This window comes from Pontibacter actiniarum, from assembly GCF_003585765.1.
Lineage (GTDB): Bacteria > Bacteroidota > Bacteroidia > Cytophagales > Hymenobacteraceae > Pontibacter > Pontibacter actiniarum.
In genome coordinates this window covers 1,839,088-1,896,156 of record NZ_CP021235.1, presented here as the reverse complement: position 1 = coordinate 1,896,156, position 57,069 = coordinate 1,839,088, and the positions used below count along the sequence as shown (strand labels likewise).

The window sequence follows — 57,069 nt, the reverse complement described above, 5'->3', positions numbered from 1 at the left end:
GCTCCAGCAGCTTCTTAAACTGGTAAGCATAGTTGTTTTCGGGCTTATCGAGTGGCAGGTGGTTGTGCTGCGCGTAATCTCTGTTGAATTTCAGCAACTGGTAATAGAGTAGGGAGCGGATGAGGTGCTCGCTGTCCGGGTTTGCCTCTTTCAGTTCAATGTGTATTTCGGTCAGGGTGCTGCAGGCTTTCTGGATGTATTCGGCCGACACATTCATACTTAGCGGGTAGTCCAGCTGGTAAAAGTATAACAGCCGGTACGTGAACAGCCTATCAGCAAAAAAGTCGTTGAGAAAGTCTTCCTGGAAGATAAGAAAAGTAAAATCCAGGTGGCCCGGGTCCAGCTGACATTGCCGCTTCTGGAACGGAGAAAAAAAACAATGCTGTTATCGCTCAGGCTAACCTTTTGCTGGTTCAACACAACGTGCCCTTTCGCTTTTCTGAAAATCAGAACTTCGAAGTAGTCGGTGTTGTAAGCTTCTGTTTCGGTATAGGCATACTTTATTTCCTCTCCAGAACCTACCCGAAGCAAGACCTCTACACCGCACCTGGTTTTATCGAATTTTATAGTTCTCAAAGGGTATGGTTGCTATGCTATTTCTCTATGATATGTTTGCGTTTCTCGCCAGATAAGTTGCCACAGAAGCCTGTTGAACCTCCGGGCGGTTATATGCCTGCCGTTTTAACGTAGTAATTCAGCACATCATCACGCCAGCCGCCCTGCCCTTTGCCGATATGGCTAAAGTCCTCCACCAGTTCTACACCACAGACATACTTTGCCATTTTATAGCCCAGCTGGCTCTCCAGGCGCAGCCGCAAAGGAGCTCCGTGGGCAATAGGTAAAGGCGCACCGTTCATTTCATAGGCCAGGATAGTTTGCGGCTTCCGTGCCAGCTCCATGTCAATCACTTCGTAGTAGTACCCATCGACCTCCGGCTTTTCCCATTTCTCGTCCAGAGTATGAAAAACAAGGTACTTTGCGTCTGGCAAAGGCTTGCAAAGCGCCAGCAGGTTTTCTATACGCACGCCTCCCCAAGTGGCATAATAAGACCAGCCCTGTACACATACATGCAGCGTAGACTGCTCCTGCTTTGGCAGGGCCTTTAGCTGATCCAGCCTCAGGTCCAGCGGCTTTTCCACTAAGCCTCTCACCTCAAAGGTAAAATTTTTAAACTCCTCTGCAAGGTGCCGGGTGTAGGCGGTGTTTCTGGGCGGCTGGCCATTGGCTCTGGGGGTGGGGGATATTTTCTGGTGATCCTGAACAGAATGCTGGTGATGGAAGAAGAACCTGCGTAACGAGTCTATCCCGACCTCCAGCGCCTTCTTTGTTTGGAAGGGGTGCTTTAGTGAGACTTTGGTGGCGAAGATGTTCAGGCCAATGACCAGGGCGATGGCAGCGAAACCTATGGCAAGGGCTAAATGGTTGGTATCATACTCGTTGTTCAGAACCATGTTCGCCAGTTTGTGCTCCAGGCCATGCGCCACTACCATAAAAAGGTGAATCAGGAAAAAGAAGACGTAAGCTACTAACCCTAGCAAGTGGATACTTCTGGCCACCTGCCTGCCTCCCAGAAACGCTGTGAGTTTAGGGTAGCGGGCACTGATGGCAGGGGCCATCAGGATACCAGTCAGGATCACCAGCGGAGTAAGGGCAAAAACGAGCAGGAAATAGGTAAGCTGTTGCAGGGGATTGTAAGGGTTGCCTGCTGCCGGTAGTTCCAGCGACAGGTAGGTCTTAAATGCCTGCCAGGCCTCCGGGAATATGCTCCAGGAGGTGGGCACCAGGCGCTGCCAGTGCGGAGTCAGAAAGAGTAACGTCATGTACAGTATGCCTGACAGAAGCCAGCCAACCACGGACCAGAGGTGCCAGTGTCGCCCCAGCCCCAGGTTGTTTCTGCCCGGCAAAGCCAGCCACGGGCTGAGCGGCCGAATCTCATCTTCAGCTGTCCACAGCGTGTTTCTCTCGACTTTCTTGTTCAGGAAATTAAGCCATTCGCTTCCGGGCTCGCAGTCGTTGTTCCAGTAAAACATCGGGTGGGCACCAATTATCTCTATTCCACTGCGAACCAGCAGGGTCATAAAAAGAAAGTTAAAGAAATGGGTAACCCGAAGCCAAAGAGGAAAATCAAGCGCCTGTGTTTCCATAGAATGTAAAAGTTTAAGAAGCTGCCATAGCGTTCCTCCAGCTTTGCGGGGGATATAAAACTACAAAGCCGGGTTCAAAACAAGGTTCCTGCAGCACCCTTAGAAGCTACGGAAGAAAAGGGCAGGGCGTTATTCGTTTAAAAACCTCAGAAGTTTTAGCTGTTTTGCAGTCTGCTCAATTGGGTCCTGAAGCTCTGTTCAAGGTTAAAAAACGCTGACAGTAGATTGGCCGGGGCTGCACTCCTGGATACAGAACATCCTATATGTAATCTGAAGGACGAGGTAACGGTGGTGTTGCAAACTCACCCAACCTCGGGCTACATAAGCTCACTGTTGCCTTATCCGCAGCAGTGCATATAGGGAGAGGGCTCTTTCGTAAACTTCATTCTTTGTCATCGTATGAGGAGGAACAGCAAGTATGACAAAAGTAAGCCTATGCTAAAAGAGAAGAGCCAGAAAAAGCGCAAACACTTCCGGTTGCTCTACAAACTGGAGGCAGGACTGGAAGCACCCATGTTCCTTCTCTCCATACTGTGGCTTATCTTTTTTATCCTGGAACTCACACAAGGACTTACACCAACACAAGAGCGCCTGGTAATTGCTATCTGGGTGATGTTCATCGTGGAGTTCTTGCTGAAGTTCTTTCTGGCTCCCCGCAAGGGGCAGTATATCAAACAAAACTGGCTCACGCTGCTAGCACTCATCATCCCGGCCTTTAGGGCATTCCGCCTGCTGCGGGCAATTCGGGTGCTGCAGGTAAGCAGAGTGGCCTCCACTACCCGGTTTGTCAGGGCGCTTACCTCCACAAACCGCTTTGTTAAGGAGGTGAAGGAGGCACAGGGGCCAAAGCCAACTGCGGAAATGAATGTCGGTGTGATGCTGGCCGCCAGCCCGTCTGCTGACAGGGAGGCGCTAGTGGCCTTTACAGCACACCTTATTGACGATGCCAAAGAAGAGATGGCGGCCGCCACCGGGCAGGAGTGGTTCTTTCACCTGGCCGAGCCGGAAGGCCTTGCCTCTGATGAACCCAGGCAGCCTGCTGATTTTCTGGATTACGCTAGTCTGCGCATGGCGGAGGGACCCTATGACATGGTTGTCGTGGTTACTGATGTTGCTTTGATGTCACGCAAGAAGAGGGCGGAAGCCGGTCTTGCTTCCACAGTGTGCAGGGTTCTGGTGATCTCCACCCGCAGGCTTACCTCCACACGCAGGGGCAGCCCTGCCCGAAGCCTCACCTCGGAGGCTGTACGTTGGAATGGCGTAACGCTTCTCCTTCATCTGCTTGGCCATGTCATCGGGTTGTCACACAGAAATGTGAGAGAAAGTAAGCTAATGGCTCCCTTTGAGTTTCGGGAGGAGAGGGGGCGAGCGCAGCACTTTGGTAAGAAGGAAAGAAAGGTGTTGCAGGAGCGGACAGAGCACCTGCCGGAGCGGGAGTTGCGCGGCGGCACGATGCTGGAAGCGCTTATCTTTCATGTACTGATGGCGCTGCGGCATCCGAAGGATGTGCTGAAACCACTGCTGCGGAACTGGGCTTTTTTGCTTCCCCTTTCCTTACCAGGCTTGGCCACAGCAGCGGTAGCTCCTTCTTTCCTGCTGGTCTTTACGGCAGAGATTTGGGACGTAGGCCTAAACATGCAGAACCAGACAGTGATAATTTATGCCCTTGTCAGCATACTGGCGGCGAGCTTTTACCTGGTGCGGGTGCAGTCGCTTTTCCTCCCGCGCAAAGAGAAGCGGGTGCTGACGGAGCATTTGGCAGTTGCCAACGTGGTGATCTTCCTGAGCGTGCTGCTGGCCTGTATCGGGTTGTTCTTTCTGGTGGGAGCGCTGATGTTTCTCATTGAAGTCTATATTTTCCCCGAAGGGCTGATGAAAACCTGGCCGACGCTGCTGGACCAGCCGGTAATAGACTGGACAATCAAGTTGCGCTTGGCTGCTTTCATCAGCACCGTCGGCGTTACAACCGGTGCCCTGGCGGGAGGTATGGAAAGCAAAACCGTTATCCAGCACCTGGCGCTTTTTGAGGATGAGCCTTAGAAAGGGGAAGTGATTCGTGAAGAATCTATTCTCCCGCATGAACACTTTTCTGCCTTTTTGGGGTATGGCAGAATGTGGGGCTGTCAGAAGGGCTGAATTCCAACCTTGTTTGAGTACTGTGGCAGCGTTACTGAGATTTTAGAAGTGCTGCTAAAACTGTAAGGTTTCAAAAAAGTTAAGGCTGCCACCTGCTGATGAATTGTTTGTATATTGAGCTACAGGCGCAAGCACAATGCCTCGGTCAAAGGCATCGTGCTGGTTCCGCGAAAGAAACAGACTATATCAAGCATGGATAACCCTTTGCTAATCGGAGTAACCTGCGGCGGCGCTTTCCTGCTTGCCTTCCTGCTATTCAACCACCCAAGCAGGAGCAACACCGCTGCCAACAGATGGCTCGGCTTTTTCGTGGCGACCTTTGCCTGCGCCATGCTTGAGGTGTTCCTGCACAACCTGAGTCTTCATGTCCTGTACCCAGCGGCTTTTGCTTTCATAGAAGCTGTCCGGTTCCTGTCCGCCCCCACGCTTTACCTAAGCATCCTCGTCTTTACCACGCCTACTAAAAAGTTTAGGGCAAGGGAGCTTTGGCACTTTGCCCCTTTTGCTTTATGGCTGTTGTTTCAGTTGGCCAATGTTTGGAGAGGGGAGAACCTGCGGTTTGAAAGTGAGTTATTACAAAATGCTTTTCTGAGTGTTGTTAGGCTCAGTGTTCCATTTCAGACGGTGGCTTACCTGGTCCTCTGCTTTAGAAGGCTGCGGCAGCACCGGCTTAACATCGAGAAGGTGGCCTCCGCCACCGAGGCCGTTGACCTTTCCTGGCTCAGGCACTTTCTGCTTGCCCTGGTTGTCGTGGTGCTGGTGTGGTTCAACCTGGCCTTCTTCAACTTTAAGCAGCTGTTCAGCCTTACGCCCTTCTTGTACTTAACAGGGCTTTACTCCCTGGCCTTTTTCTCGCTGCGTCAAAAGGAGATATTCGCCTTTGCCCCGGCACAGCTTGCAGAACTTAAACCGGTGATTGAGCCCGTTAGTGAAAGGGACGAGAAGCAGAAAAGGCTCTCCGAAAGCATGATGCAGTCGCTGCAGTTAAGGCTGGAGCAGGAGATGCAGTATGAGAAGGCGTTTCTGGAGAACGAGCTTAGTTTACCCGTACTCGCGCAGAAGGTCGGTGTGTCGGCACATGAACTCTCTTACCTAATCAACCAGGTGTACGGTGAGAATTTCTACGCCTTCGTGAACAGGCATCGGGTGGAGGAGGCCAAGCGCCTGCTGTCTTCCCCTGAAGCCGACAAGCTTAACATGCTCGGAATTGCTTATCAGGCGGGCTTCAACTCAAAAACTACTTTCAACACGGCATTCAAAAAGCATACGGGTCTATCCCCGACGGAGTATGGGAAACAGGCGCGGCCACGGCAGCAGGCGAAAAATGCCTAAAATCTGTTCGCTTGGATGCACCCGAACGCATACGTAGCAGCAACTCGCCATCTTTAGGTCAAAATATTCAAAGCAAATGCGAAATATGACGACCTGCAGAAAAAACCTGTTTCTACTACTTTACCTAATCAGCTGTCTCTCTAGCTCCAACGCCTTTAGCCAGGAGGCACCAACGCCCCAAGACTTGAACGAGCTGAAGTTCCTGCTGGAAAACGAGATGGAAAGGCAGCACGTGGCGGGCATGATGCTAACCCTTGTTACCCGTGATTCTGTGCTTTATGCAGGGGGGCTGGGTTACGCCGATGTGGAACAGAAAGTGCCTGTGACTGACCGGCACCTCTTCCGGCAGGCATCCATTGCCAAGCTGTTTACCGCTCTTGGCATTCTCAGCTTGGTGGATGAAGGCAAGCTAACCGTTTACACCAAGCTTAAGGATGTGGCCCCCGAAGTCCCCATCCACAATGAATGGGAGGATACGGATCCCATCACCATGGCGCATCTCATGGAGCACAGCACGGGGTTTTATGATAAGTCACCGCTGGAAGAATTCAACTTCGAACGAGAGAAGCTAGGTGGTTTAGAGACTCTAAAGGTGTTTCAGGATCAGATGGAGTCGAGGTGGAGGCCGGGGGAGCGGTTTTCCTACTCGGCCGTCAACTACGCCATACTCGCCTATGTGATCGAGAAAGTGTCGGGCATGCCTTTCGAGGAATACATGCGGGAGAAAGTCTTTTCACGTCTGGGTATGCCCTATGCGAACGTGAGCCTGGCAGGTGATGCGCCGGGAACTTACAGCAGTGGCTATGTCTGGAGAGATGGCCGGTTTCAGCTCGTGCCGCACAGGCCGCAGTACAATCCCGGCTACGGCTCCCTCAACGCCAGCGCTGTGGACATGGCGCATGCTCTCCAGGCTTACCTGCATGACTGGCAAACGCCTAAGGGACAGTTCCTGACTACGGAGATGCTGCATGATTCTGAAGCGCCGCGCACCTACCTGTCTGCCCAGGCAGGGCTTCACAGCACCTACGCCTTTGGGAATGAGAGCAGGGAGGTGAATGGGAGGGTCTTCAGGGGCCATTCAGGTTCGGTTGCGGGCTACCTGTCGAATTTCCTGTACAACCGGGAGCTGGGCCTCGGTTTTGCCTTCAGCATTAACACCTTCAACCCTGGGTTCCACCGCTACGCAACAGACCTGATCGGACGGTTCCTGACCCGGCACCTGGACGAGCCAAAGGCACCGTCTGCCTACCCACTGCAGGCGGCTGCCGTTGACCCATTTCTGGGGTATTATCATCTCAGCAGCAGCTCTGATCTTTACACTGGCTACTTTCAGGGCCTGCTAACGACCTTTAAGCTGGAGCAGCAGCAGGACGGGTTGCTGGCCAACTATATACTCGGTGGCTCGATGAACTGGAAAGCTGCTGGCAGCAGCAGCCTGCTGTTCACAAATGAGTGGGCGAAGGACCCCAGGATTATGCTCCTTCGGGACAGGGAGAACCGGCCGGTGATAGTGGAGGACACCATGTACTATGAGAAGGTTAGCGCCTTCGAGGCTTGGGCACCGGTTGTTTTACTGCTCCTTTGCCTGCTTATCATGGTAAGCTCTGTTATGATCGGAGCTATCTCAGTCGTGCTCCTGCTGCTAAAGCGGAAAATAGTACTAAACGTGTTCCTTCTGCGGCTCTCACCGGTTTTGGTTACACTTGGCCTGCTGTTGAGCATTTGGACTATTCCCCAATTCACAGACCGTGTCACGGCAGGAGTGCCTATCGAGGGGCTTACATACTTGTGGACGATTGGGAGATGCCTCTTCGCTTTCTTTACCTTGGCCACCGTAGTTTTACTGGTGTTGCGCTGGAGGTCCTTGCGGAGCGGGTGGCTGAGGGGGTATATGGCTGCGGTGACTTTCTGTGGATGCTACTTTTTCGCTGTATTGGTAGAAAGCAACTGGTACTAATGCTGCTGCAAAGCGTGGATATGTAGCCTATGTTTGGAGTGTTCTAACCATATGCGTTAGAAATTGCAGTTAGGGAGGCAGTAAAACAAAAGGGGAAATCTTGGTTTTATCGAACCAAAAAAGCCGCTCCAGTTTTACCTGAAGCGGCTTTAGTAGCCCGTAGGGGAATCGAACCCCTGTTACCAGAATGAAAATCTGGCGTCCTAACCCCTAGACGAACGGGCCAATTTGGTGATGGTTTGTCGCTCATTTCCCTGATTGACGATGCAAATATAGCGGGTGATTTTGGTTTCGCAATACCCTGCGTAATAAAAAATGATGCATGCTGTGAAAATAGCTGATTTACAATATAATAATTTTTACTTCTCGAACGAAATAACGCTGTAGAGCTCTGGCTCCAGAAACGGGCCGCCCGGGTGAGGGGCCGTATAGTCAAAGTTTATCCAAAGGTCGTCGCCGGTTTCGTGGAAGTGAATCTTGTCCCCGGCCACTTCATCCGGGAAGAGGGTGCGCACGGCATAGCTGATTTTATCCAGGTCATCCACATGCCCAATTTTTACTTCGGTGTACATGTGGGTCGGTGAGATCACAACACGTGCCTCGCCTCCTATAGCCATAACGGAGGAGGCCATCAGGATTGCATAGTCGTCGCAGTCGCCGGCCAGTAGCTGCATACTTTCAATTGGCGGAGAGTAGTAGTCCATGCCCAGTGGGTCGTTCACGTACTTCCAGTTAAGGCGGATATGCTTAAAAAGTGAAAAGTAGCGGGTGAGCTTGCCGAACTTGCGGTAGTACTCATCGTGAAAGTAGCGGGTAGAGTTCTCTACCGCGAAAGCGCGTACTTTGGGATGTGTGGCCTGCATGGCGCTTTTTACGCGCTGGTTCTGGAAATATGTGCCACGCACCGGCTTAAAGTAAGAAACCTTATGCGGGTTGCTGGTTACATTTACCAGCATGGCGTTGTAGTCATCGTAAATGCCGTCGAAGGTCTGGTTCTTAAACGTACTGTTAAAAGCCATCATACCCAGTATGCCTATGAACATAAGTACAATGAGTTTGCGGCTGTACTTGGTTACTAATACGGAGACGGCAGCAGCCAATAGGAGACACAGGAGAAAGTGCCACTCATAGTTCATAGAGTTGTACGGGGGCAGGTAAAAACTGAGCAGCACAGCCATGGGGAACACAATGATGATCTGTATGAACCGCACTGCGAAGTTTAGGATGTTGTGATGTATAAGCTGGGTCATAGGTTTGCCTTTAGGAGGTTTGGCGCTTCGGAACTTCATAGCTATACAGCTACAAAGCCCTCTTTATACTTAACGCAAACTCTGGGCCTTTTTGCTCCTGAAAACAAAGGTTTTTTTGAATATTTTTAGCAGAAATAAATTGGCGGTTTGCCGATAAATTTATAAGTTAAAAGGGAAGGCTGCGTTTGCCCATTACCATTCTCCACATCTTGCAGGAAGCCTCACAAAAGCCAGAGCTTAGCCCTATTTGCCAAGGGTGGTCGTAGAGCAAAGGGCGGTACCTGTTCCTCTGGATTCCCGGCATATCTAACATTTAACCATGTGTCGAACCTGCCAGAGTTCTACTACTTGCGCCAGCTGTGCGCTGCCTCCTTCCATGCCCTTGCCGCCTGTAATTGTGCCTTGCTGCTGCCTTCCCACACACTGAGGCCAGAGAGGAGGGAAGCCAGTGGGGTAAGTCAAGTGCAGCTACTATCTAAGGCTTTCTGAAAAGCAGTGGGCAAAGCGTCTCCTTTCATGCTGCAAAATGCTTTTTCCACTCGAGTAGCCATGGCACAGTAAGCCTATACAAAAAAGCCCGCTGCTTTATCGGCAGCGGGCTTTTTTGTATAGGCTTACGTGTTTTACTGATATTGAATGTACAGCGGTGTTGGCTGCAGGGCCAGTATTTCCTCCGGCTCCATCAGGCGTGGGCTCTTGCGGAGGTCGTTTTTGTAAAAGAGCTTGAACCCGGTAAACTGCACCGGCTCTTTCTGTATGTAGCGACGGTAAGTGTCCTTCTTCAGGGCAGGATGTCCCCAGCCGTCCATGTGCATCACCACCTGTACCTCAGGGCGCAGCTCAATCTGGTCATAGTTCGTGATCATCCGCTGGGTGAAGCGGTGCACGATGAGCAGCTTGGGCGGCAGCTGGTGCTCTTTGGCCATGTCAGCTAAAAACTGTGTCGCATAGTTAATGTCGGCAGCATCAAAGGTGCCGATGCTGCGGCCCGGTATGCCGCCGTCCTTCATCGAGAACTCGGCGTCAATGCCCAGGTGTACATTCGGCAGCTTCAGGTAGTCAGCCAGCTGCGGTAACTCTTCCTGCAGGGTGCTTTGTCCCACCTGCACGTCCAGGAACACGATGGCATCGCGCTGCTTGGCCATCGCCAGCACATCGTCGATCATCTTGTTTGTCATCCGGAGCCTGTATTTGCCCGCACGCCCCGGCTGCCCCTGGGCCGTTACCACAATAACATGCAGGGCAGGTTGCACCGGCGTCAGGGAGTCGGCGGCGGTCCAGTTGGCTACTTCTTCGTCCAGCTTGGCCAGCATTTCCTCTGGTGGCAGTTCGCCAAGTATGCCCATGCGGCGGGAGAGGGGGTTGCCGTAAAATGCCACGATGCGCTTTTGCGGCAGTATGGCACCAGGCAATGGCTCTGGCCCCGGGTACGTCCAGGCGGCCGTTTTCTCGGCTTTGCTGCTTGCCAGCACGACTTCTGCCTGTGGGGCAGCGGCAGAGTCAGCAGCAACTGCGGCTGGTTCTGCGGTAAAAGCCGTATCGGCAGGGGCTGGCGGGGGCGTGGCCACAGTGGCGCTGTTGGCTTCCTGCTCTTGCTGGCAGGCCGTGTTCAGCAGCAGCGCACAGAAGAAGGCGGCGCCGTACGTGTAAGAGGTAAAAGGGTGGAAGGCCTTGGGGCCGTTTTCATTTTGTGTTTTTTGCTTCCGCGATGGGATGGCATCACGTAGCAGTCGGCGCAGATTCATCAACTCGTATTTTAATTCATTAGAGTTGCTGAAGTTAGGCAAATTTTCCGGAGCGCGCCTGCCCGTGCAGTCAAAATTTAGTGAAAAAATCAGGTATGGGTGTAGTGCCGCTTCAGCCACTCGCTCAGGCCCTGTAGCCCCGGAAACAGGACGCGCTCTGTAATGTTTGCCTGGTCCAGCTTGTCGCGCACCTCCCATTTCATTTCTTTCGGGATGATCACCCGGAAGTATAGATCCGGATGCTGGTCCAGCCATTTACTCAGCTCCGCCTTCACGTCAGACATCATGGAGAAGAGGGCATACTGGTGTACGATCCGTGCATCCAGCGAGGGCGGCTCCAGAAACACGACATAGTCCTCTTCCTGAAAACTCTTGAGCGCCTTAAAGGACGGGGCTACCGGGCCAAGCATTTCTGGGGTAAACACGTTGGAGCCCTCCTCTTGCAGGGTGTTCTTTAGCGGGGCCGGCAGGTAGCTTCTTGATTTAACATAATTAACGCACCACACACAGCCGTCCTTGTCGTACTGGTCCAGGTCGGCGGTGGCAAAGTGTAGCGCTACATAGGGCGAGTAGGTCCAGTCGAGCAGGCGGGTGGGCAGGCCATGGTGTTGCGCCACAGCCAGCCAGTTCCAAATGGAGTCGCCGGGGGCCGAGTTGCTGTGGGCGTACTTCCGGAAGTTGCGCAGGAGGTGCGGCTCCAACTCGCTGTACTTGCTGCCAATGCGCATGATGCTGGTGCTCAGGTCAAAGGATTTGCTCCAGGTGCCCCGGTACACATACGACGACCTGAAGCGCTCTATCTTCTCATCCCAGCTGTGGTCGAAGAGGGCGCTCTGGAGCTCCGCCCAACTGTTCACTACAATGTCTTTTCCGGGTTCCATAGGCAAGGGTGTGTCTCTAGCTGCATATCGTATTCGGCAGCGGTAGGTTTCAGCAGGGGCTAAGTTAGGCATTCGGCAGGTAAAATGGCTGTTATTTTATTGTGATATTCAATAATATTTATAAATAGTTATAGACTATACCTATGAAATGATAGGTAAATATGATGCGCCTGTTGTACAACAGCGTAAGGGGCAGGGCGTAAACGAAAGCATGTTTTACATTAATCCATAACACTATGTTTTATCATGATAACAAACTTCAGTACACGGTAAAGGTGGACAAACCAAACCCCGCTTTTGCTAAAATGTTACAGCAGGCAATTGGCGGTATAGAAGGGGAGATACGGGTATGCCTGCAGTACCTGTTCCAGGCGTGGGGCTCCAGAGGCCCGCAGAAGTACCGCGACATGCTGATGGAAACGGGAACGGAAGAAATTGCCCATATTGAAATGCTTGCCACGGCAGTTGCCCTTAACCTGGAGGGGGCTCCGATGTCGCTGAAAGATGAGATGGCCCAGGATAAGGTGATAGGCGCTGTGATGGGAGGCATGAACCCGCGGCACGTGCTTTCGTCAGGGTTAGCGGCCATGGCCGTAGACAGTAACGGTGTGCCGTTTAACGGCTCCTGGGTCGTGGGTAGCGGTAACCTGGCGGCTGATATGTACGCCAATGTGATGGCGGAGTCTACGGGGCGCCTGCTGGCAACGCGCCTTTGGGAGGCTACCGATGACCCGGGCATGAAAGACATGCTGGCTTTCCTGATTGCCCGCGACACAATGCACCAGAACCAGTGGCTGGCGGTGCTGGAGGAGCTGGGTGGCCTGAACGGGGTGCATCCAATCCCGAACTCTTTCCCGCAGGCGGAGGAGAACCAGGAGTTTAATTACGCGTTCGTCTCTACCAAAGTGAACGACATGGACGGTGCAGCGGAAGAAATGAAGAACGCACGCTGGGGAAGTGGCAAATCAATGGATGGAAAAGGCGAGTTTAAGGTCGTTACTGCCACGCCGCATGGTCAGGAGCCTAAACTCTCCCCGCCAGACCCGCGCGGCCACGCTCAGAAAGAGCAGATGATGGGCGGTGCCGGAGGCATGGTAGACAAAGTGAAAAACAAACTGAGCTAACAGTATAAATTGATAAAGGCCGACTTTAGAAGTCGGCCTTTATTATTTCGCTTGCTCCGGTTTATAGATTGGCTTGAGCAGGTTGCCAATCTGTGCGTAGGGGAGCGTCACTTCCGTCATGCCCATGGAATAGGGGCCGATCTCATAGCTGTTGTAAAGCAACAAGAGTCCTTTATCTGTAAGGCCTGCCTCTTGCGGCAGGGGCAGTTTTTCATCCTCTACAAACAGTCCCGCCTCAGTAAGCGACTGGCCCTCCGGGAAATCATACTTGCGCCGCACCTCCCGCTCGGCCAACTGCAGGAGCTGTGTCGTATCCGTCACCATTTCGGTTAGATGAACCCTGTTGCCCTGCCTGTCAAACGTTTGCAGCGAAAAGTAGCTGTTGCCGTGCGCGCCGCCGGTGTAGCTACTGTACTCCTGGCGAAGCGTTACAAACCTATCAGACTGATAGATGGGATTTACGGCTACGTTCAACGTCCAGGCGGCCGTGGCGGGCACCTCGCCCTCCAGGTCGGCCAGGTACTCCTCCTGGTCCCGGATAAAGGTTTCGGCCAGCGTAACGGCCGGGTTGCCCGACTGCTGTACCTCCTGGTCCGGGTCCTGGCCCATTTGCATCTGGAGCAGCTGTTGTGCCATAAAGGTGTTCAGGCTGTCGCGGAGGGACTGTGCGCCGCCTTCTGCTGTTATCGCCTTGACCTCCGCCGTAGCGCAGCCGTCCGCATTCTGGCCGCAAAGGCCGGATTGCCGGGTAACGGTTTCAGAACGGAAGGTGAGGGGCTGTTGCTCCTGAACAGGGGCTTCTGCCTCTTGCTTTTCGGTATTGCTTTGGCAGGAAGAAAAAATTAAGGAGCAGAGCGCAAGGGTGCGCAGCAGTTTTGAGGGCATAGCGTATTTGTTTGAGTGTTGCCGGCAAGTTAGCCAATTACCCCAACTTCATGGGTAAAGGTGGGGCTAAAATAAGCCCAGCTGTTTTCCTTTTCGCTGGCAAAAGTGGCTGTAATTGTAAGGCTTCATGCTGCGGTCAGCCATGTATTTCTGCCTGCTCACCCGGAACAGTTTCGAGATAAGCTCGGCAAATTTCCCCTCGCCCCCCATGCGCACGCCAAAACGGCTGTCGTTGAGGCTGCCCCCGTGGCAGTCGGCAATCTGGCTTAGCACCTTTTCTGCTTTTTCGGGGAAGGCCTGCCTGATCCAGTCCTCAAAGATAGGTCCGATGCTGCCGTTCAGCCTTACGATGGTATAGGCTGCGTTGGAGGCGCCTGCATCTGCGGCTGCCTTGATAAGGGCGGGAATTTCGGAATCGTTCAGGCCCGGTATAATGGGCGCCGTCATCACATTTACCGGAATACCGGCTTCGCTCAGCTGGCGTACCACTTGCAGGCGTTTAGCGGCGGAGGCAGTGCGGGGCTCCAGCTTTTGCCTGAGTCCTTCGTTCAGCGTAGTGATGCTTATGTTGGTATGCACCAGATCATACTTGTTTAGCTCCTGCAGCAGGTCCAGGTCACGCAGGATAAGGCTGTTTTTGGTGATGATGCTAACCGGGTGGCGGTACTGCAGCAGCACCTCCAGTACCTGCCGCGTCAGCTTCTTTTTAGACTCAATAGGCTGGTAGCAGTCGGTGTTGCCGGCCAGCATGATCGGCATCACCTGCCAGCTGGGGCTTTCCAGTTGCCTGGCCAGGGCTTCGGCCGCATTCTCTTTCACGATGATCTTGCGCTCAAAGTCCAGGCCGGCTCCGTAGCCCCAGTACTGGTGCGTGTTGCGGGCGTAGCAGTAAACGCAGCCGTGCTCACAGCCCTGGTAAGGGTTTAGCGAATAGCCCAGTCCCACATCGGGGCTATCCACCTTATTGACAACCTTCTTCGGGTGCTCCTGCAGAAATTCAGTTTTCGAGTTGCTGCGCATTGGCTCGTCCAGCCCCTCCACATGCGCTGTAACATACTCCTGCTTCAGGTAAGGGTTCTGCGGGTTGTACTGGGCTCCCCGGCCTTTCAAATAATCTTCTGCCTTGCTCATACTAGCTATACTTTGTGCTAATATAATTGGTTTTGCTAAGTTATTTAGTTTCTATGTATAGCTGGGGCGAAATAAAAAGAGGTTTGTCAGGAGTAAACAGCAGGCCGTGGCAAGGCAGCCGTTTTGATGTGGTCGGAGCAGTACCTAAAGCTGTATCTACAAAAACAATGGCGTTGCCTGTGCGCTATGCTTCCGTGAGAGCGATAGCTTTTTTGTAGGCGGCCACAGCCCTGTCGCGCGCCATGCTGTGATCTACCATGGGCTGAGGATAGGCAGCAGTTCCGAATTCAGGAACCCACCGTTTGATATAGGCTTGTTCGGGGTCAAACTTTGCGGCCTGGCTCGTCGGGTTAAAGATGCGGAAGTATGGCTGGGCATCGGCTCCGGTGCCGGCGGCCCACTGCCAATTGCCTACGTTGCTCGCCATGTCGTAGTCCAGCAGCTTTTCGGCAAAAAAGGCTTCGCCCCACCGCCAGTCAATAAGCAGGTCTTTTACCAGGAAGCTGGCGACCACCATCCGCACGCGGTTGTGCATAAAACCAGTCGCGTTCAGCTCCCGCATGCCGGCATCTACCAGAGGGAAGCCTGTTTTGCCCTCGCACCATTTTTCAAACTCCTCTTCGTTGTTGCGCCATACGATGTGCCGGAACTTAGGGGCAAAGCTCACTGCCGCCGATTCGGGAAAATGAAAAAGCAGTTGCAGAAAGAACTCCCGCCAGATCAGTTCCTGGAGCCACACATCGCTGTGCTCCAGGGCCGCCCGCACCGCCTCCCGTACACTGACGGTGCCAAAGCGCAGGTGCGGGCCCAGGTGGGATGTGGCGTTTTTGGCAGGCAGGTTTCTGGTTTGCTCATACGCTTGCAAGGTGTTGGCAGAGAAGTCTGCCCTGGGCACCAGTAGGTCAGAAAGTGCAAAGCCCACATCCTGCAGTGCGGGTATGGGAGTTTTAGGATGCTGATAAAAGTGGCCGAAATGCGTGTGGGTCGGGTAGGAGGCTGCCAAGGTGGGCGTAAAAGCTTTTTTCCAGGCATTTTTGAACGGCGTGTATACTTTATAAGGTGTACCGCCCAGCGTCATGATCTCCCCCGGCTCCATTATCACCTGGTCTTTAAACGATTGGAAGGCTACCCCCTGCTGTTGCGCCAGCCTGGCGATTTCCTGGTCCCGGTGGCGGGCGTAGGGCTCATAGTCGCGGTTGGTATAGATGGCCTCCACGTTATACTTCTGCATTAGCTCTTTAAACACTTCCAGCGGCTTTCCATGCCGCACGAGTAGCGTGCTCCCCTGTGCCTCCAGTTTGCGGTGTAGCTCCAGAAGGGTGTTGTATATAAAAGTAACCCGGGCGTCTTTCCCATTCTCCAGCTTGTCCAGGATGGCGCTGTCTAATATGAAGAGAGGCAACACGAGTTTGCCCGACGTGAGGGCATGGAAGAGGCCGGCGTTGTCGTGCAGACGCAGATCGCGCCGGAACCAGAAAAGGAGCATCTGTTTAGGGTAGAGGTTAGGGATAGTTTATACTTGTTGAGCCTTTAAAGCAGCTTGACTGTGCTCATGCCGCCGTCCACGTGCAGGACCTGGCCCGTCATCCAGCCGGAGTCATCGCTGAGCAGGAAGAGTGCGGCAGCGGCCATGTCCTGTGGCTGCCCCACACGGCCCAGCGGGTGCCGCCGGGCTGCGGCGGCGGCTTTTTCCGGCGTGCTGAGCAGGGGCTGGGCAAGCGCCGTGTCTGTGAGCGACGGGGCGATGGCGTTAAAGCGGACCGAGGCCGCGGCGTATTCGGCGGCCAGGGAAACGGTAAGCCCCTGCACCGCTGCTTTGGCGGTGGCCACGGAAGTATGGTAGGGCATGCCCAGCTGCGCTGCTACCGTACTGAACAGCACAACGCTGGCGCCCCCGGCCTTTTTTAGCAGCGGCAGCACCGCCTGCAGCACCTGCACTGCCCCCAGCACGTTCAGCTCCAGGTCGTGGCGGAAGTCCTCCACTTGCAGGCGCTCAAAGGGCTTTAGCTTAATGCTGCCGGGGCAGTACACCAGGCCGTGCAGCACGTCAGGCATCTCCTCCATAAACGCAGCATCAACCTGCAGCGCATCCAGTGGCAGGTGCTGCAGGTTAAGCGCTTCCGCTTCCGCCGACTGCTTCCGGGAGGCGGTCAGCACGTTGGCTCCTTTCTCCTGAAGCTGCCTGGCGGTTTGCAGCCCGATGCCGGAAGTGCCGCCTACGATAAGTATGTTCTTGTCTTTGAATGGCATGTGATGGGAGAGGTTTGTTCCAGTTGCCTCGCCTAACCTTAACCTGCAGGCCTTTCTTTTGTTTCCGGTGCTTGGCGCGGGTAGTAACGGAACCCGGGGAGCCTTAAAATCAGCCCTTGCGTGCAGCAGGTGCGGTATATAACCTTCTGGTGAAAAAACATGTATTATCAGCAGCCGAGGCTCAATATTTAATCTTGCTAATATTAGTTTGTGCCACAGGAATTAAGTATATTAGGATTTATTGTCTGCATGCATACCTTTTTAGGCCTGCAGCCCACATGCATAAATGAATAACCTTTTACAACATCTCACCTTCTATGAAAATCAAAAAAGTACTTGTCGCCAACCGTGGCGAGATTGCGATTCGGGTCTTACGCGCCTGTACCGAACTCAACATCGAAACGGTAGCCATTTATACTTACGAGGACCGGTATTCGCTGCACCGCTACAAGGCGGATGAGGCCTACCAGATCGGAAAGGACAACCAGCCGCTTCAGCCCTACCTGGATATCGAGGGTATCATTAAAATAGCGAAAGAGAACGGTGTCGACGCTATCCACCCGGGCTACGGCTTCCTGTCGGAGAACCAGCACTTCTCGCAGAGGTGTGCCGATAACGGCATCATCTTCATAGGCCCTAGGCCGGAGGTGATGGCTTCGCTGGGAGACAAGATAGCGGCCAAGAAAGTAGCGATCAGTTGCGAGGTGCCAATCATCCAAAGCAACAACAAGGATCTCGATAGCTTTGAGACAGCGCTGGAAGAGGCGCACCGCATCGGGTACCCGCTTATGCTAAAGGCTGCCGCCGGCGGTGGCGGTAGGGGGATGCGCGTTATCCGCGACGATGACCAGCTGGAGAAAGGCTTTTTTGAGGCAAAGAACGAGGCCCTGAAGGCCTTTGGAGACGACACGCTGTTCCTGGAGAAGTACGTCGAGAACCCAAAGCATATCGAGGTGCAGATCGTGGCCGATACCTATGGCAACATCACACACCTGTTTGAGCGCGACTGTTCGGTGCAGCGCCGTTTCCAGAAGGTGGTGGAGGTGGCCCCGGCCATCAGCCTGGAGGAGGAAACGCGCCACAAGCTCTACGACTACGCGGTAAGCATCTGTAAGGCTGTGAACTACAACAACGTGGGCACGGTCGAGTTTCTGGTGGAGCCGCATTCCAACAATATCTACTTTATCGAGGTGAACCCGCGCATCCAGGTAGAGCACACGGTAACGGAAATGATCACCGGCATTGACCTGATCAAGACCCAGATTTACGTGGCTGCCGGTTACCGGCTGGATGATGAAGAGGTGCTGCTGGGGCCGCAGCACGTTGTGCGGGCAAACGGCGTGGCGATCCAGTGCCGTATCACGACCGAGGATCCGGAGAATGACTTTAAGCCGGACTACGGCACCGTGATCGCGTATCGCAGCGCCGGAGGCTTCGGCATTCGCGTAGACCAGGGCAGTGTGTATACCGGTGCCAAGATAAGCCCGTTCTTCGATTCGCTGCTGGTGAAGGTCTCCACGCATGCGCCAACCCTGGCGCTGGCCGCCACCAAAATGGCGCGCACGCTCGATGAGTTCCGTATCCGGGGCGTAAAGCAGAACATTCAGTTCCTGCAGAACATCATCAACCATCCGAAGTTTATTTCAGGCGATGCCACGGTGGACTTTGTGAAAAGTCACTCGGAGCTCTTTGTGTTTAAGCAGCGGAAGGACCGTGCCACCAAACTGCTCACCTTTTTGGCGGATGTGATTGTGAACGGCAACCCGGATGTGAAAAAGGTGGAGCAAGACAGGGTGCTGCGAAAACCTGACTTCCATAGTTTTAACCTGTCGAAGCCGTACGAAAAAGGCACTAAAGATTTGCTGACAGAGCTGGGGCCGGAGGAGTTCTCCAAGTGGCTGCGCAACGACCCGCAGATCCACTACACCGACACCACCTTCCGGGATGCGCACCAGTCGCTGCTGGCCACGCGCATGCGCTCTTTTGATATGCTCAAGATTGCCGAGGCCTATGCCAAAGACCATCCGCAGACCTTTAGTATGGAGGTATGGGGCGGGGCTACCTTTGATGTGTGCCTGCGCTTCCTGCACGAAGACCCGTGGGATAGGCTAGCCGAGATACGCAAATCAGTGCCTAACATACTGCTGCAAATGCTGCTCCGTGGCTCCAACGGCGTTGGCTACAAAGCTTACCCGGACAACCTGATCGAGGCTTTCGTGGAGAAGGCCTGGGAGACGGGCGTGGACATTTTCCGCATCTTCGACTCGCTGAACTGGATGAAGAGCATGGAGCCGTGCATCAACTTCGTGCGCAAGCGTACCAAAGGCCTGGCCGAGGGAACCATCTGCTACACCGGCGACATCCTCAACCCGAAAAAAACAAAGTATAACCTGGCGTACTACCTGCAGCTGGCAAAGCAACTGGAGGACGCGGGTGCGCATATACTGGCCGTGAAAGACATGGCCGGCCTGTTGAAGCCTTATGCGGCAACCGAGCTGATTACCGCTCTGCGCGATACGGTTAAAATTCCAATCCACCTCCACACCCACGACACGTCGTCGGTGCAGTCTGCCACTTACCTGAAGGCTATAGAGGCAGGTGTTGACGTGGTGGACGTGGCGCTGGGGTCGCTCTCGGGCCTTACCTCGCAGCCAAACTTTAACTCTGTTGTGGAGATGATGCGCTTCCAGGAGCGGCACCGGGAGTTTGACCAGGCCAGCCTGAACAACCACTCTGCTTACTGGGAGACGGTACGGGAGTACTACTACCCGTTTGAGTCTGGTCTGAAGGCGGGCACGGCCGGGGTGTACCAGCATGAGATTCCGGGAGGGCAGTACTCCAACCTGCGCCCGCAGGCCAATGCCCTGGGGCTAGGTGCCAAATGGGAGCAGATTAAGGCGACGTATGCCGAGGTGAACCAGCTGTTCGGGGATGTGGTGAAGGTAACGCCAAGCTCCAAAGTGGTGGGGGATATGGCGCTGTACCTGGTGTCTAACGACCTTACGACGGTGGACGTGCTGGAGCGGGGCAACCAGATTTCCTTCCCGGAATCGGTGCAGTCGTTCTTCCGCGGGGAGCTGGGGCAGCCGGAGGGCGGCTTCCCGAAAAAGCTGCAGGACATCATCCTGAAAGAGGACAAGCCCTTTACTGACCGGCCGAACGAACACCTGGCGCCTGTGGACTTCGATAAGGAGTTCGAAGCGTTCCAGCAGAAGTATGGCAAAGACAAAAAGTTTACCGACTTCCTCTCTTATGAGCTCTACCCGAAGGTATACGACGATTACAACAAGCACCTGGAGCTGTACGGCGATGTCTCTAAAATTCCGACGCGCCTCTTCTTCTACGGGCTGCAGCCGGGCGAGGAGGCCATCATCGACATTGCGCGCGGTAAGTCTATTGTGGTCAAGTACCAGTCGGTGGGGCACGTGAACGAGGACGGTATGCGCACCGTGTTCTTTAAGCTGAATGGGCAAAGCCGCAACATCGATGTGCGCGACCGCTCAGTGAAGGTGGAGCGGGTAGAGCATCAGAAAGTCGATAAAACCAACCCGAAGCAGATCGGGGCGCCCCTGCAGGGCATGCTCTCCAAGGTGCTGGTAGAGAAGGAGCAGAAGGTGAAGAAGAACACCCCGCTCTTCGTGATCGAAGCCATGAAAATGGAAACCACCATCACGGCCTCCGAAGACGCCGAGGTGGTAAGCATACACCTGCCCGAAGGGGAGTTGGTAAATACCGATGACCTGGTGCTGGTGCTAAGCTAAAACAGGCGACACTGTTTGCCGAGGCCACCGCTTGTAGAGGCGGTGGCCTCTTTTTTTGAGCCGGACGAGCAATTGTTTTGGCCTGGGGCTATGGTTTTTTAAAATTAAACTTTAGACTTGTTGTTTCGTTTTAAGATGGTTTTATCTGAACAGGATGGGGGAGGGCTTGCCCTGTGCGCCATGCTGGTTACAACAATTCGATAGTTTCATGTTTATAGCTTTAAGTACATTTGAGATTGCCAACGACATGGCGGCAGAGGTGAAGGAGGCGTTTGTAAACCGCCCACAATTGGTAAATGACGCGCCCGGGTTTGTGCGGCTGGATGTGCTGAGCCCTAAAGACAATGCGAATGAAATTTGGATGATGACCTTTTGGACGGACGAGGAAAGCTACAATACCTGGTACAAAAACCACATGCGCGAGTCGCACCAGGGGGTGCCGAAAGGGGTGAAGCTTGTGCCGCACAGCGCCAAGGTCCGCCTCTTCGACCATATAACGGACTAAGCAAGTATAAGACCTTAAAAGCCAAAGCGCGCAGCATTATAATGCTGCGCGCTTTGGCTTTTAACGCTACCAGAAAAACTACGCGGCCCTGCTGAAGGCGCTGGCAGGCAGAAGCGGGTTTGTGCCCTTAGGCGCAGCCCCGCTTTATTTTGTACTTATCTGCCATGCGCCGCACCGCTTTCCGCCGCACGGTACTTGCCCATCCAAAATAATAACAACTTTTTTAGCTGACATCAGTTTTAAATATAGATTTGCAAATATGCTGCATGCATACTATTTTTGATGAAAGCAGTTCGGGATGGACTGGCAGCCGGTTAGTCATCCTCGTAGTCGAGGCCCATCATTTTGTTGTATGCCTGCTGTAGCTCCGAGAAAGCGTGCATGTTGCCTTCCTGGCGGCTAACCTGCATTCCTTTCTTGTAGGTGCGCTCTGCCACATCGCTTTGGCCAAGCTCCTCGTATAGTTTGGCAGCGTGGTAGTACGTGCCTACATAACTCTCGTGCTCGGCCAACAGTCTTTCGTAAAACTCCAGCGCTTTTTGCGGGTTTTCTTTACGGTATTCCGTGGCAATGGCGTATAGTGTAAAAGAATCGTTCGGGTCTTCTTCCAGGAACTTAAAGAGCTGTTCTAATCTGCTTTGGTTCATTTCGAATTGGCTATATTTTAATTAACTTCGCAACAAATCTAAATTTAAAAAGCTAACATTTCTAACCATGAAAATATTAGTTTGCATCAGTAACGTACCGGATACCACTTCCAAGATCAACTTTACGGCTGACAGCAAGGCGTTTGACAAGAACGGCGTGCAGTTTGTAATTAACCCTTGGGATGAGTATGCGCTGACAAGAGCCATTGAGCTGAAAGAGGCAAAAGGTGGCACCGTAACCGTATTAAACGTAGGGGAGGCCGACGCAGAGCCGAACATCCGCAAGGCACTGGCTATTGGTGCAGACGATGCCATCCGCGTAAACGCCAACCCGACTGACGCGTTCTTCGTGGCGCAGCAGATTACTGCCGTGGCAAAAGAGAACAACTATGATATGATCCTGATGGGCAAAGAGTCTATTGACTACAACGGCTCGCAGGTGCATAGCATGGTGGGCGAAATGCTGGGCATCCCATCTGTTGTTCCTGCCTTTAAGCTGGACATGGTGGACGATAGCACGGCCCGCCTGGAGCGCGAGATCGAAGGTGGCAAAGAAGTGGTGGAGGTGAAGCTGCCGTTTGTGGCAAGCGCACAGCAGCCAATGTCGGAGCCACGCATCCCGAACATGCGTGGTATCATGACGGCCCGTACCAAGCCTTTGGCCGTAAGAGAGCCGGTTAGCGCCGAAGCCAAGGCGGAGTACGTAAACTACAGCAAGCCGGAGAAAAAAGGCGGGGTGAAGATGATCGACCCTGAGAACGCCGGCGAATTGATTACATTATTGAGAAACGAAGCTAAAGTACTATAAGATATGTCTGTATTAGTATTTGTAGAAGGTCTTAACGGAGAGATCAAAAAGTCCTCGCTAGAGGCGGCAACTTACGGAAGCCAGGTCGCACAGCAGCTCGGTACAACAACCACGGCTGTAGCCATCGGCGATGTGCAGGAGTCTGCACTGGCCGGTTTGGGTGCGCAGGGCGTTAGCAAGGTGCTGTACGATTCTGACAGCCGCCTGAACCAGTTCGTGGCCGACGCTTATGTGAAAGTGATTGCCAAGGCCGTAGAGCAGGAGAACGCGACAGTGTTGGTGTTCTCTAACTCAAACATCGGTGCTGCCGTGGGCGCTAAGCTTGCCGTGCGCCTGAACGGTTCCCTGGCAACTAACGTTACCTCGCTGCCTAAAACAGATGGCGGCTCATTTACGGTAACCCGCGGCGTGTTCTCAGGAAAGGCATTTGCCGATGTGGCGCTTACCTCTGACCTGAAAATTGTAGCCATCAAGAAAAACTCTATCGATATCACCTCTGGTGAAGGCACTGCCACGGTAGAGAGCATTTCTGCCGACCTGACGGACGCAGACTTTGCCGCTACACCGAAAGAGACAGTGATGCAGGATACCAACGGCGGCGTACTGCTGCCGGAGGCGGAGATCGTTGTGTCAGGCGGCCGTGGCTTGAAAGGCCCGGAAAACTGGCACCTGATCGAGGATCTTGCAAAAGAATTAGGCGCAGCCACTGCCTGCTCCAAGCCCGTGTCTGACATGGACTGGAGACCTCACCATGAGCACGTTGGCCAGACCGGTATTACCGTGAGCCCTAACCTTTACATCGCCGTAGGTATCTCAGGGGCTATTCAGCACCTGGCTGGGGTTAACTCTTCTAAAGTGATTGTCGTTATTAATAAGGATCCTGAAGCGCCGTTCTTCAAAGCCGCTGATTACGGTATTGTGGGCGATGCGTTTGAGGTTGTTCCTAAATTAATCGAAGCTGCCAAGGCTTTAGACAAATAGACTTTAGAAGAAGATACTGTGAAGAAAATTCAGTTAGAGATACTCGGGCTCTCCTCCAGCCAATCGCAAACGGGCTCGTTTGCACTGGTGCTGGGAGAGAGAGAAGGAAACAGGCGGCTGCCCATCATTATCGGTATGTTTGAGGCGCAGTCCATCGCTATCCAGATTGAAAAGATAAACCCTAACCGCCCGCTCACGCACGACTTGTTTAAGTCGTTTGCCGAGGAGATGGACGTACGCGTGACAGAGATACTGATCTCTGACCTGAAAGAGGGGGTGTTCTACTCCAAGATTGTTTGCACCAACGGCAACAAAGAGTTTGAGCTAGACGCACGCCCCTCCGACGCCATTGCTATCGGGCTGCGCTTCGGAGTGCCTATCTATACCGTAGAGAGCGTGCTGTCGGAGGCTGGGATTATACTTAGCGACCTGGAAGAAGAGGAGGAGGAAAACGAAGACATGGCTATAAAAAGCAGCTCTTCCGCTACTAGCTCCGGGGCCAAGAGTGAGCCCCTGCATCAGACTTCGGTGGATGAGCTCAACAAAATGCTGAACGAAGCTCTTGAGAAAGAGGACTATGAGAAGGCCGCCAAAATACGCGACGAGTTGAACAAGCGCAACTGATTTAACATCAAGTATAGAATCTGAAAAGGTTCGGCACCAAGTGGTGCCGAACCTTTTTGTTTTATAAGATTTTCCGCTTAATTTTGACGGATTTAGTCTTTCAACCAACCTATAATGTACGATATCCTCAGAGGGCTCGGTGGCCTGATTGTGCTCATTGGCATCGCCATCTTGTTCTCAAGAAACAGAAAAGCCATCGACTGGAAACTGGTCGGCTTTGGTATTTTCCTCCAGATTCTTTTTGGTGTTCTGGTCACGCAGGTGCCCTTCGTGACAGATGCTTTTGCCTTTGTCAGTAAACTGTTCGTAAAGCTGCTGAGCTTTTCGCAGGCAGGGGCAGAGTTCCTCTTCGGGAGCCTGGCCAACCCGGCCAATAACGGCGGGCTTGGGTTTATCTTCGCCTTCTCGGTGTTGCCCACTATCATTTTCTTTTCCACTGTTTCGGCGGGTTTATACTACCTGGGTGTGCTGCAGAAGATCGTGTTCGGTATCGCCTGGGTTATGTCTAAGGGGATGAGGTTATCCGGGGCGGAAAGCTTGTCGGCGGCCGGCAACATCTTTCTGGGGCAAACGGAGGCGCCTTTGCTCGTGCGTCCGTTTATTTCGCGCATGACCAAGTCTGAGCTGATGTGCCTGATGACGGGTGGTATGGCGACACTGGCAGGTGGCGTGCTGGCAGCGTATGTGGCCTTTCTGGGCGGTAGCGATATAAACCAGCAGGCGGTATTTGCCGCGCACCTGCTGACAGCCTCTATCATGAACGCGCCGGCTGGTATTGTGTTGGCTAAAATCCTGGTGCCGGAAACGGAGCCCGAGAAAATCCACACAGAGCTGGAGGTAAACGAGGAGCAGCTGGGGGTGAACCTGATTGATGCCCTGAGCCGCGGTGCCGCAGACGGCCTGAAGCTTGCTGCCAACGTAGGCGGTATGCTGCTTGCCTTTATTGCTGTTATTGCACTGCTAAACTACATCCTGATTAAAATCGGCGGCCTTACAGGTATGAACGAGTTTGTGGTTGCCAGCACGAATGGCCAGTTCGACGGTTTCTCGTTCCAGTACATCCTGGGGCAGATCTTCCGGATTTTCGCATTTATTATGGGGGTGCCGTGGCAGGATACCCTACAGGTAGGTAGCTTGTTGGGCCAGAAAACGGCTGTAAACGAGTTTGTGGCTTACCTGGACCTGGCCAACATGAAGGCAGCCGGTACGCTGGGCGATAAAGCCCTGATCATGGCTACGTATGCACTCTGCGGCTTCTCCAACTTCAGCTCCATTGCGATTCAGGTGGGCGGTATTGGCAGCATGGCCCCCAACCAGCAGGGTACCTTGTCCAAACTTGGCTTCCTGGCGCTGCTTGGCGCTTCGCTGGCGTGTATGATGACGGCTACGGTAGCCGGCATGCTCTACGCTCTCTAAAGCTCCTCGTTTAGCTATAAACGCAAAAGGCCTCCCGCTACTGAAAGCGGGAGGCCTTTTGCGTTATGGGGCTTACAGGGAGAGCTATTCTTTGTTCTGGCTGTTTTGCTCCGCCTCCTCTTCCTCCTCTTCAATCTTCTTGGCGTCGCGCATCAGGCGGTTGGCAAAGATGAAGTCGTTCAGCTCCCGTACGTCGGTGTCCAGAATGTCATCGCGGGTGCCTTCCCATATTTTTTTGCCCTCGTAGAGGAACATGATCTTTTCCCCGATTTCGATCACGGAGTTCATGTCGTGCGTTACCACAATGGTAGTGATGCCGTATTCCGCTGTGATCTCGGCAATGAGCTCGTCAATTTTAATGGCCGTGAGCGGGTCCAGCCCTGAGTTCGGCTCATCGCAGAAGAGGTAGGTACAGTTCGGGGCGATGGCACGCGCAATACCAACCCGCTTTTTCATACCGCCACTCAGCTCCGAGGGCATCTTTTTGTTTGAGTTCTCCAGCCCCACGCGCTGCAGGCAAAAGTTAACGCGGTCCATACGCTCATCTTTGGGCATATCGGAGAGCATTTTGAGCGGGAACTCCACATTCTGCTCCACCGACATGGAGTCGAACAAAGCAGAGCTCTGGAAGAGCATGCCTATCTTCCGGCGAATCTCCTGCCGGATGTCCAGCTTGTTGTTGGTGAAGTACGTGCCATCGAAGGTTACGCTGCCGATGTCCGGCTTTATCAGGCCTACAATGCACTTCAGCAGTACGCTCTTGCCCGTGCCGCTGGCCCCGAGCAGTAAGTTGGTCTTGCCGGTTTCAAACACGCCGCTAATGCCGTCTAGTACTTTCTTGTCGCCAAAGCTCTTGTGTATGTTGTGTATTTCAATCATGTGGTTCTGTTCGGTAATGAGGTGGAGGAGTTCGTGCCGCTGAGGGCAGACTTGTGGCAGGCGCCGCTACAGCAACAGCTGCGCACAAATAAAGTCCGCGATAAGCACAGCTATGACACTGTTGGTTACGGCCGTGGTGCTTGCGGCACCTACCTCCAGGGCTCCTCCTGAGGTAAAATAGCCTCTGAAGGATGATATTGAAGCAATGAGAAAGGCGAATACCTCAGCCTTGATCAGCGCAAAAACAATGTTGTAGGGTATAAAGTCGCCCCGAATACCCGTGATGTACTCCTGTGCCGTTACCTCGCCGGTTAGAATGCCTGCGAAATATCCCCCTGCTATACTTAGGAACATGGAGATGATCACCAGCATCGGGAACACAAGAAGGGCGGCCAGCACTTTTGGCAGCACCAGGTAAGAGGCGGAGTTAATGCCCATTACCTCCAGGGCGTCCACCTGCTCGGTTATCTGCATCGTTCCCAGGCCGCCGGCTATACTGGAGCCGACCTTGCCTGCCAGTACGATGGAGGTGATGGTGGGCGCCAGTTCGAGTATGGTCATCTCACGCACCATAAAACCGATGGTGGAGCGTGGAATAAGGGCGTTTACCAGGTTGTAGGACGTCTGTACAGAGGTAACTGCGCCTATAAAGGTAGATACTATGGAAACAATAAAGATGGAGTTAATGCCGATCAGGACTGCCTCGTCGATGGTGCGGTTAAAGATTATTTTCGAAGACTCAGTCCGGGTGAAAAGACTCTTCATGAAAATCAGGTACTTTCCGAAATGTTGCAACATATTGCGGTGCTCAGGTATTTAAAACAAGCGAATAAACGCGTTTCTAAACAAAAATACTCTTAAATACCTATATTACGTCTAAAATTGTAAAACATATAAAACTGCACTTACTATGCAACGATATATTTTGGTGACAGGCGGTACAAAGGGAATTGGCCGGGCCGTTATAGAACAGTTCGCCAAAGAAGGCTTCCATATTATCACCTGTTCCCGAAACGAAAAAGATCTGCAAAAGTTAAAGCTCGACATTGAGCAGCAGTATACCTTCTCAAAGGTTTTTTACCAGGAGGCCGACCTCAGCGACCGCGGCTCGCTGCAGCGCTTCAGTAAGTATGTGCAGGACCTGGGCGTGCAGGTAGACGTGCTGGTGAACAACAGCGGGTTGTTTATTCCGGGCAAAATAACGGAGGAGGATGACGAGGCGCTGCCTTTCATGATCAACACCAACCTCTACAGCGCCTACTATATGACCAAGGCCTTTGTGCACGGCATGATCGCCCGCCGCTCCGGCCATATCTTTAACATGTGCTCTACGGCAAGTATAACGCCATATATTAACGGCGGGTCTTACTGCATCTCCAAATACGCGATGCTGGGGATGACGAAGGTGCTGCGCGAGGAGCTGAAGGAGCATAACGTGCGCGTGACAGCCATACTTCCGGGGGCAACCCTTACAGCCAGCTGGGAGGGCGTGGACTTGCCTCCGGAGCGCTTTGTAAAAGCCGAGGATGTAGCCATGGCCGTGTGGAACGCCTACGCTTTATCAGAGAACAGCGTGGTGGAGGAACTGCTGATCCGGCCGCAGCTGGGTGACCTGTAAGACCTAAGAATACGGGGTGAAAGGATGCTGCCTGTGTAACTGCGTGAAGTTGTTCGATGCCACGCGATGTGTAGCGAGCGCAACCGTAGCTTTTATACTTTGTGCCAGGAGCCGGTATGCAGGCAGCGTTAAGCCAGTTGCCAAGCTGGCGTTCACGCACCCACTCATTCAAAATAAACCTAAGAAACTATGAATCTGGAAGGAAAAGTAGCCGTTGTAACCGGCGTTAGTAAAGGAATAGGCCTGGCCACTGTAAAGGGCCTCCTCGAAAAAGGGGCGCATGTAGCGGGCTGGGGGCGTACGGCACCGGAACTGCAGCACGAGCGTTTCCACTTCTTTGAATGCGATGTGCGCCATAACGAGTCGGTGCAACGCGCGTTTGACCAAACCATTTCCCGCCTGGGCACCCACGTGCAGGTCCTGGTAAACAATGCGGGGCTTGGGATAGCCGGTTTGCTGGAGGACATGAGCCTCGACGACTGGCACACCATGTTTGAAACCAACGTGAACGGTATCTTTTACTGCACCCGCCTGGTACTGCCCGGCATGAAAGAGCTGGAGGAAGGGCATATCATCAACATTTCTTCTATTGCGGGCACGACAGGCATTGAGCAGATGTCCGGTTACTGTGGCACCAAACACGCCGTGCGCGGTATTTCGCACTCGCTTTACAAGGAGGTGCGCGAGTACGGGGTGAAGGTAACCTGCATTTACCCGGGCTCTGTGCAAACCAACTTCTTCGACAACATAGAGAGTGTGACGGTGAATGAAAACATGATGCGCCCCGAAGATATCGCCTCTACCGTTTTGCACGCCCTGGAGTCTCACCCGAACTACCACCACGTGGATATTGAAGTTCGCCCCCTTATGCCAAAAGGCAGGCGCCGGAAGTAGCTACAAGTGTGGCGCGGCTTTTGTAGCTTTGCGGTATCACATTACCAATGGAGAGGGGAGCTTGCTTTATAGCCCCTTCTTTATGCATCATACTATAGATGTCTGTCGAAGTAAAGAACCTTTCAAAAGTATATGGTGGTCAGCGTGCCGTAGACGATATTTCGTTTACGGTGGAGCGAGGACAGATTCTGGGCTTTCTGGGCCCTAACGGAGCCGGCAAGTCCACGACCATGAAGGTGGCTACCTGCTACCTGCCTCCCTCCGCGGGAACGGTGCTGGTGGCTGGCCACGATGTGGTGCAGGAGCCCATTGCCGTGCGCCGCAGCGTGGGTTATCTGCCGGAGCACAACCCGCTTTACCTGGATATGTATGTGCACGAGTACCTGCAGTTTGTAGCGTCGGTGTATGGGTTGAAGGGCAAGTTTGCCAGGGCCCGCGTTCAGGAGATGGTGGAGCTGTGCGGCCTCACGCTGGAGCAGGGGAAGAAGATCGGTGCCTTGTCCAAGGGCTACCGCCAGCGGGTGGGGCTGGCCCAGGCGCTGGTGCACGACCCGCAGGTGCTGATCCTGGATGAGCCGACCACCGGGCTAGACCCCAATCAGATTGTGGAAATCCGCTCGCTTATCAAACGCATCGGGCAGGACAAGACCGTGATTTTCTCTACGCACATCATGCAGGAAGTTGCCGCTATCTGCGACCGGGTGGTGATCATTAACCGGGGCAAACTGGTGGCGAACAGCGATGTGGCAAGCCTGCAGACCGCTGGCCGCGACGAGAAGGTGACACTGGTGGAGTTTGAGGCCCCTATAGAAGCAGCCGCGCTGCAGGCTATACCGGGGGTACTGCGTGTGGAGCTGGCACAGAACCACACCTATCGCATTACCTCCAGCAAAGCCGCTGATGTGCGCTCGAACGTGTTCCGCATTGCGGCGGAGCGTAATTGGCCGCTCGTGGGCCTGCGCCAGGAAGAAAACTCCCTCGAACAGATCTTCCAACAGCTCACGAAGAATTAGAAATTCAAAATTAAAAATTAGAAATGGTGAAAAGGGGAATGCAGGTAACGTGTTTTCTCAATTTCTAATTTCTAATTCATAATTTTTAGTTAGAAATAGATGCTCGCAATCTTAAAGAAAGAATTTAACGGCTTTTTGAACTCCCTGATCGCCTATATCGTGATCACGGTTTTTCTGGTGGCCATCGGCATGTTCATGTGGGTGTTCCCGGAGAGCAGCGTGCTGGAGTACGGCTTTGCCGATATGCAGACGCTATTTAACATGGCGCCCTGGGTTTTCCTGTTCCTGATCCCGGCCATTACCATGCGCACTTTTGCGGAGGAGAAGCGTGAGGGCACGATAGAGCTGCTCTTAACCAAACCCATCACCGACCTGCAGCTTATACTTGGCAAGTACTTTGCAGCGCTGCTGCTGGCCCTGTTTGCCCTGCTGCCCACGCTGCTTTACTACTACTCGGTTTACCAGCTGGGGAGCCCGCAGGGCAACGTGGACTCTGCAGCCGTGGTTGGCTCGTACCTCGGGCTGGTTTTTCTGGCGGGTGTTTTCTGCGCCATTGGCGTGTTTGCGTCGGCCGTTTCCGATAACCAGATCATCTCTTTCGTGATTGCCGTGTTCCTGTGTTTTATCATCTATACCGGCTTCGACTCTATTGCCTCCGTGCCTGTATTTGGCGGGGTGGATTACCTGATCAGCCAGCTGGGCATCTCTTACCACTACGAAGCCATCAGCAAAGGCCTCGTGGACTCGCGCGACGTGCTGTATTTCCTAAGCGTTATCGCCATCATGATCTTAGCCACTAAACTAGTTTTGAGAAGCAGAAAATGGTAATGGAGCAGCACAAGAGCAATCGCAGCAGCGATATACTGAAATTTTTGGCCTGGGTGGCAGGTATTGTGCTGCTAAACGTGGTGGCTGCTAATTACTTCTTCCGCCTGGACCTGACCGAGGACAAGCGCTACACCATCGCACCGGTTACGAAGCAAATGCTGGGTGGCCTGGAGAATGAGATCGTGGTGGATGTGTACCTGGAGGGAGATTTCCCGGCAGGATTCAAGCGGCTGCAGCAGTCCGTGCGCGAGACGCTGGATGAGTTCCGTATCTACGCGGACGGCAACCTGCGCTACAACTTCATCGACCCCACAGACATAGCCGATGAGAAGCAGCGGAACGAGTTCTATACTTCGCTGGCTCAGAAAGGCATCATCCCCACAAACCTGCGGGCAACAGAAGAGGGCAAGCAGGTGGAGCGCTTGGTGTTTCCGGGCGCTGTTATCCGGTACAAGGGGAAAGAAGCGGCTGTAAACCTGCTGAAAGGCAACCTGGCGGCTACGCCCGATGAACGGCTGAACCAGTCGGTTGAAGGGGTGGAGTACGAACTGGCGACTGCTATCCGGAAGGTGGCGTTTCAAGGCAATAAGATCATTGGGTACATAACAGGCCAGGGAGAGCTGGAGCAGCAGCAGGTAACGGACCTGCTGGGCTCCCTGCAGGAGTATTACCGCGTCGCCCGTGGCGACCTGGCGCAGATTCCATCTTTAGACGGCCTGGACCTTATCATTGTTGCCAAGCCAACACAAGCGTTTACAGAGGCCGACAAGTATAAAATAGACCAGTTTATCATGAAGGGCGGCAAGGCGGTGTTCTTTGTGGACCCGATGTATGCCGACCTGGACAGCGTAGCGGCAGGAGGGACCTTTGCGCTCCCGTACAACCTCAACCTCGACGACCTGCTGTTCCGCTACGGGGTGCGCCTGAACCCAAACCTGATCATGGACCTGAACTCCGGCTTTATCCCGATCGTGACCGGCTACATGGGCGACAGGCCGCAGACGGAGATGATCAACTGGCGCTTTTACCCCTTGCTCAACAACTTCAGCGACCACCCGATCACGCGTAACCTCGATGCGGTGTACTCTAAGTTTGTGAGCACCATGGATACGGTGAAGGCCGACGGTATCCGCAAGACGCCGCTGGTCTATACTTCGGCTTACTCCCGCGTGCTGGATGCGCCGGTGCCTCTCACGCTGGAAGAGGCGCGCCTGGAGGTGAACCCGCAGCAGTATCAGGCGGGCCAGCAGCCGGTGGGCTACCTGCTGGAGGGGCCGTTTACCTCGCTGTTTCGCAACCGCAAGGCTCCGGCCGGGGTGCAGCAGGCAGCGGTACAGGAAAAGGGCGTTCCTACCAAGATTGCCGTCTTTGCCGATGGCGACCTGGTGCGCAACGACATCAACGCGCGAACCGGGCAGGCCTATGAACTGGGGTTTGACAGGTTTAACAACATCACCTTTGCCAACAAAGAGCTGGCCATGAACACCATCCACTACCTGCTGGACTCGGAGGGACTCATCAACGTGCGCAGCAAGGAAATTGAGCTGCGGCCACTGGACAAGGTGCGCCTGAAAGAGGAGAAAACCTATTGGCAACTGCTAAACCTGGTGGCCCCGATTGTGCTGTTGGGCCTGTTTGGCGTAGCGCGTTACTACCTGCGCAAACGCAGGTACGAGCGGTTTTAAAATTATCTGCCTATAACACAGCCTGCCACGAAAAAGGAGTGGTAAAAGGCTTAGGAGAAAAACGAAATATTTTTAACTTTGCCTAAATAACATTATAGGTATACATAATGAAATTTATCGTCTCTTCCTCTGCTCTTTTGAAGCAGTTATCCAGCATAAACGGAGTGGTAACCAACAACCCTGTTGTACCAATCCTTGAGAACTTTTTGTTCGAGATCAACAACAGCACCCTTACCATCACAGCAAGCGACCTGGAAACATCCATGATCACACAGCTGCCGGTGGAGGCAAAGGAGAACGGCCGTATTGCCGCTCCTGCTAAAATCCTGCTGGAGACCCTGAAGAACCTGCCGGACCAGCCGGTAACCTTTACCATCGACGAAGAGACGTATACAATCGAGATCAGCTCCTCCAACGGCCGCTACAAGCTGTCTGGCGAGAACGCGACGGATTTCCCGCGTGTGCCTTCTGTGCAGGGCGGCAACGCCATCGAGATCCCATCGAACGTACTGGGCCGAGCCATCAACAAAACTATCTTTGCCGTTAGCAACGACGAACTGCGCCCGGCCATGACGGGTATTTTTGTGCAGCTGCGCTCTGAGGACGTAACGTTTGTTGCCACCGACGGCCACCGCCTGCTGCGCTACCGCCGCACGGACGTTGGAACAGACCAGGAAGCCTCTATCATTGTGCCGCGCAAAGCGTTTACATTGCTTAAGTCTACGCTGCCGAGCGAGGCAACGGCTGTGCGTATGGAGTTCAACCAGTCCAACGCGTTCTTCAGCTTCGACAACATTCGTATGATCTGCCGCCTGATCGACGAGCGCTACCCGGACTACGAGAACGTTATTCCGGTGCAGAACCCGAACAAGCTGGTGATCGACCGTGCGGACCTGCAGAGCTCCGTGAAGCGTATCTCCATCTACTCAAACAAAACTACGCACCAGATTCGCCTGAAACTGTCCGGGTCAGAGTTGCAGGTATCTGCAGAAGACCTTGATTTCTCAAACGAAGCGAACGAGCGCCTGGCTTGCCAGTACGAAGGGGAAGACATGGAGATCGGCTTCAACGCCAAGTTCCTGATGGAGATGCTCAATAACATCGACTCTGATGAAATTACGTTTGAGCTTTCTACCCCGAACCGTGCAGGCTTGCTTATGCCAATCGTGAACGAGGAGGCCGAAGACGTGCTGATGCTGGTTATGCCGGTGATGCTGAACAACTACGTATAAGCTTTATACTTGAGAATAAACGAAAGGCGGGTCATTTGATCCGCCTTTTTTGTTTTAATCCAAGTATGCTTTGGATCAAAGGTGATCTGCACTGTAACAAAAGGTATAGCAAAGAATAAAGTTATACTTTTCGATTGTGAATTATAAATAACAGCTTATATTGGCGCGTTTTCTTCTTTTTGCCAATGAAACTGTACTTTTACCGCTCTGCACCAGAGGCTTATACGAAAGCTTTCTCACGCTACTATCTTCCCCAAAACCTGAAAGCCTTGCGCCTGCTGTCGCGCGTGTGGCTGCTTATCGCACTTCTTGTGCTGGCCAGCGATTTTGTCTTTCAGTACGCTGCGCACTATAGCGGGGCAGCCTTTTACCGCGTGGCGTACTACAGCTATGCCGTGTCTGGGGCTGCCGTGTGGTTTCTGGACCGGTGGCTGGGAGGGGAAGAGACAGAGCAGAACCATCGCCTGTACCGTTTGCTGTGCCTCGGCTACGCGTTTGTATTCGCTGTGACGTGTTTGCTGATGTCGGTAGCAGTACAGGGGAGCCCGGTAAACAACATGACGATGTACCTGCTGGGGCTGTCGCTGGTAGCCACGCTTTTTGTGCTGGAACTTCGGGAGGTGCTGGTGCTGGCGACGCTGGTGGAGCTTACGTTTGTGGTGGGTGTTGCCTTCCTGGATTTGCCCCTGGAGCGCGTGATCATGAACCAGACCGGCTCTCTTTTCCTCATACTTTTCTTTTTCCTGATTAGCAGGCTGAACTACAGCTTCCGGGTGAACCACTTTATGCAGCTTCGGCTGATAGAGGCGAAGAACGAGGAGCTGAACGCCCTCAACAAAGCGAAGACAGACATACTGGGTATCGTGGCGCACGACCTGCGTGGGCCGTTTGGCAACATAGAGATGATGGCGAAGATGCTCCAGAAGAACACCCTGCCTGCCGAGCAGCAGGCGCGGTTTTACGACATGATCCTGAAGAGTTGCCAAAGCTCCAAGGGCATCATAAACGATTTGCTGGACATGGCCCGCTTCGAACAGGAAGAGCCTTTTGAGCTGGTGCCCGTCGATCTTCGAGCCTTTGTGGATACGGTGCAGCAGGAGTGGCAGCTCCAGCTAAAGGAGTCCAGGAGTCTATCGGTACAGTGCAGTGCCGCACCGCTGCTGGTAAACCTTAATCAGGAGAGGTTTCGCCGGGTACTCGACAACCTCATCTCAAACGCCGTGAAGTTTACCCAGGAGCAGGGGCACATACAGGTCCAGCTCTCGCAACAGCAGCGCCAGGTGCTACTGTGTATCTCCGATGACGGCGTGGGGGTTCCACCGGAGATGCGCCCTCACCTGTTTAGCCCCTTCTCAAAGGCTGGCCGCAAGGGCGTTCGGGGAGAGCACTCCGTAGGGCTGGGCCTTAGCATCGCCAGGAAGCTGGTAGAGCTGCACCAGGGCACGATCGAGATCGATAATGAGCAGCAGCAGGGGGCGTCCTTCCGAATCCTGCTGCCCGCCTGCTCGTAGCTGTTAGCGCTGCCGGCGCACCTGTATGTACACCGGAAAATGATTTGAATAGCCGCCTAAGTATAAGCTGCCGTTGTAGGTGCTGCGCGGGGCCTCTTTATACTTGCCGAAGGTGTATTTGATCTTCACAGGGTCGTAGATGCCCGCTGAGCCACGTACGTACTCCAGCGGGCCCTTTTCATCTACCAACGATTTGGAGACCATGATCTGGTCCAGCATCTGCAGGCTGCCCTCTCTAAGCGAGCTGCCGTGGCCGCTCACAAAGGAAAGGTAGTGCGTGTTAAACAGTTCCTCATTATAGGCTGGATCGGGTCTGCCCGTGGCCTGTAGTGCTTTCTCCAGCACCTCTGCGTCTGGCTCGGCGTTAAAATCACCCATCACAATGATCCTGGTGTTTGGGTCTGCCTTCTGCTGCTTGTCAATTTCCTGGCGCAGGGCTGTGGCTGCAGCACGCAGGCGGCTGTCATCCTGCCTTCTGCGGCGCGTACGGGTAGGCGCAGGCCAGTGGTTAACGTAGATCGTGACCAGCTCCCCGCGCAGCTCCCCCTTCACCTGCAGGATTTCTTGCGCAGCGGCTTTGTCTTTCAGGCCACTGTTGAGGTACTCTGTGGAGGTGGGTTTGAACACGTTCGGCTTGTACAGAAAGGCTAGGTCCAGGCCGTCCGGGCTGCTGCTCTCCCTATGGATAACTTTGTAACCGATCTTGCTGAGAGGGGAGGTGTTGAGCAGGTCATCCAGCACCTGCCGGTTTTCGATCTCGCCCAAGCCAATAATAGCCGGGCCGTTTTTGCCGCCGATGCCAGCTATTACACTGGCTACGTTCTTCAGTTTTTGCTGGTACCGCTCCTGTGTCCACTGCATTTCCCCTTCGGGTGTAAAGGCTTCGTCCGGCGTAGCTGGGGCATCCTGGGTGTCATAGAGCGTTTCTGTATTGTAGAAGGCGATAGTGTAGAGCTTTCCTTTTTTTGACGTTACAGGAAGCCTGGAGCAACCTATAAGGGTGAAAAAGGTAAAAAAAACTAGTAGGGTTTTAAATCCGTGGCGCATCGTGTAACTTTGTGCTTATATATACTAACAGGCATATTACGAGAAATCTATACTATAAAGTTTAACATTGAGCTCATGAAGAAGTCAGAAATATACTTTAGCATTGCCCTGGATGATAACCGCGTACCGGAAGCCATCAGCTGGCGTGCAACAGATGCAGGAGATAAGATCCACTTTGCCAAGGCTATAAACATCTCGCTCTGGGACAGAGACGAGGCCGGCACCATGAAAATAGACCTTTGGACGAAGGACATGCCGGTGGACGAAATGAAGTATTTTTACATCGATACGATGGGTGCCATGGCGCAAAGCATTGCCACCGCCACCAGCGACCAGGTAATGGCCGACAAAATCAGAGCCCTTTGCAAAGAGCTCTCTGACCATGTGGAGGAGGAGCGCCAGAAGAACGGCTAATTGCTTGCAGGTATACTAAAACAGCAGCGCCGCCCCGGTTTCGGGGCGGCGCTGCTGTTTTAGTATACAAGGTAAAAGGTATGTTTGCAGGGGTGCTTAGTTAATACTAACCGTTCCGTTTGTAGCGGTCTGCCCCTCTGCGGCGGCAATACCGCCACCGGCTTCCTGCCCGTTAAGCAGGCTGGAGGCAAATTTCCTGTCTTCCTGGTTGTATGCTTTACGGTCGCCGAAGTACGAGTTGTACTGCACGGTGCTCAGCACATTCTCCAGGTAAAGGTCGCGGCTAGCGCACACGTTTTTGCAAAGTTCCTCTACCTTGGCAGGGTCGCCGGCATACTGCTGCTCAATTGCAGTTATCTGCTCCGCTACCTGCTGGTTTATTTCCCTGATTTTTCTGGATTGGTAGTTATTCAGGCGCAGGTCCCGGATCATTTGATCCGAAATGTGCTTGGCCCTTGCATTTGCCACCGCTTTCGAAGACTTATCCCCGTTTGCTTTTGTAGCAAATGTACACCCGAACATCATGCAAATCATTACCAGTACCTTTTTCATAACTTATCCTTCCTTTTTAGTTTTGTTTTCAATGCTTACTTACTTCTTACAACGAGGCTTTTTCCCTAAAGATTCCAGCCGGCGCAAGTAATTTGTTTACCTAATATAGTGCATATACTATGCCAAAAAGCCCGTTTAACCTAATATTAAACGGGCTTTTTTATATTTTTACAAGGATGGTGTTACCACTCGTTCATCCACATCATCGACTCCACTGGTGTGATGGTGCGGTGGTTGTACTTGGCGTTCTTCTTGGTGTTGTAGTAGTTCTCTATGCCCCCTTTTACCTCAAAGTAGATCAGCTGGCCAATCGGCATGCCGTAATACACGCGTACTTTCTGCGACACAGAAATCTCCAGAGTCCAGGTGTTGCAGAAGCCAACATCGCCTTTGCCGGCCGTGGCGTGGATATCGATCCCGAGGCGGCCCACACTGGATTTCCCCTCCAGGAACGGCACGTGCGCATGGGTTTCGGTATACTCCAGGGTTACGCCCAGGTACAGGTTGCCTGGCTCCAGCACAAAGCCCTCCTCCGGTATCTCGAACGTTTCAATTTCATTGTGTTTGCGGGCGTCCAGCACTTCGTCGGTGTACTGAGCCAGGTAGCGGCCCAGGTGCACATCGTAGGAGTTCGTGCCAAGGCAGGAGCGATCAAACGGCTCCACCAGAATGGTGCCCTTCTCAATCTCCTCCAGTATCTGTTTGTCTGATAAAATCATGTTGGTGGGTATTTAGGAATGTAAAAGTAAGGAGAAGCGGCCTATGTATCAAACATAAAAAGCAAAAGCGGCGGCACCTTTTGCTGGTGTCGCCGCTTTTGCTTTTTATACTTGCTTAGGCTTGCAGTGCCTCCTGCAGTGCCTCGTAGTTGGCCTGTACATACTGCGCCACCAGCTCCTCGGAGATGGCCGTAGACACGAACAGGGCTTCGTACTGCGATGGGGCCAGGTACACGCCCCGCTGCAGCATGGCATTGAAGTAGCGGCCAAAGAAAGCCGTGTCAGATGTTTTGGCGCTCTCGAAATCAGTAACAGGCTGCTCTGTAAAGAAGATGCTGAACATGGAGCCTACACGGTTGATCGTGAAGTTCAGGCCCAGCTTCTGCATGTTCTGCTGCATGCCGGCCACCATGCTGGCGGTGGTCTGCTCCAGCTGCGTGTACACCTCCGGGTGCTCTTTCAGGTAAGTCAGCATGGCCATTCCCGCCGACATGGCGATGGGGTTGCCCGACAGGGTGCCTGCCTGGTAAACAGGGCCGGCAGGGGCCACAAAGTCCATGATCTCTTTCTTGCCGCCGTAAGCGCCTACCGGCATGCCGCCGCCAATGATCTTGCCCATGGTGCTCATGTCTGGTGTAACACCGTAAAGCTGCTGCGCGCCACCGGCTGAAAGCCTGAAGCCGGTCATTACCTCGTCAAAAATAAGGATGATCCCTTCTTGGTCGCATAGGTCGCGGAGGCCTTGCAGGAAGCCATGCGCAGGCGTTACAAGGCCCATGTTGCCCGCTACAGGCTCCAGGATGATGGCGGCTACCTGCCCTTTGTTGGCCTCAACCAGTGTGCGTACTGCATCCAGGTTGTTGAAAGGCGCGGTGAGGGTGTCGTTGGCGGTGCCTTTGGTTACACCGGGGCTGTCGGGCACGCCAAGCGTAATGGCCCCGCTACCGGCAGAGATCAGGAATGAGTCGCCGTGGCCATGGTAGCAGCCTTCAAACTTTATGATCTTATCGCGCCCGGTAAAGCCACGCGCCACACGAATAGCCGACATGGTAGCCTCTGTGCCCGAGTTTACCATGCGCACTTTCTCTATACTTGGCACCATGCTCACAATCAGCTCGGCAATCTCAATTTCCTTGCGGGTGGGCGCTCCGAAAGAGAGGGAGTTCGGGATGGCCTCTTTTACGGCCTCGTTCACCACATCCGCTGCGTGGCCCAGAATCATGGGGCCCCAGGAGTTGATCAGGTCGATGTAGCGGTTACCGTCTTCGTCGAACATATAAGGCCCTTTGGCCGAAACCATGAAACGCGGATTGCCTCCTACGGCTCTAAATGCACGGACAGGGGAGTTAACTCCGCCGGGAATGCTGCTTTGCGCGCGAAGGAACAGCTCGTTGCTTACTGGTGCTTGTATCATACAGTGTAATGGTCTTTAATGGTGGTCTTGATTAAAAAACAGGGTTTACGACGGTTAGCTCCAGGTTGTCCAGCTTGGTGATGGGCACAAACTGGTTATCCGTCTGCAGTTGGTTGTTCTGGCTGCGGTCAGTGTAGCCTACGCCGTTGTAAAATACGCCAGGGTGTACACCTGTTGCTGCCAACTGCCCGTTGAACTGCGGCCCGTACTGGTGCAGCAGCTGCCCGAAGTAGTACAGCATCTCAAAGCCGGCGTAGGCGTACTGCGACGGCGTCAGGTTATACTTGCTGATGTACTTCTCCCGGAACCACTTGCTTTCCGGCTTTTGCTTGTCTATGTACTTTGGGCTAACGAAGTACGCCTCCAGGTTATCGAGCTGGCGCAGCGTGATCTGGTTTATGTCCAGCCACTTGTCGTAAGTGATCAGCGGCAGCTTTGGAGCTTTGCTCTGCAGTGTGCTGGTGGCGTTAACTGCTGCCGTCATTTTATCAGAGAACACAGCCAGGTGGCCAATATCCTCCAGCTTCAGGTTGTTAAACGCGGTAGCCGTGGCGGTGGCCTCGGCAGGGTTAAACTTTTTGTAGGTCTTTACCTTGCCACCCAGTTTCTGGAACTGCTGGCGGTAAAAGTAGGCAAAGGTCGTGTCCTCTTTGGCGTTCTCAAACAGGATTGTGGCTGTTTTGGGCGAGAAGTTCTGGTACGCGAAGGTAGCGGCCTGGCGGGCCTGCGTTGCGATGGAAGACTCAAACAGAAACACGTTGTTGTTCCCCTTGGCCATGTCCACGTCCTGCGACAGCGGGTTGATGACGTTGATGTTGTTTTTGGCGGCATAGCGTGCCGCCACCTTTGCCGTGGACTTATAGATTGGCCCGATCAGCAGGTCCATTTGCTGCACCTCCGGCAGTTCCAGCACGCGCTTCACACCCACAGTGTCCGCGCTGGTGTCGTAGGTGAACAGGTTGATGTTTATGCCTTGCTGCATAAGCGAGTCCTGGGCCAGTTTCATACCGGCGTACATGTCGGTCACGAACTGGTTTTTACGGGCAGTCTGGGAGTACGGTTGGTTTAGCTGGAAGGGTAGGAGCAGGGCCACATCGTAGCCTTTGTTGTTAAGGGCCGCTTTGCTCAGGTAGCGGTTACGGTCTAGCTTAAACTCCTGCACCAGGCTCTCCAGCAGTTGGCGGTCCTGCGGCCTGTACCATCCTGCGATTAATTTATCTGCGTATACCTGGGCTACTGTCTTGTCTGAGCCGAAGCGGCGCATCAGCTGCTCATAGCGGCCTCTGTCGTTTACCCGCATCAGGTAGTACCTTTTAAGCCCTTCTGCATCGCTGGCGAGGGAGGTGCCCTGTAGCTCCTGCAGCTTGCTCAGGGCGCGCTCGTACTCTCCCTGTTCAAACAGCACGTTTGCCAGTAAGTAGTCTGCGTCAGCCATGCCTTCCCAGCTCGGGTGCTGGTTCTGCAGCTGTAGCAGCATCTTGTAGGCTTCGTCTGTTTTGCCGCTCTTCAGGGCTGCCAGCGCATAAAAGTAAGAAGCCTCCGGCGCGTAGGCGCTGCCAGTGTTTGTGAGCGGCAGCAGTTCTGCCATGGCTAAATCATAGCGTTGCTGCTGCAGCAGTACCTTTCCGTTGCTGTAAGTGGTGGCAGGGTCTTGTGTCTGCGCCAGTGCAGGTAGTGCCAGTGCTGCGGCAAGCGCTACACCAGCAATGTTTTTCCGGATGCTTCTGTTCATGTGTTGACTCGTTTTGAATGAGCAAATGAGCGACTGCGTAATTAGAATTTCTTTTAATCACCCAGTCACTCATTCAAGTTCACTCATGATGGTTATTCCCACTCAATAGTGGCAGGTGGCTTCGAGCTGATATCGTACACCACGCGGTTTACGCCTTTTACTTTGTTGATGATCTCGTTCGACACGTCGGCCAGAAACTCATACGGTAAACGGCTCCAGTCTGCCGTCATGCCGTCTATACTGGTCACGGCGCGCAGCGCCACTACGTTTTCGTAGGTGCGCTCATCGCCCATCACCCCCACAGACTGCACAGGGGTCAGGATAGCGCCTGCCTGCCATACCTCATCGTACAGCCCTGATTTTTTCAGGTTGCTGATGAAGATATGGTCCACCTGCTGCAGCACCTGTACTTTTTCTGGTGTGATGTCTCCCAGAATACGGATGGCAAGGCCCGGGCCCGGGAAGGGGTGGCGGCCAAGTATGGTTTCGTCGATCTCCATGGTTCTGCCTACTAAACGCACTTCGTCTTTGAAAAGTGTTTTAAGCGGCTCCACCACTTTCAGCTTCATAAAGTCTGGCAAGCCACCTACGTTGTGGTGCGACTTAATGGTGGCAGAAGGTCCTTTTACACTCATCGACTCAATCACGTCCGGGTAAATGGTGCCCTGCGCCAGCCACTTCACATCCTCAATCTGGTGCGCTTCGTCGTCAAATACCTCTATAAATACGCGGCCGATGGCCTTGCGCTTCTGTTCCGGGTCTGTCAGCCCGGCCAGGGCAGTGTAGAACTTTTCTTTGGCGTCCACGCCTTTTACGTTCAGCCCCATGTGCTTGTAAGAATCCAGCACGGTTTCGAACTCGTTTTTGCGCAGCAGGCCGTTGTCCACAAATATGCAGTACAGGTTTTTGCCGATCGCCTGGTGGATGAGCATGGCGGCCACGCTGGAGTCCACACCGCCTGAAAGGCCCAGTACTACTTTATCGTTGCCGATCTGCTCTTTCAGCTCGGCAACGGTGGCATCTATAAACTGCTCCGATGTCCAGTCCTGGAGGCATCCGCAGATATGCACCACAAAGTTGCGCAACAGGGTCTTGCCCTCGTCGGAGTGCGTTACTTCCGGGTGAAACTGAATCCCGTAGGTATCCTGGTCGCGGAGTTTGTATGCGGCCACGCGTACGCTGTCGGTGCTGGCAATCACCTCAAAGTTGTCCGGTATCTCCCTGATCGTGTCTCCGTGCGACATCCACACCACCGAACCGAGCGTGAGCTCCTTCAGCAGGCGGTCGTGGTTGTGCAGCACGCTCAGGCGGGCACGGCCGTACTCCCGAATGGTAGAAGGGGTAACCTCACCGCCTTTTTCATGTGCGATCAGCTGTGCGCCGTAGCACACGGCCAGCACAGGCAGCTTTCCTAGGTACTGGTCCAGGTCAATGTTGGGGTGTTCAGCGTCGCGTACAGAGCAGGGGCTGCCCGAAAGGATAACGCCTTTTACTTCGTCTGTGAGTTCCGGCACGTTATTGTACGGGAAAATCTCGCAGTACACGTTAAGTTCGCGAACCCTTCTGGCAATAAGCTGGGTATACTGCGAACCAAAATCGAGGATGAGAATTTTTTCTGGCATGCGCAAAGGTAAGGTAGTTTGGTGGTACAAGGCAATTTTATTTAAGGAGAACTCGCGGTTGCCGGGCAAGGGAGCTTTCTTATAGCCTGGCCCGGACGTAAAGCTAAGAGGAGAAGGGAGAAGCTGCCCTTACGTACAGCGTGTACCGCCCCGCTTGAAAAGGTTTTATTTTTTTCTCTGGCCTAACCTGCTGGCCCAGAGTTGCAATGGTCTCGGAAGGCCGATCGTGTAGTTTTTATTTAGCCTAAAGTTTGTAATTAAAGATTTTGTCCGTACTTTTGTAACGGCAAATCGGCACGGCCAGCTCCCGCTGAACTCCTCCAGGACCGGAAGGTAGCAAGGGTAAGCGGTTGTAGCGGCGCGATGTTCGGTTTGCCACTTTTTTTTGCCCTATCCCCAAGGCTTCCACAGCCATTCAAATTTCACCACATTCTTTCCGGATTCCCGATTAATGCGTTAGATTTGTAGAGAAAACCTACTAGATCACCAGCATTATGAAATTCTTTATTGATACTGCAAACCTGCAGGAAATTCAGGAGGCGCATGACCTCGGCGTGCTTGATGGCGTAACCACAAACCCGTCGCTTATGGCGAAAGAGGGTATTTTTGGCCACGACAATGTAATTGCACACTATAAGAAAATAAGCGAGATAGTGGATGGCGACATCAGTGCAGAAGTTATTGCCACTGATTTTGAAGGCATCGTGCGCGAAGGCGAGTTCCTGGCAGAGCTGCACCCGAACATCGTGGTGAAAGTGCCGATGATCCGCGACGGCGTAAAAGCTATCCGTTATTTCAGCGAGAAGGGCATCAAAACCAACTGTACGCTGGTGTTCTCGGCTGGGCAGGCTATTCTGGCGGCTAAGGCAGGAGCTACGTACGTTTCTCCTTTTGTAGGCCGCCTGGATGATATCTCTACGGATGGCATGCAGCTAATTGAGCAGATCGTGCAGATCTACGGCAACTATGGCTACCAAACGCAAGTACTGGCGGCTTCCGTGCGCCACGTCATGCACCTGGTGCAGTGCGCTGAGGTGGGAGCCGATGTGGTTACCTGCCCGCTGAACGTGATCACAGGCCTGCTGAAGCACCCGCTGACAGACAGCGGCCTTGAGAAGTTCCTGGCTGACCACGCCAAAGGCAACAAGTAAGCATAATTATGAATGGCGAATTATGAATTATGAATGGGAGCATCAAACTTCTCATTGTAATTCATAATTCGTATTTTCTAATTCATAATTCCAGATAATGTACATAATCAAGGTTAAGGGCAAGGCCAAAATTCCGGATTACATACAGCTCCGGGATGAAAATTTCGTGCTGATCGCCTATTTCCGGGCAGACCGCCCGCTCAAAAACCTCGACCGCTATGGTTTGGAGGGTAAAGAAGACGCGCTTGCCGCGCTAATTGACTCACTTGAGTTCGGCAAACTTCAGAAATTAGAATTATAAGTACCTATGAATTTTTCCTCTTCACCGGTGGTGTCGCTTCGTGACGTGGCCATTTACCAAGACGTGAACACCGTTCTCAGCAGTGTGAATTTCGATATTGAGAAAGGTGAGTTTGTTTACCTGGTGGGCCGTACCGGAAGCGGAAAAAGCTCCCTCCTCAAAACGCTCTACGGAGACCTGCCTTTGTTGGTGGGCCAGGGCGCTGTGGCTGAGTTTAACCTGGGCAAACTGCCCCGCAAGCAGGTGCCTTACCTGCGCCGGAAAGTAGGCATTATCTTTCAGGACTTCCAGTTACTGTTCGACAGGTCTGTAGCCGAAAACCTGGCGTTTGTACTTAGGGCCACCGGCTGGCGGGACAAGTCGAAGCGCAAGCAGCGCATTTCGGAGGTGCTGATGCGGGTAGGCCTGGACGCGGCAGCCAACAAGATGCCACACCAGCTTTCGGGTGGTGAGCAGCAGCGTGTGGTAGTGGCCAGGGCTTTGCTGAACGAGCCTGTGATTCTGTTCGCCGATGAGCCCACCGGTAACCTGGACCCGCTCGTGGCGGATGAAATTATGCAGCTCTTCCAGGAGATCAACAACCAGGGAACGGCTGTTTTAATGGCCACCCACAACTACGAGATCATCAACCGTTACCCGCGCCGCGTGCTGAAGTGCGAAAAAGGGCACGTGCTGGACTCCAATGTGCAGGAGTTTAGCCTGATCAGCGGCTACCAGGCTTCCTGATCAGACGTTGCCAATGTTGGCCTCTTCCCGCATCTCCCGGTAGCGATTCTGCGCCTGCTGTATGTCGTTTTTAACGGCGGCGGGCAATTGGTTCTCCAGGCTTCGGTAACGGCTGTTGAGCGAACTCCACCAGCCTTCGATCAGGTTCCAGTCGCGTGCCTCGTACTGCGCTGTGTTGCCTGCCATGGTGGAAACGAAGCGGTCAAACACCCCGGCAATGTTTTCGGCGGTCACATCGCTCATGTCATCATCCTTAATTTCGAGGCCAAGCAGCTCTTGGCGTAAGGTGTAGCGGCGGCTGGCATCGGCATACTGTTGCTCGCGCTGTTGCATGGCGTTGTTATAGCGCTGGTCCAGTTCTTCCACTTCCGCACGCTGGTTTTCGTCGAGCTCTTCCAGGTTTGTTTCTATTACCTCGCGTTTCTCATCGTACATCTCCTGCAGGTTGGCTTTTTCCGTTTCCCAGCGGGAGTCGTCCTCGTTTGACTGGTGCAAAGCCCGCAGCTCCACCTCGCTAAGGCTGTCTTGTTCAAATTCGGTTACAAAGGTTCGGTAGTCGGCCACGGCACGGTCGCGCTCGGCATCTGCCTCTGAGTTACCGTTGCAGGCTGCCAGAAAGAACGGGAGGCACAGGGCCCAAAGTATGTTTTTTGTCTTAAGCATAGTTTTATTCTTATATCTAGAGTTCTGTTAACGCGGCACATTTAGAAGGGGTTACGCGCCGCGACAGGAGCTTTAGCTACAGCCTGCTGGAAGCCTCTTTTACTTTTGCCTATATTTGCTGACCGCCTCTGAACTTAACATCAAGTGTATGGAAGACATCAAAATGAACGCCTCTAAGGCACCTTACGCCAAGCTAAAGCCGGAGCTTGACGCTGCTTTCAGTGCCGTTATGAACAGTATGGACTTTGAGGGCGGTCCCTGGGTGGGGCAACTCACGCATGCGCTAAAAGCCTACCTTGAGGTAGCGCGGGCTTTCCCCTGTGCAAAGGGAGGCGCTGCCTTCAGAATGGCTTTGCGGGCACTGCAGGTAAAGGCCGGTGCGGAGGTTATACTGCCAGCCTTCGGTGATGCCGGACTGGCCCGAATAGTGCTGGAGGAGGGCCTGAAACCGGTTTTCGCAGATGTGGATGCAGCAACCTTCACCCTTTCGCCGGCTGCTGCTGCGCGGGCCGTAACCGAGGCTACCGCCGCTGTGGTGCCGGTGCACTTGTTTGGCCAATGCGCCCAGATGCCGGAACTGATGCCGCTGGCGGCACGATATGGCCTGTGGGTGGTGGAGGACGCTTCGCAGGCGCTTGGGGCTGTGGTTCCTGATGCCGTTGCCGGAAATCGTAAAGCAGGTGGCATCGGGCATATCGGCATTGTTTCTTTTTTCCCTTCTAAACCGCTGCTGGAGGAAGGAGAGGGGGGCGCTGTGGCTACCAGCCATCCGGACTTGGTGGAGCGGGTGCAGCAGGTTTTGCAAGAGAGGGGCAGTACGGAGGCGATTCCTGCCTTGCCTTCGCTGGATGCCGCCATGCTGGAGGTAAAGCTGAAGTACGTGGATACCTACAACGCCGCCCGGCAGAAAGTAGCGGGCTACTATGATGAGGCTTTTGCCGGGACACTTGTACAGGTGCCGCACCGTGCCCCCTACAGCACCCATGTGTACCAACAGTATACCATTACGGTACCGGCCGCCTTGCGCGACGGCCTGCGCCAGCACCTGTACGAAAACTACATCCCAAGCATGGTGTATTATCCGCAGCCGCTCCACCTGCAGGCAGCGTTCAGTTCCTCCTTAGGCTATAACCCCGGCGATTTCCCGGTGGCCGAGCTGCTAAGCCAGAGCACGCTTTCCCTGCCGCTGCACTCTGAGCTGAAGGAGGATCAGCTGGCCTACATTTGTCAGCATGTGCTGAATTATGTTAAGTATAGGTCGTGATGTATACTTCCTGCAAAGGGAAAGGCAAGGTGTGCAAATGGGCTTAAAGCCTCCAACCAGTAATACCGTAGATCACCTTGCGTAGCCAGGCGTTCATCTCGGGGTAGATGTTCAGGTTAAGGGCGAGTGTGGCGTAAATGGTGGTAATCAGCAGCGAGCGAATGATTATATCCAGGTATACATTGCCAAGGTAGGGGAGCAGGTAAGACGCTCCCAAAGCTGCTGCGCCGACAGCCGTAATGGCCAGGGCGTTCCAGGTGAATGGCTGTATGCTAAACATGATCTGCACGAAGAACAGGCGCGCCAGGTTCATGGCTACGAGTGAGATCATAGAGGCCAGCGCTGCTCCTTCTATGCCATAACGGGGAATAAAGTACCAGTTGGTCCAGATGGTGAGGCCAGCAAGTATAACATTAAACCCCAGGTCCCATTTATACTTCTCGGAGGTGGCAAGTATGGCTCCGTTCAAGCTCGTTGCCAGATCGACTAACCTTGCAATTGCTAAAAACAGCACCACATACTTTCCGCTGCGGTAGCTCTCCGGCATGAAGTCGTAGAGGTTATCAATGTTAGCCCAGATGCCAACGAACAACAGCAGCCCCACAATAAGGTTGATCATCGTGACGTTCTGGTAGAGCTTTTTCATCCCGATCATATCACTCTCCTTCCAGAACTCAGCCACCTGCGGCTGTGCAATTTTAAGGATGGATTTGCCCGGCACCAGTATGGCGCTTGTCATGAAAAAGGCCGTGGTGTAAATACCGTTTTGGGCCAGGCTGTAGGAGGAAATCATAACCTGGTCTACCGTTGTGATGATGGTAGTAGAGATATTGCCCAGGAAGGTGAAGAAGCCGTAGTAGAACACCTCTCTTATTGGGATGATGCTCAAAACCGCTACCGATGGCCTGATAAAGAGTTGCTTGAGCCAGATAATGTATGTTACCAGCACCAGGGCCCCCACCGAGTTTACGATAATATACAGCAGCACAAAGGTCTGAAAACTCATCACATCCAGCGCGTATACCAGCACCAGCACAGTGGTAAGTATGCGCAACAGAAAATCCTGCACAAAGGAAGACACTATGGTTTTGTACAGTGAGCGCAGGTAGGCTGTAAACATGTTAAACAGCAGCGTAAACAGCGCCAGCGGTATCAGGTAATAGTAGTAGTCGATGATGAGGGGGGAGTTCTCGATGTAATAATCGACCACGGCAGGTTTGAACAGCAGGAAAACCGCAGTGCTAAGTATAAACCCGAGCAGCGGAACCGAGAGCAGCAGAAACAGAAAGCCATTGTGCGCCTTGTCCTTATCACGAAAATACGGAAAGTAGCGCACGCTCATGTTCACGAAGCCTAGTGCCGAGAACTGCGCGTACATCACCGAAATAGACAGCAGCAGGCGTGTCAGGCCCACCTGTGACTCATCCAGGATGTTAGGGAAGAGCAGAATCGTGTTGACGTACCCGATTAGAATGCCGGCATAAGAAATTGCCGTGTTCCAGATGCCCTCGCGCTGTAGTGTTCTGCTCATTTATACTTGAGTTGAACTACAAAGGTAGTAAATGCAGAGGGTTGTGAAAGGTGAAAATTTTAGCAGTTTAAGCTGCTGCGATGCGTTTTTCATACCTTACTGATGCTGGCCCAAAACCTTGTTTTAATCCAAACCTCAACACTTACTTGGTTAGTAATTCCTCTGTTATTTGTGCCAAGTTCAACGTTATCATTAATGCCATCTAGTTACAAAGCGTTTTAAGAGCCCTGTGAAAAAATACACAACGGTAAAATGGCAACAGATAGGAAAAACAGCAGGACTCTTTGATAGGGGCTACGCATTTAGGGTTAAGTTGTAAATAAAAGAGGTACAAAAATCCTAATATCTAGCAAAATTAAGATTCTAGGAAATGCTTTATGTATTGAGTGGATATTTCTGCGCTATTACCTTCTTGTTTGGTGCCAACTGTAGCGTTGTGGTATTGTGCACGGGTTACAACATCAGGCTTTGAATGGAGGTTTGAGTTGATAAGCTTTATAAGCTCTTCTGAAGAATTAGCCACATCTACTAATCCATTTTGCACAAACCCATAGTAATCATTCAGTTGCTGCGCAGGGTTAAAATCGTAGTAGATACTCCAGACATTAAGCAAAACTGCCTCCAGGTGAATGCCGGAATTCCCGCTTATCTGCACATCCAACTGTTGCAGGTACTCGAATACAGGCTCTTTGCTACTGTCAGAAAGGATGATGTTTTTTGCCCCGCCAGCAAGAGCAGCTAAATCTCTGCTATCCCTCGGGTGGGGGCGCAGTATGAAATGTATGTCAGGAAAAGCATTGCTTAATACCTGTAGCAAGCTCTTAATCTTCTGAGGGTTATCAAGAAGATTGCAGCCTATTCCTACTGTATGGATGTGCTGGCGGCTGTTTCGATTAGTCAGGTATTTATCGGCTTTCGGCATTCCCACCAATTCTACACGACCTGCTACAGGCCCGCAAAGCTTATACTTATCCAGTGAGTCCTGGCCCTCCAGTAAGCTGAGGTCGAACTGCAGCGGCGGGAAGAAAGAACTTACACTGGCATGCTGAATATAAATGGTTTTTATTCCAAGGCTTTTGGCTGCTAAAAGCATGGCACGGGCGTCTGCATTATGATCGTTGGCAAACACAATGGCACTAGGCTTATACTTTCGCAGCTTGTACCTGTAGACCTCATAAAAACCTACAGCATCGTATAGTATATCAAAAAAGCGTTTGGTACTTTCTGGTTTATACTTTAGAAACTGGATGAGAAGCGGAATATATTTGTAGTAGTAAAACACTTTGCGGCGTAAAGAAACACGCTGCGCATCATTTTTATACTTGCCGAGCTTCTTACCCTGGCCTGCTACGAATATGCTATAAGGAAGGCTATCTTCTAAAAACTTCAGGCTGTCGTAATTATTTTGGCTGACAACATACAGCCATACTTTCCCTTTTAATTTTTTGCTGTTTTCTGATGAACGAAACAGATTGCCGAACAGGCGCAGTATCGTATAGCCTGCCATTCTAAACAGGCGCATCCATGGTTTTGCAGGCGATACATTTTGCTTTACACTTTCCGGTAAACGCAGAAATTGCTCAGAGAAAAATGTATGTAAAATACTGCTATAGATACTGTACCCGTTACGCATGTCTACTTTAATTCAGCAAAGGCTAGGGAATTAGCCTTTGGCAATGTGCCTGATCAGCATGAAGGCCTCTGCATAGGCTGCACCTACAGCTACGCCCCAACGTTGTGCCTGTATGGTTAACGCTTCTGGTGAGCGAGGGTGGGGGTAGGGCCTTTTTTCAAATTCATAGCTCTCCATTCCCTTTATCTTAGCCTCAACATCTTCTTTAGCCACTTCAAAAAAGAGGTTAGGTAGAAAATGCCTTGGGTCTGAGGGCGCTCGCCATTCTGTGCCGGAAGGTGTTTCGAAGGTGATTATTGTAGAAACCTGCTCGTGCTCCATAGGGCGACAGGCTGTTATGATCGCTTCAAACGTTCGCTGATGGTCAACGTTCACATCGCCGCCATGGTGCGTGAAAATCACGTCAGGCTTGAACTGTTGCTTTTCCCGCTCTACAACTTTTATGATATCTAAAAGTGCAACAGAGTCAAACCTGTTGTCCGGGAAGTCATACGCTTGCACGCTGTGGTAGCCTATGGCCTCTTGAGCGCTCTTAATGTTTTGCCTGTGTGTGGCCAGTTCTTGCTCCCATAAGGTGGCGTCGCGTTGGTCAGCCCTGGAAGTAATGCCCTCGCCAAGTATAACCACATGCGTCTTAACCTGACACAGGTTTATCAGCTTATGCATGGTGGCTCCCAGTCCAAGCAACTCGTCGTCCGGATGGGCCACCACCACCATTATCCTCTTGTTCTTTAAGAAATCCAGCATTATTATGAAATCAAGTCTTCAGAAAGGGGAGTGCCTCTCTCTATGTCGGTTGCGGCGGTCTTGCCTATAATGGTAGGCAGGTACTTTGGCTTCATGCCGTGCCCGGGCCTGATAGAGCGAATATTTTGTTTTGTAAAGGTATCTCCTTTTTTAACATCCTGCACGACATACAAGGACCTGGCAAACTGCCTGTTTTTCGCTACACGTTCTGAGATCACAAGCTGTTCTGTACCCATGGCTGTCTCCAGGTTGCGGATGCTGTCAACCATTTCTTTGAACTCCTGAGGCTCCATAGAGAAAGCAGCATCCGGGCCGCCAAGGGCCCTGTCAAGTATAAAGTGTTTCTCTACCACTTTAGCCCCAAGCGCTACGGCGCCTACAGGTATAAGGCTTCCTTCGGTATGGTCTGACAGACCAACCACACAATCATACTTAGCACGTAAGGTGTTGATCCCTCTCAGGTTTACTTCTTCCATAGGAGTAGGATAAGCCGAAGTGCACTTAAGCAGAATGACCTGCTCGTTACCGGCCTCCTTACAGGCAGCAACAGCATCGTCTATATCTTCTTCGCGGGCTATACCAGTCGATATGATGACAGGTTTGCCTTTTGCAGCTACATGTTTGATAAGCGGGATGTCGGTAATTTCGAAGGAAGCTATCTTGTAGGCAGGTACTTCCAGGGAATCCAAAAAGTCAACTGCTTCAGGGTCGAAAGGAGAGCTGAAAAACACCATACCCAGATCTTCGGTAAGTTTTTTTAGCGGCTCGTGCCATTCCCAGGGAGTGTAAACCTCTGAGTAAAGATCAAAGAGGGTTTTGCCGTCCCAGAGCGTACCCCCTCCAATTCTAAAATCTTTCTTATCGGATTGGATGGTGATGGAGCCTGGCTGCACAGTCTGTAGTTTCACACAGTCGGCTCCTGCTTCCTTCATGGCGTGTACTGTCTGCACAGCAAGGTCATAGTCTTGCTGGTGGTTGCATGATAGCTCCGCAATAATAAAGCAAGGACTTGTGCTGCTGATGGTTCTGTTTCCTATTTTAATACTATGCTTCATAATTCAACAGCTTTGCATAACATGGAGGAAGAATTGATTTAAAAGGCTGCCCTGTGTAAAATTTGATTCCTCTTCTTCTCAGGAAGTCCCTAAAGTCTTCCACTTTCTCATTTATAGTCCCGGTAAGCTCCTTGTTTTCCAAAGCAAACAGAGCTTCATCAAATTGTATCGTCATTTGCTGTGGATCAAATTCGATTTTTGCCTCAAACCCTTTGAAGGCAGACAGCCTACCGTACTCCTCAATAATCTCATAGACAAGCTTTCTGTTTCTTTCAGCGTCAACCGAAGGGTACAAATTTTCTCTTAGAACCTTTGCCGGGATTCCACCGGCAAGGCAACCAGAGGGCAAGCTTTTGTTGATGACGGAGTTAACACCGATCACCACATGATCACCTATGGTAACGTTAGGCAGCACAGTGCTTTTGGCTGGCAGCCATACATTATCTCCTAAAACAACAGGGCCAAACTGAGCAGGGAAGCCTTCTAAGACAGGAGGGTATGAACCATGAGTCCAAATATCCACATACTCACCCAGACCCACTCCGGCACCAATTTTAACACTATAGTTTACGTTGATTTTAGTATAGGCACATATCATACAGTATGGCCCCACACTTAGCCGTGAATCATAACTGAACTTACCACCGTGGCCTACAAGCACATGTGAGTCCAGGAAAAGGTACTCGCCAAATTCACAGGTAATTGCCGTAAAGTCATTTGCGTTTCCGATGATAGAGTTAGACCCTATGGAGAGGCTTTCACCGATCAGAAATTTATTATCAGAACCAATCCTGACATTATCACCAATGACACAGTTGGTCGCCCTGATAACTGTATTATTTCCGACCTCAAAATTCTCTCCGATCGTGAGTGACTCTCCTATAAAATAAGATGAATCACTTAAAGGTATTTTCTTCATGATTATAGTCTTCGTTTTACCCAGCAGACAAGTAGCTTATACTGCTCTTTAGGCAATCCTTAATTCGTACTGCGTATAATCCTCTTGATTTATACTTTCATGGCCAGTCCGCTTGAAATGCAAACTTTCAAAAACAGCTTTGGAAGCCACGTTGGTGTCTTTTACCAATGCCTTCAGCAGTAGTGGAGCCGCACTTTCAGCTTTCTTTAATTGCTCGATAGCCTTGATTAATCCCGACCTGCCCAGCCCAAGCCCGCGATGCTCTGGAGCAACTGAATAGTCGATTAAAAAGGCATCTCCCTCGGCATCAAACCTTACCTGACCTACTGGTGCATCCTGCAGGCTAAGCAGGTACAGGTAACTTTGTGCTGATTTGATTTTGCCATTGTACCACTGCACATGGCTGTTGTAAAGTATAGGGTCCTGGTTAATAGCGTTTGCCCTTGTCTCGGGGTCGTTAGCCCAGTTAAAGTATAGCTCAACATCAGCTTCTTGTGCCTCTCTTATTTGCAGCTGGGCAGCTGTACTGAGTTTTTTAAATTCCTTTAGGAGGTTATGGGCAGGACTGTTGCCTGCAAAAAGTTGCCCAGTAACTTCCTTCCCTTGCTGCTGAGCCTGAAGAAGCGCTTCTGAAAACATGTCACTGCTAGCTTCCTGTAGGTTTCCAAGATTCACAGCGACACCAGCATCTGTCAGCATCTTTAGGATTCCTTTCTGGTTGTCTACATAGTACCCGCAAACGAGGTGAAGCCCTAAACCTGCACACTCTAAAGCTATACTGCTTCCGGGCACTACAGCTATTTTACATGAGCCAATCACCTGTGCCAACTCCTGGGCTGACACGTTCTGGTGAAGGGTGATTTTTATATCTTTTCTTTGCTGCCTCACATAGGCCTGCAGCTCGTCGAAGTAAGTATAGGCGCTGCCAACAACCACTTGTACCGGAGCTTTTATTCCAGCATCTATAATGAAGGAGAGGTAGCGCTGCGTTAAATTTTGAGGATCTGAGCCTCCAAAACAAAGAAATATACCCTTGCCAGTTTTAACTTTATTGTCCTTAGCCAAAAAGGGCGGACGAAGCAGCGCATACTTAAGCCCGAGTAGAAGCTTCGTAAAATAAGCTACCTGGTAGGGAGCAGGGTCTAAAGTACCGTGGTTGATGACTGCATCTGCCACAAATGGGTAGTGATGTATGTCATCTATACATACCAGTGTGGCTCCTTTAGCCTTGATACTTTTCTGATATGCAGTGCCAAAGCTGTAGCCGTCTAATACTACGATTTCCTCTTCAGATATATAAGCATCGAGCTCATGCACAAAGCGCTCTTCCTCTGGGGTACATGCCGGAAGACTGATGAGTCCGTCACATACTTCACTTATCTGCTGCTGCAGTTCTTTGCTGGGCTGCTGTATAGCAAAGATACACTCGAAGTCGCTTGATAACATTTGGGCAAGTGCGAGAGTACGCACTACGTGCCCAAGTCCTATACTGGCGCCTCCGTCAGCTCTGAAGATGATGCGTGGCTTTCGTTTAATTCCTGTGTCAGTCAAGGTTATATAGCAGTTTATACTTTAGCTCAGCCAGTTTCCAATCCGTTTCGCTGTCGATGTCCTGCGCCTCCAGCTCCGAGAGCTCTACTACACCAGAGTTGTCGGTAAACAGAACACGCTTCTTTAGAAAACTCTCCACCCTGAACCAATAAAACTGGCCTGCATCGTGAAAAGCATGCGGCAGGTCCTGAGAGCGGCTCTGCAGGTGCTCTGGCCAATTCATCAGCGCTTTTCCTTCTTCTACTTTTAGACTGCGCCAGATCGGATAGCTGTAGCGCAGCACCGGAAATACCGTGTCGAAGTCTCCCTCACTGAGCCTGGCGTGCGCCAAGTCCAACAGCTGAGCAGTAACAAAGGGAGCGGTAGGGTAGATGCAGCAGCCCTGATCAAAAGTTCTGCCTTGGTTTTTATAGCTTGTTAACACCTCCTCAAGCACTTGGGCCGTCGATGCAAAGTCGTCGGAGGCGGCAGCGCTACGCAAGAATGGGACAGTTGCCCCACTGTCTCTAGCCACTTGGGCAATTTCCTCATCATCTGTAGAGACCATCACCTCATCAAAAAGGCCTGACATAAGTGCTGCCTTGATAGAATAGGTGATAATAGGTTCGCCCAGAAAGCTTTTGATGTTTTTTCTGGGGATGCGCTTGCTACCCCCGCGAGCTGGTATGATGGCTATGCTGCTCACTTCTGCACAAACTCCTTCACCTTTTCAATTACAAACTCTTGCTCTTCATGAGTCAGGGTAGGGTACATGGGCAGGCTCAAGCACTCGCTGTAATACTGCTCGGCTGCAGGAAAGTCTCCTTTCTGGTAGCCGAGATTACGATAATAAGGCATGGTGTGTGCCGGAATGTAGTGCACCTGTGCAAAGATGTTGTGCCCACGCAGGAAGTCGTACAGGCCTTTGCGGTCTTGCACCTTGATCACGTAGAGGTGATAGGCATGGCCAGTTTCGTCATCATGTAGCGCGGCAGGAGTTGTCTGCAAGGTCTCTATGCCTGCCACTTCGGCGAAAGCTTTATCATACACTTTGGCAATGCCTCTTCTTCTGGCCATCCCAGCATCCGCACGCTGCAGTTGAGAAATACCCAGCGCGCAAAGCATGTCCGGAATGCGGTAGTTATAGCCCAGTTCCTGCATCTCCATGTACCAGCCTCCGTGGTTCTCTTCCAATAGCTCCGGATCGCGCGTGATGCCATGGGTGCGGTAGAGCAGAAGCTTTTTGTACAGCGCTTCGTCATTCGTCGTCACCATGCCGCCCTCGCCAGTAGCGATGTGTTTAACAGGATGGAAAGAGAAGATGGCAAGATCTGCGAACTGGCCGTTGCCGCAAAGCTGCTTTTGGCCTTTGCTGTCGATGAAGTAGCCGCCGGGAGAGTGCGCAGCATCCTCTATAATCCAAAGCCCGTGCGCATCAGCCAACTTTCTGAACTCCTCCAGGTTAACCGGGTTGCCGGCAAAATCTACTGGAATGATGCCGCTGTAGTACCCTTTTGGTTTGCTCTCAATCAACTCCCGCACCTTCTCCACACTAAGCAAGGCGGTGTTTAGATCTATGTCAGCAAACTCTACAGTACCACCACAGTAGCGCACGCAGTTAGCAGAGGCTACAAAAGTAATAGGAGTAGTTATTACCCGCGACTCCTCATTCACACCCAGTGCCATCGTACAAAGGTGCAAGGCAGCCGTTCCGTTGCTTACAGCAACTGCATACTTTGCTCCAACATACTTTGCAAAGGCATTTTCAAACTCTGCCACCTTGGGTCCCTGCGTCAGATAGTCTGACTGCAGCGTTTCTACCACAGCCGCAATATCATCTTCGGTGATGTTCTGGCGACCGTAGGGGATCGGTTTGTTAGTTTTGAGTTCTGAATTCTGAGTCACGAGTTATAAAATCTTGTGTCTTGATACTTATGTCTGCCTAAACAGTAAAACTAGGGTCAACGTGCTGCCGAATCTGCTCGCGCAGCTGCTCCACAGATAGCCAATCGGTATTGGTGCCGGAGTTATACTTAAAGCCCATTTCTACCATACGGCCATTGTGTGCCTTCAGAAACTCATCTGTGTTCCAGGTTGGGGTAGATGGAAGTATAACATAGTTTTTCTCCAGCTCCACTGTATTTAGTGAGTCAGTTTCGGTAATCATCTCCTCGTGCAGTTTTTCGCCCGGGCGAATACCTACAATCTCTTGCTCACACTTTGGGCCAATAGCTTCGGCTACATCTGTGATGCGGTAAGACGGGATCTTCGGCACAAAAATCTCACCGCCCCAATGGTTCTCCAGCGCATGAAACACCAGTTCTACACCTTCCTCTAAAGAGATGTTAAAACGAGTCATGTCAGGGTGTGTGATAGGCAGAACGCCATCGGCACGCTTCTTCATAAAGAATGGTACCACAGAGCCTCTGGAGCCGATCACGTTACCGTAGCGCACCACTGAAAACCTGATGTCACGCTTGCCACGCATGTTGTTGGCCGCTACAAACAATTTATCAGAGCATAGTTTAGTGGCACCATAAAGGTTGATAGGGGCAGCGGCCTTGTCGGTAGAAAGCGCCACCACATCCTTCACACCACAGTCCAACGCAGCATTAATCACATTCTCAGCTCCTAGTACGTTAGTCTTGATACACTCCATGGGGTTGTACTCTGCTGCAGGCACCTGCTTCAGCGCTGCAGCATGCACTATAATATCAATGCCTTCGCAGGCACGTTTAAAGCGCTCTCCATCACGTACATCACCAATAAAATATCTGACAGAGTTATACTTGCTGTGCGGGAAAACCTGCGA

The 57,069-nt window shown here is 52.5% G+C and carries 51 protein-coding genes, 1 tRNA gene and 1 other RNA gene (2 of these 53 cut by a window edge); 23 read left to right on the top strand and 30 right to left on the bottom strand.

Annotated elements, in window-relative coordinates; translation table 11 throughout:
* The 3 genes from CA264_RS22195 to CA264_RS08235 all read right to left on the bottom strand — a co-directional run.
* Positions 1–217: the beginning of a helix-turn-helix domain-containing protein gene (locus CA264_RS22195; RefSeq protein WP_237151199.1), read on the bottom strand. The gene continues 311 nt to the left of window position 1, outside the view; only the first 217 of its 528 coding nucleotides appear in the window; it begins with the start codon at positions 215–217; the stop codon falls past the left edge of the window.
* 2 nt (positions 218–219) lie between these two features.
* On the bottom strand, positions 220–576 hold the full coding sequence (locus CA264_RS22190; RefSeq protein WP_237151198.1) for a hypothetical protein: 357 nt from the start codon (positions 574–576) through the stop codon (positions 220–222).
* 89 nt (positions 577–665) lie between these two features.
* Complete coding sequence (locus tag CA264_RS08235) at positions 666–2,144, bottom strand: molybdopterin-dependent oxidoreductase (protein ID WP_036775914.1); 1,479 nt, start codon at positions 2,142–2,144, stop codon at positions 666–668.
* A gap of 435 nt (positions 2,145–2,579) precedes the next feature.
* Here CA264_RS08235 and CA264_RS08230 point away from each other — a divergent pair, with 435 nt between their 5' ends.
* The 3 genes from CA264_RS08230 to CA264_RS08220 all read left to right on the top strand — a co-directional run bounded on the left by CA264_RS08230 (position 2,580) and on the right by CA264_RS08220 (position 7,569).
* Complete coding sequence (locus tag CA264_RS08230; protein WP_157593662.1) at positions 2,580–4,184, top strand: hypothetical protein; 1,605 nt, start codon at positions 2,580–2,582, stop codon at positions 4,182–4,184.
* Between the two features lie 288 nt (positions 4,185–4,472).
* The gene (locus CA264_RS08225) at positions 4,473–5,612 is read left to right on the top strand and encodes a helix-turn-helix domain-containing protein (RefSeq protein WP_157593661.1); all 1,140 of its coding nucleotides are present in this window, start codon (positions 4,473–4,475) and stop codon (positions 5,610–5,612) included.
* A 184-nt stretch (positions 5,613–5,796) separates the two neighbouring features.
* Positions 5,797–7,569: a serine hydrolase domain-containing protein gene (locus CA264_RS08220; protein WP_025606231.1), complete on the top strand. Its 1,773-nt coding sequence runs from the start codon at positions 5,797–5,799 to the stop codon at positions 7,567–7,569.
* A gap of 153 nt (positions 7,570–7,722) precedes the next feature.
* On the opposite strand, the gene CA264_RS08215 is transcribed toward CA264_RS08220, so the two are convergent.
* The 4 genes from CA264_RS08215 to CA264_RS08200 all read right to left on the bottom strand — a co-directional run bounded on the left by CA264_RS08215 (position 7,723) and on the right by CA264_RS08200 (position 11,445).
* A tRNA-Glu gene (locus CA264_RS08215) sits at positions 7,723–7,794 on the bottom strand.
* A gap of 134 nt (positions 7,795–7,928) precedes the next feature.
* The gene (locus CA264_RS08210; protein ID WP_025606229.1) at positions 7,929–8,819 is read right to left on the bottom strand and encodes a transglutaminase-like domain-containing protein; all 891 of its coding nucleotides are present in this window, start codon (positions 8,817–8,819) and stop codon (positions 7,929–7,931) included.
* Positions 8,820–9,442: 623 nt separating this feature from the next.
* Positions 9,443–10,564, bottom strand: coding sequence for a hypothetical protein (locus CA264_RS08205; protein WP_025606218.1), 1,122 nt, complete (start codon positions 10,562–10,564; stop codon positions 9,443–9,445).
* 89 nt (positions 10,565–10,653) lie between these two features.
* Entirely contained in the window at positions 10,654–11,445 is a 792-nt protein-coding gene (locus CA264_RS08200; RefSeq protein ID WP_025606216.1) for an FRG domain-containing protein, read from the bottom strand.
* A 236-nt stretch (positions 11,446–11,681) separates the two neighbouring features.
* On the opposite strand from CA264_RS08200, the gene CA264_RS08195 reads away from it, so the two are divergent.
* A complete protein-coding gene (locus tag CA264_RS08195) occupies positions 11,682–12,569 on the top strand; it encodes a manganese catalase (RefSeq protein ID WP_025606214.1) in 888 nt (295 codons plus the stop codon).
* Between the two features lie 42 nt (positions 12,570–12,611).
* Here the strand turns inward: CA264_RS08195 and CA264_RS08190 are convergent, their stop codons facing one another.
* The 4 genes from CA264_RS08190 to CA264_RS08175 form a co-directional block, all read right to left on the bottom strand.
* Entirely contained in the window at positions 12,612–13,454 is an 843-nt protein-coding gene (locus tag CA264_RS08190) for a DUF3298 and DUF4163 domain-containing protein (RefSeq protein ID WP_025606212.1), read from the bottom strand.
* Positions 13,455–13,520: 66 nt separating this feature from the next.
* On the bottom strand, positions 13,521–14,585 hold the full coding sequence (locus CA264_RS08185; protein WP_025606210.1) for a PA0069 family radical SAM protein: 1,065 nt from the start codon (positions 14,583–14,585) through the stop codon (positions 13,521–13,523).
* 184 nt (positions 14,586–14,769) lie between these two features.
* Positions 14,770–16,071 carry a cryptochrome/photolyase family protein gene (locus CA264_RS08180; protein WP_025606209.1) on the bottom strand — a complete coding sequence of 434 codons (1,302 nt, stop codon included), beginning with the start codon at positions 16,069–16,071 and terminating at the stop codon, positions 14,770–14,772.
* 44 nt (positions 16,072–16,115) lie between these two features.
* Complete coding sequence (locus CA264_RS08175; protein WP_025606207.1) at positions 16,116–16,835, bottom strand: SDR family NAD(P)-dependent oxidoreductase; 720 nt, start codon at positions 16,833–16,835, stop codon at positions 16,116–16,118.
* A gap of 317 nt (positions 16,836–17,152) precedes the next feature.
* On the opposite strand from CA264_RS08175, the gene CA264_RS08170 reads away from it, so the two are divergent.
* Together CA264_RS08170 and CA264_RS08165 are read left to right on the top strand one after the other, a co-directional pair.
* On the top strand, positions 17,153–20,596 hold the full coding sequence (locus CA264_RS08170; RefSeq protein ID WP_025606206.1) for a pyruvate carboxylase: 3,444 nt from the start codon (positions 17,153–17,155) through the stop codon (positions 20,594–20,596).
* A 208-nt stretch (positions 20,597–20,804) separates the two neighbouring features.
* Positions 20,805–21,101 carry an antibiotic biosynthesis monooxygenase family protein gene (locus CA264_RS08165; RefSeq protein ID WP_025606204.1) on the top strand — a complete coding sequence of 99 codons (297 nt, stop codon included), beginning with the start codon at positions 20,805–20,807 and terminating at the stop codon, positions 21,099–21,101.
* 314 nt (positions 21,102–21,415) lie between these two features.
* Here the strand turns inward: CA264_RS08165 and CA264_RS08160 are convergent, their stop codons facing one another.
* Positions 21,416–21,748, bottom strand: coding sequence for a hypothetical protein (locus CA264_RS08160; protein ID WP_025606202.1), 333 nt, complete (start codon positions 21,746–21,748; stop codon positions 21,416–21,418).
* A 67-nt stretch (positions 21,749–21,815) separates the two neighbouring features.
* Between CA264_RS08160 and CA264_RS08155 the strand changes: the two genes are divergently transcribed.
* The 4 genes from CA264_RS08155 (at position 21,816) to CA264_RS08140 (ending at position 25,577) form a co-directional block, all read left to right on the top strand.
* Positions 21,816–22,556, top strand: a complete 741-nt coding sequence (locus CA264_RS08155) for an electron transfer flavoprotein subunit beta/FixA family protein (protein WP_025606200.1) — start codon at positions 21,816–21,818, stop codon at positions 22,554–22,556.
* 3 nt (positions 22,557–22,559) lie between these two features.
* Positions 22,560–23,537 (top strand): electron transfer flavoprotein subunit alpha/FixB family protein, encoded by a 978-nt coding sequence (locus tag CA264_RS08150; RefSeq protein ID WP_025606198.1) that lies wholly within the window; start codon positions 22,560–22,562, stop codon positions 23,535–23,537.
* Between the two features lie 18 nt (positions 23,538–23,555).
* Complete coding sequence (locus tag CA264_RS08145) at positions 23,556–24,161, top strand: bifunctional nuclease family protein (RefSeq protein WP_025606196.1); 606 nt, start codon at positions 23,556–23,558, stop codon at positions 24,159–24,161.
* A 114-nt stretch (positions 24,162–24,275) separates the two neighbouring features.
* Positions 24,276–25,577, top strand: a complete 1,302-nt coding sequence (locus tag CA264_RS08140; protein WP_025606194.1) for a NupC/NupG family nucleoside CNT transporter — start codon at positions 24,276–24,278, stop codon at positions 25,575–25,577.
* Positions 25,578–25,661: 84 nt separating this feature from the next.
* On the opposite strand, the gene CA264_RS08135 is transcribed toward CA264_RS08140, so the two are convergent.
* Both CA264_RS08135 and CA264_RS08130 read right to left on the bottom strand, forming a co-directional pair.
* Positions 25,662–26,456, bottom strand: coding sequence for an ABC transporter ATP-binding protein (locus CA264_RS08135; protein ID WP_025606192.1), 795 nt, complete (start codon positions 26,454–26,456; stop codon positions 25,662–25,664).
* 66 nt (positions 26,457–26,522) lie between these two features.
* A complete protein-coding gene (locus CA264_RS08130) occupies positions 26,523–27,254 on the bottom strand; it encodes an MlaE family ABC transporter permease (protein WP_211233386.1) in 732 nt (243 codons plus the stop codon).
* Between the two features lie 112 nt (positions 27,255–27,366).
* Between CA264_RS08130 and CA264_RS08125 the strand changes: the two genes are divergently transcribed.
* The 7 genes from CA264_RS08125 to CA264_RS08095 all read left to right on the top strand — a co-directional run bounded on the left by CA264_RS08125 (position 27,367) and on the right by CA264_RS08095 (position 35,237).
* Positions 27,367–28,074 carry an SDR family oxidoreductase gene (locus CA264_RS08125; protein ID WP_025606188.1) on the top strand — a complete coding sequence of 236 codons (708 nt, stop codon included), beginning with the start codon at positions 27,367–27,369 and terminating at the stop codon, positions 28,072–28,074.
* A 189-nt stretch (positions 28,075–28,263) separates the two neighbouring features.
* A complete protein-coding gene (locus tag CA264_RS08120; RefSeq protein ID WP_025606186.1) occupies positions 28,264–28,968 on the top strand; it encodes an SDR family oxidoreductase in 705 nt (234 codons plus the stop codon).
* A 98-nt stretch (positions 28,969–29,066) separates the two neighbouring features.
* Positions 29,067–29,981 carry a gliding motility-associated ABC transporter ATP-binding subunit GldA gene (gldA, locus tag CA264_RS08115; protein ID WP_025606184.1) on the top strand — a complete coding sequence of 305 codons (915 nt, stop codon included), beginning with the start codon at positions 29,067–29,069 and terminating at the stop codon, positions 29,979–29,981.
* A 99-nt stretch (positions 29,982–30,080) separates the two neighbouring features.
* Positions 30,081–30,809 carry a gliding motility-associated ABC transporter permease subunit GldF gene (gene gldF, locus CA264_RS08110; protein ID WP_025606182.1) on the top strand — a complete coding sequence of 243 codons (729 nt, stop codon included), beginning with the start codon at positions 30,081–30,083 and terminating at the stop codon, positions 30,807–30,809.
* Entirely contained in the window at positions 30,809–32,494 is a 1,686-nt protein-coding gene (gene gldG / locus CA264_RS08105; protein ID WP_237151197.1) for a gliding motility-associated ABC transporter substrate-binding protein GldG, read from the top strand. The genes gldF and gldG overlap by 1 nt, the downstream gene beginning before the upstream one ends.
* Before the next feature lie 107 nt (positions 32,495–32,601).
* Positions 32,602–33,726: a DNA polymerase III subunit beta gene (dnaN, locus tag CA264_RS08100; protein ID WP_025606178.1), complete on the top strand. Its 1,125-nt coding sequence runs from the start codon at positions 32,602–32,604 to the stop codon at positions 33,724–33,726.
* A 185-nt stretch (positions 33,727–33,911) separates the two neighbouring features.
* Positions 33,912–35,237, top strand: coding sequence for a sensor histidine kinase (locus tag CA264_RS08095; RefSeq protein ID WP_025606177.1), 1,326 nt, complete (start codon positions 33,912–33,914; stop codon positions 35,235–35,237).
* Between the two features lie 3 nt (positions 35,238–35,240).
* On the opposite strand, the gene CA264_RS08090 is transcribed toward CA264_RS08095, so the two are convergent.
* Complete coding sequence (locus CA264_RS08090; protein WP_025606175.1) at positions 35,241–36,284, bottom strand: endonuclease/exonuclease/phosphatase family protein; 1,044 nt, start codon at positions 36,282–36,284, stop codon at positions 35,241–35,243.
* A 75-nt stretch (positions 36,285–36,359) separates the two neighbouring features.
* Between CA264_RS08090 and gldC the strand changes: the two genes are divergently transcribed.
* A complete protein-coding gene (gene gldC / locus CA264_RS08085) occupies positions 36,360–36,698 on the top strand; it encodes a gliding motility protein GldC (RefSeq protein ID WP_025606173.1) in 339 nt (112 codons plus the stop codon).
* 96 nt (positions 36,699–36,794) lie between these two features.
* Here gldC and CA264_RS08080 read toward each other — a convergent pair whose 3' ends face one another.
* The 5 genes from CA264_RS08080 to guaA all read right to left on the bottom strand — a co-directional run bounded on the left by CA264_RS08080 (position 36,795) and on the right by guaA (position 42,737).
* On the bottom strand, positions 36,795–37,250 hold the full coding sequence (locus CA264_RS08080; protein WP_025606171.1) for a hypothetical protein: 456 nt from the start codon (positions 37,248–37,250) through the stop codon (positions 36,795–36,797).
* A 182-nt stretch (positions 37,251–37,432) separates the two neighbouring features.
* Complete coding sequence (gene dcd / locus CA264_RS08075) at positions 37,433–37,969, bottom strand: dCTP deaminase (RefSeq protein WP_025606169.1); 537 nt, start codon at positions 37,967–37,969, stop codon at positions 37,433–37,435.
* Between the two features lie 115 nt (positions 37,970–38,084).
* Positions 38,085–39,383: a glutamate-1-semialdehyde 2,1-aminomutase gene (gene hemL, locus CA264_RS08070; RefSeq protein WP_025606167.1), complete on the bottom strand. Its 1,299-nt coding sequence runs from the start codon at positions 39,381–39,383 to the stop codon at positions 38,085–38,087.
* A 31-nt stretch (positions 39,384–39,414) separates the two neighbouring features.
* Positions 39,415–41,115 carry an ABC transporter substrate-binding protein gene (locus tag CA264_RS08065; protein WP_025606165.1) on the bottom strand — a complete coding sequence of 567 codons (1,701 nt, stop codon included), beginning with the start codon at positions 41,113–41,115 and terminating at the stop codon, positions 39,415–39,417.
* A gap of 92 nt (positions 41,116–41,207) precedes the next feature.
* Positions 41,208–42,737 carry a glutamine-hydrolyzing GMP synthase gene (gene guaA, locus CA264_RS08060; protein ID WP_025606164.1) on the bottom strand — a complete coding sequence of 510 codons (1,530 nt, stop codon included), beginning with the start codon at positions 42,735–42,737 and terminating at the stop codon, positions 41,208–41,210.
* Between the two features lie 282 nt (positions 42,738–43,019).
* Between guaA and ffs the strand changes: the two genes are divergently transcribed.
* The 4 genes from ffs to CA264_RS08040 all read left to right on the top strand — a co-directional run bounded on the left by ffs (position 43,020) and on the right by CA264_RS08040 (position 44,915).
* Positions 43,020–43,120: signal recognition particle sRNA small type (gene ffs, locus CA264_RS08055), an RNA gene on the top strand.
* A gap of 111 nt (positions 43,121–43,231) precedes the next feature.
* On the top strand, positions 43,232–43,888 hold the full coding sequence (gene fsa, locus CA264_RS08050) for a fructose-6-phosphate aldolase (RefSeq protein ID WP_025606162.1): 657 nt from the start codon (positions 43,232–43,234) through the stop codon (positions 43,886–43,888).
* Positions 43,889–43,985: 97 nt separating this feature from the next.
* Complete coding sequence (locus CA264_RS08045; RefSeq protein WP_025606160.1) at positions 43,986–44,189, top strand: hypothetical protein; 204 nt, start codon at positions 43,986–43,988, stop codon at positions 44,187–44,189.
* A gap of 6 nt (positions 44,190–44,195) precedes the next feature.
* A complete protein-coding gene (locus tag CA264_RS08040; RefSeq protein WP_025606159.1) occupies positions 44,196–44,915 on the top strand; it encodes a cell division ATP-binding protein FtsE in 720 nt (239 codons plus the stop codon).
* Here the strand turns inward: CA264_RS08040 and CA264_RS08035 are convergent, their stop codons facing one another.
* Positions 44,916–45,578, bottom strand: coding sequence for a hypothetical protein (locus CA264_RS08035; RefSeq protein ID WP_025606158.1), 663 nt, complete (start codon positions 45,576–45,578; stop codon positions 44,916–44,918).
* 148 nt (positions 45,579–45,726) lie between these two features.
* Between CA264_RS08035 and CA264_RS08030 the strand changes: the two genes are divergently transcribed.
* Positions 45,727–46,842 (top strand): DegT/DnrJ/EryC1/StrS family aminotransferase, encoded by a 1,116-nt coding sequence (locus CA264_RS08030; protein WP_025606157.1) that lies wholly within the window; start codon positions 45,727–45,729, stop codon positions 46,840–46,842.
* A gap of 43 nt (positions 46,843–46,885) precedes the next feature.
* On the opposite strand, the gene CA264_RS08025 is transcribed toward CA264_RS08030, so the two are convergent.
* The 9 genes from CA264_RS08025 to pseB form a co-directional block, all read right to left on the bottom strand.
* On the bottom strand, positions 46,886–48,373 hold the full coding sequence (locus CA264_RS08025) for a lipopolysaccharide biosynthesis protein (RefSeq protein WP_025606155.1): 1,488 nt from the start codon (positions 48,371–48,373) through the stop codon (positions 46,886–46,888).
* A 355-nt stretch (positions 48,374–48,728) separates the two neighbouring features.
* Complete coding sequence (locus CA264_RS08020) at positions 48,729–50,006, bottom strand: glycosyltransferase family protein (protein ID WP_025606153.1); 1,278 nt, start codon at positions 50,004–50,006, stop codon at positions 48,729–48,731.
* Between the two features lie 30 nt (positions 50,007–50,036).
* Positions 50,037–50,753 carry a PIG-L deacetylase family protein gene (locus CA264_RS08015; RefSeq protein ID WP_025606152.1) on the bottom strand — a complete coding sequence of 239 codons (717 nt, stop codon included), beginning with the start codon at positions 50,751–50,753 and terminating at the stop codon, positions 50,037–50,039.
* A 2-nt stretch (positions 50,754–50,755) separates the two neighbouring features.
* On the bottom strand, positions 50,756–51,808 hold the full coding sequence (gene pseI, locus CA264_RS08010) for a pseudaminic acid synthase (RefSeq protein ID WP_025606150.1): 1,053 nt from the start codon (positions 51,806–51,808) through the stop codon (positions 50,756–50,758).
* Positions 51,798–52,727 (bottom strand): hypothetical protein, encoded by a 930-nt coding sequence (locus tag CA264_RS08005; protein ID WP_025606149.1) that lies wholly within the window; start codon positions 52,725–52,727, stop codon positions 51,798–51,800. The genes pseI and CA264_RS08005 overlap by 11 nt, the downstream gene beginning before the upstream one ends.
* Before the next feature lie 48 nt (positions 52,728–52,775).
* Positions 52,776–54,278: a UDP-2,4-diacetamido-2,4,6-trideoxy-beta-L-altropyranose hydrolase gene (gene pseG / locus CA264_RS08000; RefSeq protein WP_051364374.1), complete on the bottom strand. Its 1,503-nt coding sequence runs from the start codon at positions 54,276–54,278 to the stop codon at positions 52,776–52,778.
* Positions 54,271–54,963, bottom strand: coding sequence for a pseudaminic acid cytidylyltransferase (gene pseF, locus CA264_RS07995; protein ID WP_025606146.1), 693 nt, complete (start codon positions 54,961–54,963; stop codon positions 54,271–54,273). The genes pseG and pseF overlap by 8 nt, the downstream gene beginning before the upstream one ends.
* Entirely contained in the window at positions 54,960–56,162 is a 1,203-nt protein-coding gene (pseC, locus tag CA264_RS07990; RefSeq protein WP_025606144.1) for a UDP-4-amino-4,6-dideoxy-N-acetyl-beta-L-altrosamine transaminase, read from the bottom strand. The genes pseF and pseC overlap by 4 nt, the downstream gene beginning before the upstream one ends.
* Before the next feature lie 37 nt (positions 56,163–56,199).
* Positions 56,200–57,069, bottom strand: the 3' portion of a protein-coding gene (gene pseB, locus CA264_RS07985) for a UDP-N-acetylglucosamine 4,6-dehydratase (inverting) (RefSeq protein WP_025606143.1). 150 nt of this gene lie beyond the right edge of the window; 870 of the gene's 1,020 nt are visible here — the last part of the coding sequence; its start codon lies off the right edge, out of view; its stop codon occupies positions 56,200–56,202.

What these genes read in the sequence shown, in the direction of transcription:
- CA264_RS08235 (WP_036775914.1), bottom strand. Translation starts at nt 2,144, where the DNA reads ATGGAAACACAGGCGCTTGATTTTCCTCTTTGGCTTCGGGTTACCCAT.
- CA264_RS08230 (WP_157593662.1), top strand. Translation starts at nt 2,580, where the DNA reads ATGCTAAAAGAGAAGAGCCAGAAAAAGCGCAAACACTTCCGGTTGCTC.
- CA264_RS08225 (WP_157593661.1), top strand. Translation starts at nt 4,473, where the DNA reads ATGGATAACCCTTTGCTAATCGGAGTAACCTGCGGCGGCGCTTTCCTG.
- CA264_RS08210 (WP_025606229.1), bottom strand. Translation starts at nt 8,819, where the DNA reads ATGACCCAGCTTATACATCACAACATCCTAAACTTCGCAGTGCGGTTC.
- CA264_RS08205 (WP_025606218.1), bottom strand. Translation starts at nt 10,564, where the DNA reads ATGAATCTGCGCCGACTGCTACGTGATGCCATCCCATCGCGGAAGCAA.
- CA264_RS08200 (WP_025606216.1), bottom strand. Translation starts at nt 11,445, where the DNA reads ATGGAACCCGGAAAAGACATTGTAGTGAACAGTTGGGCGGAGCTCCAG.
- CA264_RS08195 (WP_025606214.1), top strand. Translation starts at nt 11,682, where the DNA reads ATGTTTTATCATGATAACAAACTTCAGTACACGGTAAAGGTGGACAAA.
- CA264_RS08190 (WP_025606212.1), bottom strand. Translation starts at nt 13,454, where the DNA reads ATGCCCTCAAAACTGCTGCGCACCCTTGCGCTCTGCTCCTTAATTTTT.
- CA264_RS08185 (WP_025606210.1), bottom strand. Translation starts at nt 14,585, where the DNA reads ATGAGCAAGGCAGAAGATTATTTGAAAGGCCGGGGAGCCCAGTACAAC.
- CA264_RS08180 (WP_025606209.1), bottom strand. Translation starts at nt 16,071, where the DNA reads ATGCTCCTTTTCTGGTTCCGGCGCGATCTGCGTCTGCACGACAACGCC.
- CA264_RS08175 (WP_025606207.1), bottom strand. Translation starts at nt 16,835, where the DNA reads ATGCCATTCAAAGACAAGAACATACTTATCGTAGGCGGCACTTCCGGC.
- CA264_RS08170 (WP_025606206.1), top strand. Translation starts at nt 17,153, where the DNA reads ATGAAAATCAAAAAAGTACTTGTCGCCAACCGTGGCGAGATTGCGATT.
- CA264_RS08165 (WP_025606204.1), top strand. Translation starts at nt 20,805, where the DNA reads ATGTTTATAGCTTTAAGTACATTTGAGATTGCCAACGACATGGCGGCA.
- CA264_RS08160 (WP_025606202.1), bottom strand. Translation starts at nt 21,748, where the DNA reads ATGAACCAAAGCAGATTAGAACAGCTCTTTAAGTTCCTGGAAGAAGAC.
- CA264_RS08155 (WP_025606200.1), top strand. Translation starts at nt 21,816, where the DNA reads ATGAAAATATTAGTTTGCATCAGTAACGTACCGGATACCACTTCCAAG.
- CA264_RS08150 (WP_025606198.1), top strand. Translation starts at nt 22,560, where the DNA reads ATGTCTGTATTAGTATTTGTAGAAGGTCTTAACGGAGAGATCAAAAAG.
- CA264_RS08140 (WP_025606194.1), top strand. Translation starts at nt 24,276, where the DNA reads ATGTACGATATCCTCAGAGGGCTCGGTGGCCTGATTGTGCTCATTGGC.
- CA264_RS08135 (WP_025606192.1), bottom strand. Translation starts at nt 26,456, where the DNA reads ATGATTGAAATACACAACATACACAAGAGCTTTGGCGACAAGAAAGTA.
- CA264_RS08130 (WP_211233386.1), bottom strand. Translation starts at nt 27,254, where the DNA reads ATGTTGCAACATTTCGGAAAGTACCTGATTTTCATGAAGAGTCTTTTC.
- CA264_RS08125 (WP_025606188.1), top strand. Translation starts at nt 27,367, where the DNA reads ATGCAACGATATATTTTGGTGACAGGCGGTACAAAGGGAATTGGCCGG.
- CA264_RS08120 (WP_025606186.1), top strand. Translation starts at nt 28,264, where the DNA reads ATGAATCTGGAAGGAAAAGTAGCCGTTGTAACCGGCGTTAGTAAAGGA.
- gldA (WP_025606184.1), top strand. Translation starts at nt 29,067, where the DNA reads ATGTCTGTCGAAGTAAAGAACCTTTCAAAAGTATATGGTGGTCAGCGT.
- gldF (WP_025606182.1), top strand. Translation starts at nt 30,081, where the DNA reads ATGCTCGCAATCTTAAAGAAAGAATTTAACGGCTTTTTGAACTCCCTG.
- gldG (WP_237151197.1), top strand. Translation starts at nt 30,809, where the DNA reads ATGGAGCAGCACAAGAGCAATCGCAGCAGCGATATACTGAAATTTTTG.
- dnaN (WP_025606178.1), top strand. Translation starts at nt 32,602, where the DNA reads ATGAAATTTATCGTCTCTTCCTCTGCTCTTTTGAAGCAGTTATCCAGC.
- CA264_RS08095 (WP_025606177.1), top strand. Translation starts at nt 33,912, where the DNA reads ATGAAACTGTACTTTTACCGCTCTGCACCAGAGGCTTATACGAAAGCT.
- CA264_RS08090 (WP_025606175.1), bottom strand. Translation starts at nt 36,284, where the DNA reads ATGCGCCACGGATTTAAAACCCTACTAGTTTTTTTTACCTTTTTCACC.
- gldC (WP_025606173.1), top strand. Translation starts at nt 36,360, where the DNA reads ATGAAGAAGTCAGAAATATACTTTAGCATTGCCCTGGATGATAACCGC.
- CA264_RS08080 (WP_025606171.1), bottom strand. Translation starts at nt 37,250, where the DNA reads ATGAAAAAGGTACTGGTAATGATTTGCATGATGTTCGGGTGTACATTT.
- dcd (WP_025606169.1), bottom strand. Translation starts at nt 37,969, where the DNA reads ATGATTTTATCAGACAAACAGATACTGGAGGAGATTGAGAAGGGCACC.
- hemL (WP_025606167.1), bottom strand. Translation starts at nt 39,383, where the DNA reads ATGATACAAGCACCAGTAAGCAACGAGCTGTTCCTTCGCGCGCAAAGC.
- CA264_RS08065 (WP_025606165.1), bottom strand. Translation starts at nt 41,115, where the DNA reads ATGAACAGAAGCATCCGGAAAAACATTGCTGGTGTAGCGCTTGCCGCA.
- guaA (WP_025606164.1), bottom strand. Translation starts at nt 42,737, where the DNA reads ATGCCAGAAAAAATTCTCATCCTCGATTTTGGTTCGCAGTATACCCAG.
- fsa (WP_025606162.1), top strand. Translation starts at nt 43,232, where the DNA reads ATGAAATTCTTTATTGATACTGCAAACCTGCAGGAAATTCAGGAGGCG.
- CA264_RS08045 (WP_025606160.1), top strand. Translation starts at nt 43,986, where the DNA reads ATGTACATAATCAAGGTTAAGGGCAAGGCCAAAATTCCGGATTACATA.
- CA264_RS08040 (WP_025606159.1), top strand. Translation starts at nt 44,196, where the DNA reads ATGAATTTTTCCTCTTCACCGGTGGTGTCGCTTCGTGACGTGGCCATT.
- CA264_RS08035 (WP_025606158.1), bottom strand. Translation starts at nt 45,578, where the DNA reads ATGCTTAAGACAAAAAACATACTTTGGGCCCTGTGCCTCCCGTTCTTT.
- CA264_RS08030 (WP_025606157.1), top strand. Translation starts at nt 45,727, where the DNA reads ATGGAAGACATCAAAATGAACGCCTCTAAGGCACCTTACGCCAAGCTA.
- CA264_RS08025 (WP_025606155.1), bottom strand. Translation starts at nt 48,373, where the DNA reads ATGAGCAGAACACTACAGCGCGAGGGCATCTGGAACACGGCAATTTCT.
- CA264_RS08020 (WP_025606153.1), bottom strand. Translation starts at nt 50,006, where the DNA reads ATGCGTAACGGGTACAGTATCTATAGCAGTATTTTACATACATTTTTC.
- CA264_RS08015 (WP_025606152.1), bottom strand. Translation starts at nt 50,753, where the DNA reads ATGCTGGATTTCTTAAAGAACAAGAGGATAATGGTGGTGGTGGCCCAT.
- pseI (WP_025606150.1), bottom strand. Translation starts at nt 51,808, where the DNA reads ATGAAGCATAGTATTAAAATAGGAAACAGAACCATCAGCAGCACAAGT.
- CA264_RS08005 (WP_025606149.1), bottom strand. Translation starts at nt 52,727, where the DNA reads ATGAAGAAAATACCTTTAAGTGATTCATCTTATTTTATAGGAGAGTCA.